Raw genomic sequence first — 57,267 nt, 5'->3', positions numbered from 1 at the left:
AGGGCGACGGCCGCCTCGGCACGGCGCTGCGACATCCCCTGCTTGGCCAACTCGGTCTCGCGGTCCTTCAGTTCGCGCCGCAGCCCCATGTAGGCGTCGAAGTCGCCGAGATGGCAGGTCATCGACTCCTTGTAGCCCTCGAGACCCTCCTCGTTGCGCTGCACCTGCCGGGAGATCCCGACGACCGACTTGTCGGCCTGGAACTGCGCGAACGAGGTCTCGAGCAGCTCGCGCGAGCGGTGCCGGCCGAACTGCTCGACCAGGTTCACCGCCATGTTGTACGAGGGCTTGAAGCTGGAGCGCAGCGGATAGGTGCGGGTGCCCGCGAGTCCCGCCAGATGCTCGGGACTGAAACCGCGCTGCCACAGCACGACCGCGTGGCCCTCGACGTCGATGCCGCGGCGGCCGGCCCGGCCGGTCAGCTGGGTGTACTCGCCGGGCGTGATGTCGGCGTGCTGCTCGCCGTTCCACTTGACGAGCTTCTCCAGCACCACCGAACGGGCAGGCATGTTGATGCCCAGCGCGAGGGTCTCCGTCGCGAAGACCGCCTTGACGAGGCCGCGGACGAAGAGCTCCTCGACGACCTCCTTGAACGTGGGCAGCATGCCCGCGTGGTGGGCCGCGATGCCGCGCTCCAGACCCTCCAGCCATTCGAAGTAGCCGAGGACGTGCAGGTCCTCGTCCGGGATGGAGGCGGTGCGCTCCTCCACGAGTTCACGCACGCGCGCCCGCGCCGCGTCGTCGTTCAGCCGCAGACCGGCGTACAGGCACTGCTGCACGGCCGCCTCGCAGGCCGCGCGGCTGAAGATGAACGTGATGGCGGGCAGCAGCCCTTCGGCGTCGAGCCGCTCGATGACCTCGGGCCGGCCCGGCGTCCAGATCCGCGAGCGCTGTCTGCGCTCCCGCTCCCGGTCGGCCTCGCGCATCGCGCGGCCCCGTCTGCGGTCCTGGTACGACGGACGGCTCGCCTCCATGCGCGCCATGCGCGTGAGGTCGGGGTTGACGGCCTTGCGCTGGCCCTCGCCCTCCTCGAAGAGGTCGTACATCCGCCGTCCGGCCAGCACGTGCTGGAACAGCGGGACGGGCCGGTGCTCGGAGACGATCACCTGGGTGTCGCCGCGCACGGTGTCCAGCCAGTCGCCGAACTCCTCCGCGTTCGACACCGTCGCCGACAGTGACACCAGGGTCACCGACTCGGGGAGATGGATGATCACTTCCTCCCAGACGGCGCCGCGGAAGCGGTCGGAGAGGTAGTGCACCTCGTCCATCACCACGTAGCCGAGACCGAGGAGGGTCTGCGAGCCCGCGTACAGCATGTTCCGCAGGACCTCGGTGGTCATGACGACCACCGGTGCCTCGGAGTTGACGCTGTTGTCGCCGGTGAGCAGACCGACCTTGTCCGCGCCGTACCGGCGGCACAGGTCGGCGTACTTCTGGTTGGAGAGCGCCTTGATCGGCGTGGTGTAGAAGCACTTCTTGCCCTGCTGGAGGGCGAGGTGGACGGCGAACTCGCCGACGATCGTCTTGCCCGAGCCGGTGGGCGCTGCCACCAGCACGCCCTTGCCCGCTTCGAGGGCCTGGCAGGCCTCGATCTGGAAGGGGTCGAGGCCGAAGTCGTACATCTCGCGGAAGGAGGCGAGCGCGGTGGCCTGCTCGGCAGCGCGCCTGCGTGCTGCCGCGTACCGCTCGGCCGGTGAGAGGTCCTCTGTCATCGTGCTTTCGAGACTACCGGGAGGCACTGACACAAGGACGATCATTATCCGTATCAGCGGCTGTGAAACCCCGGATCCCCGCAGCTCAGGGAAGTGCGACGCGCACGGCGGCCCGTATGCACTCCGCGGTGAGCGGCAGCGGGCCCAGCGGCTCGCCGTCCGCGTACCCGGTGACGCCCTCGGCGAGGAGCTCGACCCGGGCCGCCCGGTACACGCTCACCACGGGATGGCCGACGTGGGTGCCCCGGTAGACCCGCGGGAAGATCTTGAGCAGCGTCGAGCGGGAGCAGTCCCCGACCACCGTGATGTCGAACAGCCCGTCGCCGAGGCTCGCGCCGGGACAGATCCTCATACCGCCGCCGTACGACGAGCCGTTGCCGACGGCGACCAGCGTCGCCTCGGTCTCCAGCGTCTCGCCGCCGTCCAGCGTGATGCGGTACCCGACGGGCCGGAAGGCGGCCAGCTCGGCGACCATGGCGACGTCGTACTTGAAACGGCCGACGGGCAGGCGCATCCGGTTCCCGCGGTCGTTGACCCGGGAGTCGAACCCGGAGGCGAGGACGGTGCCGAACCAGGTGCCGTTCACCCGGCCCAGGTCGACCTCGCGCAGCCTCTCGCCCCGCAGCGCCTCGGCGATCATCCGTCCCGCCGCCGCGGGGTCGCCCACGGGCAGGCCGAGGGCGCGCGCGAAGTCGTTGCCCGTCCCGGCTGCCACCAGACCGAAGGGGGTACGGGTCCCGGCGACGGCCTGGAGGGCCAGGTTCGCCATGCCGTCACCGCCGACCGCGACGAGGGCGCCGGTGCCGCCGGCGACCGCCTCGCGCGCCCGCGCGAGGGCGTCCACCGGGTCCTCGCCCTGGACCGTCTCGACGGAGAATCCCGCGGCACGCAAAGCGGAAGCGGCCGGCAGCGCCGCTCGGGCGCCCCGGCCGCGGCCCGCGGTGGGGTTGACGAAGAGGGTGATCTCGCTGGTCACAGGCTGACCCTACGAGGTCACGGACTCCGTCAGGTCACGTCGTCATAACCGTTGACCCGGTCCGTACTGGCCTGCTCCGGAAGAGTCGGGGCGGTCGTCACGTTCTCGACGCCGCCGATGTCCTCGGGCGTGAGGTCGAGGTCGGAGGCCTCGTCGTCGGCCGGCCCGGACTCGTCGCGCCGGCGCTTGCGCCGGTCGTTGAGCAGGGAGAAGAGAACCGCGGCGAAGTACAGGATCCAGATCGGCCCGGCGAGCGCGAGCATCGTCAGCGGGTCGGTGCTGGGAGTGGCGAGGGCGGCGAAGACCGTGATGCCGATGATCATGCCGCGCCACCAGCCGAGCATGCGCTTGCCGGTGAGGATGCCCGTGAGGTTGAGCATCACCAGCAGCAGGGGCAGCTCGAAGGAGAGACCGAACACGACCACCATGCGCGTGACCAGGTCGAGCAGGTCGTCCAGCGGCAGGAGGTTGTCCACGCCCTCCGGCGTGAACTCCATCAGGACCTTCGCCGTGGTGGGAAGCACCTTGTAGGCGAAGAACGCGCCACCGAGGAACAGCGGGACGCCGGTGCCTACGAACGCGTACGCGTACTTCTTCTCGCTCCTGTGCAGACCCGGGGCGACGAACGCCCAGAGCTGGTAGAGCCAGACCGGCGAGGCGAGCACGACGCCCGCCATCAGGGAGACCTTCAGCGCCAGGGTGAACGGGGCGAGCAGACCGTTGATGGTGATCTGCGCGCACTGGTGGTTCTTGGGCTGCTTCGCCAGCTCGGCGAACGTCTCCGGGCACCCGACGGAGTCGAGGACCGGCTTGGTGAAGAAGTTGATGATGTCGTTGTAGTAGAAGGCCGCGACGACCGTCACGAGGACGATGGCCAGCACCGCCTTCGCGAGCCGGTTGCGGAGCTCGCGAAGATGGTCCGCGAGTGGCATGCGCCCCTCGGGGTCCTTCTCCGTGTTGCGGGCAGACGTGAGCAACCCACATCCTCATCTCGTGCGGCGGGCCGGAGATCACCGGCCCTGCGTCAGCGCTGGGTCGTGTCCGTCGGCTCGTTGACCGGGCGCGAGCTGGTCACGTCGCCGGGGGCCGCCTGGATGGTGCGCTGAGCCGGGGTCTGCTCATCGGTGCTCGGCGGACCGGCCGGGGCCGGGGTGGTGGTGCCGCCGTCTTCCTTCATCGCCTTGGCTTCGCTCTTGAGGATCCGGGCGGACTTGCCGAGGGAGCGCGCCATGTCCGGAAGCTTCTTCGCGCCGAACAGCAGGATGATGACGACGAGGATGAGAATGATCTCGGGAGCTCCGAGCCTTCCGAACATAAGTCTTTACCTTCTCACCGAGGCTGCATGGTCGGGGTGCTGGCCGATCGATCGGACGTGTGTCCGGTCATCGTGATGTCAGCGATCGTAACGCTCAGGGGTAAACGCGGGGCAATCCCTGTGCGTACTCCCAGTTCGCGGCCCGCGCCTCGTTCTCCGGGCTGCGCCCCTGAGGGTACCTGGCCGCCGTGACAAGTCGACAGGCTGGCGTGACGCATTGCTTATCCATGGAACGACTCATACCGCGTCCATGGAACGTGCCGCACCGACCGCGGCTCTTTCCAGGTCGTCGGAGGCTGAGCTGATACGGCGGGCGGAATCGGCGACCTGGCGGCCCAGACGCTCCGCCTCCAGGAAGACACGGACGGCGAGAACCCCGAGAACCGTGATTCCCAGGAAACCCGCGGCGATCGCAAACATCGGCCAGAACATGACGCCGACCCTAGTACCCCGGGCAGGTCCCAGAGGGTGACAGGTCCCGGAGGGGACAGGTCCTAGAGGGTGGAGTGCAGCCGCAGCGTGCGGACCCCGCCCCCGGTGAGGAGTTCGACGATGCGTTCTCCGGCGGGCTTGCGGACGGCCGACCCGCACGCGGGGCAGGTGAACGAGTAGAACGTCGTGCGGCTGCTGGCGCCGATGGCCAGGCGCAGGGCACCGGGCGTGAGCTCGAAGCCGGCCCGGCAGTCGGGGCAGGCGGCCTTGAACATCACCTCGACCACCCGGCGCATCCCGGCGAAGGCCGTCCCCACCGACATCTCCGGCACGCCCGGAGCCGATCCGGCCCGTCCCGCCGTACCCGTGGCCGACCCGGCGCGCCCCGGCGCCCCCGCCCGCCGCACGGAACCCGGCTTCTCCGGGCTCCCCGGCCTTCCCTGCGCACCAGACGACGTCCTCAAATCCCCTGCTCCCGCCCTTCGTACGGCCTGTCCGGGACCGCCCCGAGCCCGTCCGGCCCGTCGTAGGCGGCGAGCGCCTCGCGGGCCGCGCTGCGGGCGCTGTCCGCGAGAGCCTGCGGCGAGACGATCCGGCCGTCACCGCCGAGACGCAGGGCCAGCCGCCGCAGCGACGTGGGATCGGGGGTCCGCAAGGTGATACGCAGCCCGCCGTCCGGCAGCTCATCCGCGCTGTCGTGCGGGTAGTACTCGGCGACCCAGCGTCCGCCGGGACTCACCTCGACGACCACCTCCGGATCCTCGGCCGCGGGCTGGACCAGCCCCTCGGACAGGTCCCGCAGCTCGATCTCGGGCGGCGCGGACGGCTCGTCCAGGATGCGGATCTCGGCGACCCGGTCGAGCCGGAAGGTCCGGCGCGCCTCGGAGCGGCGGCACCAGGCCTCCACATAGGTGTGGCCGACGCTGACCAGGCGGATCGGGTCGATCTCGCGTTCGCTCAGCTCGTCCCGCGAGGGCGAGTAGTAGCGGATCCACAGCCGGCGCCGCTCGGAGATCGCCCGGTCCACGTCGGCGAAGACGCCGCCCTCGGACTCGAAGGTCACCGAGAGCCGGGAACTGGCACCCGCCGCCTCGCCCGAGGCGGCCTCCACCTTGGCGGTGGCCCGCAGCAGCGCCTGCCGGTCGCCCTCGCGCAGGCCGGGCAGGGTGGACACCGCGCGGGCGGCCACCAGCAGCGCGGTCGCCTCGTCGGCGGCGATCCGCAGCGGCTCGGCGACGTCGTCCGGGTTGTGCCACCAGATCCGGTCGCCGTCGGTGTCGATGTCGAGCAGATCCCCGCCGCGGAAACTGGTCCCGCACAGCGGCAGCACGTCGAGGTCGGAGATCAGCTCGTCCTCGGTGATCCCGAAGGCGCGGGCGACATCACCGACCCGGGCGCCGGGGCGCTCGCGCAGATACGTCACCAGCGAGAGCATCCGCCGGGTCTGGTCGATCGCGTTCGTGGGCCTGGCCGGTTTTCCTGCCACTTTCTTACTTTTCCCCTCAGCCCTTGGCCACGGCGCGCAGCCGGTCGACCACATCGGCCCGCAGTTCGGCGGGCTCCAAGACCACCACGTCCGGCCCGAACTCGACGAGCCAGGCGTCCAGACCGTGCCCGTACGGAATCTCCAGCTCGTCCCAGCCGTCGCCCAGTTCCCGTACGGAGACGGCCTTGGAGCGCAGCGGGTAGCCGGCGCCGGAACGCAGCCGGATCAGCGCGGAGCGGTCGGTGATCTCCCCCGCCCAGCCGGCCACCGTCTCGCGCACGGTCACGACGTCGGGGACCTCGGCGGTGTAGCGGCCCGCACGCGCGCGGACCTTGCCGGTGATCCGGGAGAGCCTGAAGACGCGCTCGGCGCCGCGGTCACGGTCCCAGCCCGCGAGATACCAGTGGCCGCGCCAGCACTCCAGGGCCCAGGGCTCGACATGCCGGGTCCCGGGCTGCGCCGCGTTGGCCTTGCGGTAGTCGAAGACGACCGGGCGACGGTCGCGGCAGGCGAGCATCAGGGGCTCGAAGGCCGCCTCGTGGACGGGGATGTGCGGTTCGAGGGCGCCGTGGGACCCGTACGGGTCCACGTCCTCGGGCAGACCCGCGGCGCGCAGCTTCTGGAGCGCGCCGCTCGCGGCCCCGGCCAGCCGTGCCTGCTGCCAGACCTTGGCGGCCAGACCGAGGGCGGCGGCCTCCTCGGCGTCGAGGGTGATCGGCGGCAGGCGGTTGCTGTCGCGGCGGGCGAGGTAGCCGACGTCGCCGTCGAGGTTCTCCACCGTCTCGATGACCAGGCCGAGTTCGCGCAGATCGTCCTTGTCCCGCTCGAACATCCGGTTGAAGGCGTCATCCGATCCGGCTTCGAGGTAGGCCTCGATGGACCCGCGGAGTTCCCGCTTGCTGAGCGGCCGCCGCGTCCCGAGCAGACACAGTGCGAGGTTCATCAGCCGCTCGGCCTTGGCAATGGCCATCGACGCCCTTCCTATGGTGCTTCCGACCGATGACCGTACCGCTCCGGGGTGTCGCGGCAAAAGCCGAGGGCCCATGCCCGGACGGACATGGGCCCCAGATGATCCGATCCGGATCGGATCCAGTACGCCGTGATCAGACCGCGATCAGGTCGACCACGAAGATCAGCGTCTCACCGGGCTTGATCGCCGGGGTCGGGCTCTGGTCGCCGTAGGCGAGGCGGGCGGGGATGGTCAGCTGGCGACGGCCACCGACCTTCATGCCCTGCACGCCCTGGTCCCAGCCCTTGATGACACGGCCGCCACCGAGCGGGAACTTGAACGGGGCGCCCCGGTTCCAGCTCGCGTCGAACTCCTCACCCGTGCTGAACGACACACCCACGTAGTGCACCGTGACGTTCTGACCCGACTTGGCCTCGGGGCCGTCGCCCTCCCAGATGTCCTTGATCTCAAGGTCCACCGGCGGCTGGCCCTCGGGGAAATCGATCTCGGGCTTCTCGATGCTCACGTCTTTGCTCCTGCTTTGTGTACGTAAGGACAACATGGACAGTCTCGCATCCCCGGAGGGTTACATCTTCGCCAGGATGTCGACCGAGAAGACGAGAGTGGAGTCCTTCTTGATACCGCTGCCGGCCGGCGGGTTGTCGCCGTAGCCCAGAGCCGGCGGAATCACGATGAGGACACGGCTGCCCACCTTCTTGCCGGTCAGCCCCTGCGCCCAGCCCTTGACGACCTGCTGCAGCGAGAACGACGTCAGCTGACCCCGCTTGTACGTCGAGTCGAACTCCTTGCCGCTGTCCCACAGCACACCCTCGTACTGCACCAGGACACTGCTGTCGGCCTTGACCTCGTCGCCGTCGCCCTCGATCACGTAGTTCGCCACGAGCTTCGTGGGAGCGGCCTTCTTCGGCACCGTGATCTTGGGAGCGGCACCGTCCGTGTTCGTGCCGACCGTCGGCAGCGAGGCGTCCTCCTGCGGCACGTTCTTGCCCTTGGCGGAGCTCTTGGAGTTGAACGTGTCCTCGATGTCCACCACGAACACCAGCGTGTCCGTGCCCTTGATACCCGCCTGCGCGTTGCCCTCCGAGCCATAACCCCAGGTCGGCGGCACCGCCATCTCGACGCGGCTGCCGGTCTTCTTGCCGACCAGACCATAACGCCAGCCGTCGATGATGCCGCCCTGCGCCAGCTGGATGACCAGCGGCGTCCCCCGGTCGTAGGAGTTGTCGAAGACCTTCGCCGTGGCCCAGATCTGACCCAGGTAATTGGCCTGGATGTAGTCGTTCTCCGCGACCGTCTTCCCGTTGCCCGCGATCACCGTCCGGACCGCGAGGTCCTTCGACGGCTCACCCGTGCCCTTGGCCACGGTCGGCTTCTCACCGAACTTCGTACCGGCCGTGATCGCCGGCAGCGGACCGTCGACGATCTTCGGCGGAGGCGGAGCGGACGCCGCGGCCGAGGCCGAGGGCGACGGGGTCTTGCTGGACTTCGCCGTGTCTGACTTGCCGTCGTCACCGCATCCGGCGAGCGTGACCAGTCCAGCGGGTACGGAGAGGAGGAGTGAGCGTCGGCGCACGGTAGGAGCCTCGTATCGGTCGATCTTGGTGGATGGCGTGCGCGCAACTCTACGACGTGCGCGGGGCGCCGTACGGAAAACGTACGGCGCCCCGCGTTGCGTTCCGCGCCACCCACGGAACTCCCGGCTCACATTCCGGCGATGAGCTTCTCCACCCGGTCGTCCACCGAACGGAACGGGTCCTTGCACAACACCGTGCGCTGCGCCTGATCGTTGAGCTTCAGGTGCACCCAGTCGACGGTGAAGTCCCGCCGCTGCTCCTGGGCCCGCCGGATGAAGTCACCGCGCAGACGCGCCCGAGTGGTCTGCGGCGGCACCGACTTGCCCTCGAAGATCTTCAAGTCGTTGCAGATCCGAGCGGCTTGCCCCTTCCTCTCCAGCAGGTAGTACAGGCCACGACGGCGGTGGATGTCGTGGTAGGCGAGGTCTATCTGCGCGACCCGGGGGTGCGACATGGTCATGTTGTGCTTCGCCCGGTACCGCTCGATGAGCTGGTACTTCATCACCCAGTCGATCTCGGTACCGATCCGGTCGAGGTCCTCGGCCTCGATCGAGTCGAGCACACGGCCCCACAGTTCGAGGACCTGTTCGACGGTCCCGGTGCGGATACCGCGGCGCTCACAGAAGTCCACGGCCTTCTCGTAGTACTCGCGCTGCACCTCCAGCGCGGAGGCCTCACGGCCGCTGGCCAGGCGCACCTTCCGGCGGCCCGTGATGTCATGACTGACCTCGCGGATCGCCCGAATGGGGTTCTCCAGAGTCAGGTCGCGCATGACGGTGCCCGCCTCGATCATGCGCAGCACGAGGTCCGTGGCACCGACCTTGAGGAGCATCGTCGTCTCGGACATGTTCGAGTCGCCGACGATCACGTGCAGACGGCGATAGCGCTCGGCGTCCGCGTGCGGCTCGTCACGCGTGTTGATGATGGGCCGGGACCGGGTCGTCGCCGAGCTGACGCCCTCCCAGATGTGCTCAGCCCGCTGGCTGACGCAGTACACGGCACCGCGCGGAGTCTGCAGCACCTTGCCCGCACCGCACAGCAACTGCCTCGTGACCAGGAACGGAATGAGAATGTCCGCGAGCCGGGAGAACTCCCCGTGCCGGGCCACCAGATAGTTCTCGTGGCACCCGTAGGAGTTTCCTGCCGAGTCGGTGTTGTTCTTGAACAGATAGACGTCGCCCGCGATCCCTTCCTCGTGCAGGCGTCGTTCGGCGTCTACCAGGAGACCTTCGAGAATGCGCTCGCCGGCCTTGTCGTGGGTGACGAGCTCCGTCACGTTGTCACATTCGGGTGTCGCGTATTCCGGATGTGATCCCACGTCGAGATAAAGGCGGGCACCGTTCCGCAGAAAGACATTGCTGCTGCGGCCCCATGACACGACACGGCGGAAGAGGTACCGCGCCACCTCGTCGGGAGACAGACGACGCTGTCCCCTGAACGTACACGTGACGCCGTACTCGTTCTCCAGCCCGAAAATGCGGCGGTCCATGACTGAACATTACGCCCGATCCCCTGAGCTGAAACGGGGTTCGACGGCTCGGTTTGGATCATTTTCCGATGAAGCCGCAACGACCCCGCCCCTCCCGGTAGCTGCGAGGACCCGGCCCGTGGCCAGCAGAACCACCAGCGCGGCGGCACCCGCGACCCCCGGAACGGCGAACGCCCGCCCCGCCCCGCCCCACTCCACGACCGGCCCCGCGACACCCGTTCCCACCGAAGCACCCACGGTGAACGTCGTCACAAGCCAGGAAAAAGCCTCGGTGACCGTACCGGTGGGCGCGTGCCGGTCCACCAGCACGAAGGCACACGCGATGCTCGGCGCGAGGAACACCCCGGCAAGCGTCGCCAGCCCCGTCATGGCCACCGGACCCGGCACCAGCACCAGCGGGACGTAACACACCGCCAGAAGGGCCACCAGCACCCGCAGTCGCCGCTCCGGCGCCCCGCCCCAGCGACGCGCGCCGTAGACCACACCGCCCAGCAGCGCCCCGAGCCCGATGCCCGCCATCAGCCAGCCGTACACCACGTCCCCACCGTGCGCGTCGGCGTACGACACCGCCGCCACCGTGATCGAACCGAGCGCGATCCCGATGAACAGGAACGCCCCGAGCAGGGCCAGCAGCCCCGGCGAACGCAGAGCGCCCAGCCAGTGCGCCTCGCGCGGAGCCGAACGCCACGCGCGCGAAGGCTCCGAGACGACCACGGAGAGGGCACCCAGGACACCGATGACGGCCAGGATCAGCAGGGCGGCCTGCGCGGACCAGAGCGACACGCACAGCGTCACCAGCAAGGGCCCGACGGTGAACATGACCTCCTGCGCCACCGCGTCCATCGCGTACGCGGTGTGCACCTGCTCCTCCTTGCCCAGCACGGAGGGCCACAGCGCCCGCAGGCCGCCTTCCAGGGGCGGCGTGAAGAGCCCGGCCACGGCCATCGCGGCGCAGGCGAGCGCCACCGGCTCCGTTCCGGCCAGGGCGAAGACGCCCATGCCGAGCGCCGAGACGACCGCGGCGGGCAGCTGCACCCGGGGCTGGCCGTACAGGTCCACGAGCCGGCCGAGCAGCGGCTGCCCGACCGCGTTGGCCACCCCGTACACGGCCGCGAGCGCGCCCGCCAGGCTGTACGTACCGCCCCCGGCCCGCACGAACAGCACGACGGCGATGGCCGCCGTGGCGTTCGGCAGCCGCCCCACCAGCGTCCCCGCGAGCAGCCTGGCGGCATGCCTCGCCCTGAGGATCTCCAGGTATCCCGCGGCCATGACGTGCCCTTCCGGTAGCGCGCGACGTCCAAGTGTTACGTATAACGTCTCCCTCAATACGTACCATGTGCGCTGACCGGGAGTCCAGACGAAGGAGCAGGCCCACGGTGGCAAGAGGTAGCACGCGCCCCACCAGCCGGGACGTCGCCGAGGCCGCCGGGGTCTCCCAGGCAGCCGTCTCCCTCGTCCTGGGCGACAAGTGGCGCGGCCGCGTCTCCGCCACGACCGCCGACCGCGTCCGCGACGCGGCCCAGGAACTCGGCTACCGCCCCAACCTGGCCGCCCGCAACCTCCGCCTCGGCCGCACCCGCACCGTCCTGCTGGTCGTCCCCGCCCTCACCACCGAATTCTTCGCGGGCGTCTACACCGGCGCCGCCCGCGTCGCAGCCCAGCACGGCTTCGGAGTCGTCCTCTACCCCTCCCCCGAAGGCATCGGCCCCGCCCGCGACCCCTTCGGCTCCGCCCAGGCCGCCCTCGACGGCGTCATCGCCTCCTCCATGGCGGCCGACGCCCTCACCGCGATCCGCGGCGACCAGCTCCCCCTCGTCATGCTCGACAGCGACCCCGCCGGCAGCCAGGGCGCCGCCACCGTCAACCTCGACATCGCCGACGGCGTACGCCAGGTCACCGACCACCTCCTGGCACTCGGCCACCGCCGCTTCCTGCACCTCGCGGCCGACATCCCCTCCTGGACCTTCGAGGTCCGCGCCCGCGAACTGGCCTCCTGCCTCGTCGAAGTCCCCGGGACCAGCCTGCGGGTCGCCCGCGCCCCCATCTCCTTCGAAGACGCCCTGGCCGCCGCCCAGACCGCACTCTCCACCCCGGGACCCCGCCCCACCGCGATCGTCTGCGACGACGACAAACTCGCCGCGGGCGCCTACAAGGCCGCCCGCCGCCTCGGCCTGCGCATCCCCGACGACATCTCCGTCACCGGACTCGACGACCTCGCCCTGGCCCGCGCCCTCGACCCCGAACTCACCACCGTCCGCCTGGACGCCGAACGGTTCGGCGAACAGGGCATGAAAGCCCTCCTGGCCGTCCTCGACGGCCGCACGCCCCCGCAGGAGGACATCCCCGTCGAACTCGTCGTACGAGGCTCCACGGCCCCTCCTGGCACCTAGGCCCTCGCCTCCCACCGCATACGGAAGGGGCCGCACCGGTCTGCACCGGGGCGGCCCCTTCCGTATAACACCCGAACGGGCACGAGGTCCGACCACGACCTCACTCGTCGTCGTCGGCGTCCTCGGCCTCCGTCGCCGTCTCCGCGCCCCCGGCCTCCAGCAACCGGGACAACTGACGGCCCACGATCCGCTTGAACTTCCGCTGCTGCGGCCGCGTCCGGTCCAGCACCGCGACCTCCAGCCGCTCCGCCGGAATCTCCCGCTCGCCACCGTTCGGCTCCCGGGACAGCGACTGGACAGCCAGCTTCAGCGCCTCGGCCAGCGACATGCCGTCCTGGTGCTGCGTATCCAGATACGTACTGATCTGCTCGGCGTTACCGCCGACCGCGACCGAGCCGTGCTCGTCCACGATCGAACCGTCGTGCGGCAGCCGGTAGATCTGGTCACCGTCGGGCGTCTCCCCGACCTCGGCGACCACCAGCTCCACCTCGTACGGCTTCTCGGCCGCCGACGAGAAGATCGTGCCCAGCGTCTGGGCGTAGACATTCGCCAGACCACGAGCGGTCACATCGGCACGGTCGTACGTGTAGCCGCGCAGATCGGCGTAACGCACACCGCCGATCCGCAGGTTCTCGTACTCGTTGTACTTACCGGCGGCCGCGAAGCCGATCCGGTCGTAGATCTCGCTGAACTTGTGCAGCGCGCGGGACGGGTTCTCGCCGACGAACACGATGCCGTCGGCGTACTGCAGCACGACCAGGCTGCGGCCACGGGCGATGCCCTTGCGGGCGTACTCCGCCCGGTCGGCCATCGCCTGCTGGGGTGAGACATAGAACGGCGTCGACACCGGCTATCCGTCCCTTTCTGTCGAAGTCACTGGATCACCTGGAAGAGAGACGGACGTTCAGTACAGCGCGGCACGCGGGCCGTCGGGCTGCTGGAGCCGCGCCTCCAGGATCACGCGCGCGATCTCGGAGGACTCCTCGTCCGTGAGCCGGCGGAAGCCGCTCTCGGTGATCACGGTGACGATCGGGTAGATCCGGCGCGCGACATCGGGACCACCGGTCGCCGAGTCGTCGTCGGCCGCGTCGTAGAGGGCCTGGATGACCAGCGTCGTCGCCTGGTCCTCCGTCAGATCCCTGGCGTAGAGCTTCTTCATGGCACCGCGCGCGAAGAGCGAACCGGAGCCCGTGGCCGCGTAGCCGTGCTCCTCGGAGCGGCCGCCGGTGACGTCGTAGGAGAAGATGCGGCCCTTGCCGCGGTCCACGTCGTAGCCCGCGAACAGGGGGACCACGGCCAGGCCCTGCATGGCCATGCCGAGGTTGGAACGGATCATCGTGGACAGGCGGTTCGCCTTGCCCTCCAGGGAGAGCTGCGCGCCCTCCACCTTCTCGAAGTGCTCCAGCTCCAGCTGGAACAGCTTCACCATCTCCACGGCCAGGCCCGCCGTGCCGGCGATGCCCACCGCCGAGTACTCGTCGGCCGGGAAGACCTTCTCGATGTCGCGCTGGGCGATGACGTTCCCCATCGTGGCCCGCCGGTCACCGGCGAGGACGACCCCGCCGGGGAACGTGACGGCGACGATCGTCGTGCCGTGCGGGGCCTCGATCACACCCTGGACGGGCGGCAGTTGCCGCTTGCCCGGGAGCATCTCCGGCTGGTGCTCGGAGAGGAAGTCCATGAAGGACGACGACCCGGGCGTCAGGAAGGCAGCCGGTAGACGCCCGGTGCTACGAGTGTTGGCTTCCACGCGTTTCCTTCCAGGTATGTCGCAGCCCGTCTCATGACGTCGGGCCGATCCTTGAACTGCCCCAGTGCGGCGTTGCAGCTGAAGCACAGTACGCCTCGGACCCTACCCGTCTGGTGACAGTGATCCACATGTTCGGCAGGGGCGGTTAGGCAGATACAGCAGATTCCCCGCTGCTCCGCGACCATCGCGTCCAACTCGACTGGCGTGAGGCCGTACTTGCGCTGGAAATAGCTGGTCCGGTTCCGCTCCGCACGGCACTCACGGCAGTAGCTCGCCCAGCCGTCCGAGGAGGACTTGTTGCGCTCCCACGCGGAGTGCGGTTTCACGACCTGGCACTGCGGGCAGCGCTTGTGGCCCCGCGGTACAGGCACCTTGACCCGTACCGTTCTGCCCTTGGCCTCCTGGCGCTGCCGGTAGTACTCCGCGGAGCATTCCCGGCAGTACGCCTGGAGACCGTCGGACATCGACCTGTTGCTCGCGAAGGCCGCCCGCGGTTTGTTCTGCTTACACCGCGAGCAGCTTCGCGTTTCCACTTCTTCAGCCACGTTCGGCTCGAACCTTCGATTCGATGGAAAAAGTGGCTTACTGCCCGCCCTTCTGAACGAAGGACCTCACGAAATCCTCGGCGTTCTCTTCGAGTACATCGTCAATCTCGTCAAGAACCGAGTCGACGTCGTCGCTCAGCTTTTCCTGGCGTTCCTTGAGGTCGTCGGTCGCCTGCGCGTCCTGTGTCTGCTCCTCGGCCTCCTCGGTGGAACGCGTCGCCTTCTGCTGTCCGCCGCCGGTGTCCTTGGTCGCCATAACCCTCACCCCGCTCGGTTCGACGTTCTTGATCAGACCCTACAAGCAGGGTCCGACATCGGCCCCGCAGTTGCCACAACGTACGGGGACCACCTCGATGATTCCCGTAACGCCGGGTATTCCACCCTGTCCGGCCGGTGCCGTCCCGGGGGAAGCTCAGTTGCCCGACAGCACCCTGACCAGGTCCTCGGCCGTACGGCAGCGGTCCAGGAGTGCCTTGACGTGATTACGCGTTCCGCGAAGCGGCTCCAGGGTTGGGACGCGCTGGAGCGAGTCCCGGCCGGGCAGGTCGAAGATCACCGAGTCCCAGGAGGCCGCCGCCACGTCGTCCGCGTACTGTTCCAGGCAGCGCCCGCGGAAGTAGGCGCGGGTGTCCTCCGGCGGTGTCGTACGGGCCCGCTCGACCTCGCCCTCGTCCAGCAGGCGCTTGATCCTGCCCCGGGCGGCCAGACGGTTGTAGAGGCCCTTCTCGGCCCGTACGTCGGCGTACTGGAGGTCGACCAGGTGCAGCCGGGCGGCGTCCCAGTCGAGGTCGTCGCGGCGCCGGTAGCCCTCCATGAGCTCCCGCTTGGCGACCCAGTCGAGCTCTCCGGCGAGGCTCATCGGGTCGTTCTCCAGGCGGTTCAGGGTGTCCTCCCAGCGCAGGAGGACGTCCTTGGTCTGCTCGTCGGCGTCCGCCCCGAACCGCTCCTCCACGTATTTGCGCGACAGCTCGAAGTACTCCATCTGCAGTTGCACGGCGGTGAGCGTGCGGCCGCTGCGGAGCGTGACCAGGCGCTTGAGGGTCGGGTCGTGGGAGACCTGGTGGAGGGTGCGTACGGGCTGGTCGACGGCCAGGTCGACGGCGATGAAGCCGTCCTCGATCATGGAGAGGACCAGTGCCGTCGTACCCAGCTTGAGGTAGGTCGAGATCTCGGAGAGGTTGGCGTCTCCGATGATCACGTGCAGCCGGCGGTACTTCTCGGCGTCGGCGTGCGGTTCGTCGCGGGTGTTGATGATGGGGCGCTTGAGGGTCGTCTCCAGGCCTACCTCGACCTCGAAGTAGTCGGCGCGCTGGCTGAGCTGGAAGCCGTGCTCGTGTCCGTCCTGGCCGATGCCGACGCGGCCCGCTCCGGTGACGACCTGGCGTGAGACGAAGAACGGCGTGAGGTGCCGCACGATGTCCGAGAAGGGGGTCTCCCGCTTCATCAGGTAGTTCTCGTGCGTGCCGTAGGAGGCGCCCTTGTTGTCGGTGTTGTTCTTGTAGAGGTGGATCGGCTGGGCGCCGGGAAGCTGGGCGGCGCGCTCCGCGGCCTCGGCCATGATGCGCTCGCCGGCCTTGTCCCACAGGACGGCGTCCCGCGGGTTGGTGACTTCGGGGGAGCTGTATTCCGGGTGTGCGTGGTCGACGTACAGCCGTGCACCGTTGGTGAGGATGACATTGGCCAGGCCGATGTCCTCGTCGGTGAGCTGGCTGGTGTCGGCGGCCTCCCGGGCGAGGTCGAAGCCTCGCGCGTCCCGCAGCGGGTTCTCCTCCTCGAAGTCCCAGCGGGCGCGGCGCGCCCGGTGCATCGCCGCCGCGTAGGCGTTGACGATCTGGGACGAGGTGAGCATGGCATTGGCGTTGGGGTGACCGGGGACGGAGATCCCGTACTCCGTCTCGATGCCCATTACTCGCCGTACGGTCATGCGGCCCTCCTTGCCCGGCGGCGCCCTCGGTCGGGGGCGCTGCTCAAGTACCGCTGGCGCTCCGGTGCGTGTGCGGTGCCCGTCCCCGCACTGCGCGACTCGGCGGTACGAAAGAGCCTAGAACGCCTTTGCGCTGGTGGGGAGATCATTTGCGTCATTGCTGTGCTCCGGCCTTGTCCTGAAAAACAGTCGGCTGCGGGTACCCGCCGAGGGCACCCGCAGCCGCCCTGTCTTTTACAGGTACTGACCGGTGTTGGCCACCGTGTCGATGGAGCGTCCGGTGTCCGCGCCCTGCTTTCCAGTGATGAGCGTACGGATATAGACGATCCGTTCGCCCTTCTTTCCGGAGATCCTGGCCCAGTCGTCGGGGTTGGTGGTGTTCGGCAGGTCCTCGTTCTCCTTGAACTCGTCCACGCATGCCTGGAGGAGGTGGGAGACCCTGAGGCCCTTCTGGCTGTGCTCCAAGAAGTCCTTGATGGCCATCTTCTTGGCGCGGCCCACGATGTTCTCGATCATGGCGCCGGAATTGAAGTCCTTGAAGTAAAGGACTTCCTTGTCACCGTTGGCGTAGGTGACCTCCAGGAAGCGGTTCTCCTCCGATTCGGCGTACATCTGCTCCACGGCTGTCTGGATCATGCCGTGGACGGTGGCCGCCCTGTCGCCGCCGTGCTCTCCGACGTCTTCGGAGTGCAGGGGGAGGCGCTCGGTGAGGTACTTCTGGAAGATGTCCTTCGCCGCTTCGGCGTCGGGGCGCTCGATCTTGATCTTCACGTCGAGCCGGCCGGGCCGCAGGATGGCGGGGTCGATCATGTCCTCGCGGTTCGAGGCGCCGATGACCACCACGTTCTGCAGGCCTTCCACGCCGTCGATCTCGGCGAGCAGCTGCGGGACGATGGTGTTCTCCACGTCCGAGCTGACGCCCGATCCACGGGTGCGGAAGAGGGATTCCATCTCGTCGAAGAAGACGATGACGGGTGTGCCCTCGCTGGCCTTCTCCCGGGCACGCTGGAAGACGAGGCGGATCTGCCGCTCGGTCTCGCCGACGTACTTGTTCAGGAGCTCGGGGCCCTTGATGTTGAGGAAGAAGCTCTTGCCGGTGGCCTGTCCGGTCACTTCGGCGACCTTCTTGGCCAGTGAGTTGGCCACGGCCTTGGCGATGAGCGTCTTTCCGCATCCGGGGGGTCCGTAGAGCAGGACTCCCTTGGGCGGGCGCAGTTCGTGTTCCTTGAAGAGGTCGGGGTAGAGGTACGGGAGCTCGACCGCGTCGCGGATCATCTCGATCTGGCCGCCCAGACCGCCGATCTGCTCGTAGCCGATGTCCGGGACCTCTTCGAGGACGAGTTCCTCGACCTCGCTCTTGGGAACGATCTCGTAGACGTAGCCGGAACGGGGTTCGAGGAGGAGGGCGTCTCCGGGACGGATATTGACGTCCAGGAGTGGTTCGGCGAGCCGTACCACCCGTTCCTCGTCGGTGTGCCCCTGTACGAGGGCGCGCTCGCCGTCCTCCAGGATCTCCTTGAGGGTGACGATGTCGCCGACGCTCTCGTACTCCATGGCCTCGACCACGTTGAGGGCTTCGTTGAGCATCACTTCCTGGCCGCGCCTGAGCTCGTCGAGCTCGACGCTGGGGCTGACGTTCACCCGGAGCTTGCGGCCCCCGGTGAAGATGTCGGCCGTGCCGTCCTCGTTCGCCGTGAGGAAGACACCGAAGCCGGCCGGCGGCTGTGCGAGCCGGTCGACCTCCTCCTTGAGGGCCACGATCTGGTCGCGGGCCTCACGGAGTGTGTTCGCCAGTCGTTCGTTCTGTGCGGACACGCCTGCCAGGTTGGTCTGCAACTCGACGATCCGCTCTTCGAGAATCCTCGTGTGTCGCGGAGAGTCGGCGAGCTTGCGTCGCAGGACGGCGATCTCCTGCTCAAGGTAGGCAATCTGCCCGGCGGGGTCATCGGACCCTCTTCCCGGGCGGATGCCGCGGTTCATGTCGTCGTCGTGGGCTGCCACGGTCCTCACCTCCTCCAAGGGGAGCTGGACGCTTCCAGACCCTACCTGGGTGGGTGTCGATTGAAACCCCTAGATCACAAAGACTGTCGGGGTGTGTCCGATCTTCACCCTTGCGCTCTCCCTCACGCCAGGGGAATACCCACCGAACATGATTGGGAAGCGGGCAGAGGTAGGGTCGAAGTGTTCAACACCCGTCAGAGCTGGCCCGATTCCCCAGTCTTCGGTCCGCTCGACGCAGAAAACGGCAGGAGAAATGACCGTGCAGCAGGAGGCCGGAGTCGACGGCGAGGCGCTTGAGGTCTGGATCGACCAGGATCTCTGTACCGGCGACGGGATCTGTGTCCAGTACGCGCCCGAGGTCTTTGAGCTGGACATTGACGGCCTGGCCTATGTGAAGAGCGCCGATGACGAGCTTCTGCAGGCCGTGGGGGCCACAACGCCCGTGCCCCTGCCGCTTCTGCGCGACGTGGCGGACTCGGCGAAGGAGTGTCCGGGGGACTGCATCCATGTCCGTCGCGTTTCGGACAAGGTCGAGATCTTCGGTCCGGACGCGGAGTGACCGTTCGGGCACCCCGCGTCATCGTGTGACCGGTTCCTCACACCCTCCGCGTCGCGGAGGGTGTTGTCTTTTGTTCGGGTGTTGCGCCGGGGGCGCGCTCAGGCACCGCGCGCTTCGGACGGTGTCGAGCGGATGAACGCGCCGTTCTTCCACTGCCACTTGGCGTTCTGCCTCAGGTCGGGGCAGCAACTCGGTACGTCGGCCGAGGAGTAGCCGAGGAGCGTGGCGGTGACGTCTCCGTCGCTGACCGCGAAGTCCGTGACGCTGAGCCGGTCCTTGGGATCGATCAGGGTCGCGACGACCCGGGGCCGCTGCGCTCCCTCGGCCTGGGTGAGGACGTAGACGCCGCTGGGCGGGGTGCCCGAGCCGGCGTCGCAGCGGACGACGGCCACGGTCTCCGGGCGGCCGTCGCCGTCCAGGTCTCCGGAGGCCTTCTTCTCGACGAGGACCTTGACGGGTCCGCAGACGATCGGGAAGTCGACGCCGGTGGGGTCGGGGGCTGCCGCCGGGGCCGCCGGTGCCGTCGCCGCGCTGGGGCCCGCGCCGGGCTGGGCCGCCCTCGCCGGATCGGGCTGGACGAGGGAGGACAGCGCCACGACTCCGGCGACGGCGGTGGCCGTGGCGACCCACTGGATGGGGCTGGTCTGTGTGTGTGCCAGTTCCGGGACAACGGATTGCTGCACTTGGGGTTTCTCCCGCGAGGGCTGTGCCGGTGGGGTGGGTGTCCCGCATGGTGCCACACGTCACAGGCTGGTGGAACGGCGGGGTCCGGACTTGTGAGGCGTTCCGGCGCGGTCTTCGGCGGGGACTCCGTACGGCTCCGGCCGAGGCGTCGGGAGGGGTCCGGAGGAGTGCGCCGCCCGCCGGGTCCCGGCGGGCCGTGGCGCTGCGGTCGCGGGCATGGCGGGCCGGACGGGGCTCGGGGGTGATTCGGTCCGGGGACGCGTGGGTGAGGGGCGTGTACGGGGCTGCCCGTCGGCGGCGTCGGCCGCCCACGGGCAGCGGGCCGGCTGCGACTGGGGGCCTGCGGCGGACTGCGAGCCGGCGGTGCCGCTCAGGCCCGCTGCCCGGCCGGAGACAGTGCCTGAGGAGCCCCGGCGTCGCTCCGCCGCGGCCCTGTGGCAGGTGCGTGCCGCGGGCATTCCGGAAGGCATTCCGGTAAGCCTGTCGGCGTGCTCCGCGGGCACCCCGGCCCCCGGTCCGCCGGCGGACCGCCGGGCTCTCGCCCGGCGCACCTGGTCGCCTCCTGGCCGGCCTCGCCCGCGGACCTCACGACCCGTCGGCCGCCTTGTGAACGGCCTTGCGAACGGTCCGTCGGCCGGGCTCGGGAGGCCGGTCGTCTCGGCTTCCCGGGTCCGTCCACCGGTTCCTGGTGGCGGGTCAGCCGGTGTGTCAACGCAGAAGCACTGTGGCCGAGTTCCCGGAGGGTTCCGGGAACTCGGCCACAGGCGTGGTGCGTTGGGTACGTCAGCGGGCGGCGCCGCCGTCGGCGTTCGGGCCGGAGTAGTCCTCGCCGTAGGCGCCCTTGGCGGGGCGGCGGCGGCGCATGGGCGGCTCGACGCCGTCCGCGAGGCGGCGGGCGGTCAGCAGGAAGCCGGTGTGGCCGATCATGCGGTGGTCCGGGCGGACGGCCAGGCCCTCGATGTGCCAGTTGCGGATCATCGATTCCCAGGCGGTCGGCTCGTTGAAGCAGCCGATCTCGCGGATGGATTCAACGGTCCGGGCGAGCTGGGTGGTCGTCGCCACGTAGCAGCAGAGGATGCCGCCGGGGACGAGTGCCTTGGAGACGGCCTCCAGGCACTCCCAGGGAGCGAGCATGTCGAGGATGACCCGGTCGACGTCGGCGTCGCTCAGGTTGTCCTGGAGGTCGCCGACGGTGAGCTGCCAGGCGGGGTGGGGTCCGCCGAAGTAGCGCTCCACGTTCTGCTGGGCGATCTCGGCGAAGTCCTCGCGGCGCTCGTAGGAGTGCAGCATGCCCTGGTCACCGATGGCGCGCAGCAGGAAGCTGCTCAGCGAGCCGGAGCCGACTCCCGCTTCCACGACGCGGGCGCCGGGGAAGATGTCGGCGAAGGCCAGGATCTGCCCCGCGTCCTTGGGGTAGACCACGGCGGCGCCGCGGGGCATGGACAGGACGTAGTCGGGGAGCAGGGGGCGCAGCGCGAGATAGGCGACGTTTCCCGTGGTGCGGACAACGCTGCCCTCGGGAGCGCCGATCAGCTCGTCGTGGGGGAAGGAACCCTTGTGGGTGTGGAAGTTCTTCCCGGCCTCGAGCGTGAACGTGTAGTGGCGGCCCTTGGGGTCGGTCAGCTGAACCTGGTCCCCGACCTTGAAGGGCCCGCGCCTGCGGGCGGCACCGGTCGGTTCGGACATGTGAACAGCCTACCGGTCCCCGACGGGGCCGCCGACCACGGTCAGGAGGGGCGGGCCATGGCTTTGACGAAGGCGCGTTCCACGTCGGCGGCGGACAGGACGCCGTAGATCTCGCCGGAGTCCTCGACGACGAGGTATTCGGTGGCGGGGCTGGCGCGCAGGACGTCGAGGAGGTCCTCTCCGGCGAGTTCGGCGGAGACCCGCATGCCGTCGGTGAGGTCCTGGGCGAGGCCGCTGACGGCGACCCAGGGGCGGCGGTGTTCGGGGACGCCGACGATGGCGGCTTCGCGGACCAGGGAGAGGGGTTCGCCGTCGGCGTCGACGACGACGAGTGCGCGGGCGCCGACGTCGTTGGCGCGGCGCAGTGCCTCGGAGAGGGGGGTGGTGGTCTCGACGGGGACGGCGCGGCGGGTGAGGGAGCGGGCGCGCAGTTCCGGCAGGTGTTCGCGCAGGCGGGCCACGCGGAGGCTGTTGCCGGCGCCGGTCCAGATGATGGCCGCGAGGATGGCGGCGAGGAGGGCGTCGGTGATGGTGTCCATGCTGCCGGCGTTCTCGGGGGCGGCGCCGAGTGCCGAGGACTGGGTGAGCAGGGGCAGGCCGATGAGAACGGAGACGGCGAGGGCGCGGCCGACCCAGGCCGCGGCGACGGTGCCGCTCATGGCTCTGCCGGTGATCTTCCAGACGACGGCGCGGAGCATGCGGCCGCCGTCGAGGGGGAGGCCGGGGAGGAGGTTGAAGGCGGCCACGATGAGGTTGGAGATCATCAGGCCGGCGAGCAGGACGCCGGGGACGGTGCCGGGCTCGACGGGCAGCGTGGCGAGGTAGAAGAGGCCGGACAGGACGAGGGAGAGGAGGGGGCCGACGAAGGCGAGCACGAATTCGCGGCCGGGGGTCTCGGCTTCCTTCTCGATCTCGGAGACGCCGCCGAAGAACTGGAGCTGGATGCGGCGGACCGGGAGTTTGAAGCGGAGGGCGGCGACGGTGTGGGCGAGTTCGTGGACGAGTACGGAGGCGTAGAAGGCGACGGCGAAGAAGAGGGAGACGAGGTAGCGGGCTGCGCCGAGGTCGGGCAGGACGCGGTCGAGCTGGCCGCCGAAGACCCAGGTGATCAGGGCGGCTACGAGGAACCAGCTGGGTGCGACGTAGACGGGTACGCCGAAGGGCCGGCCCATGAGGAGTCCGCCGCCGGGTTCCTTGGGACGGCGTGGGGGGCGTCCTTTGGTGGTGCCGGTGCGGCGGGCGCCGGTGGGTCCGTCGTGGTCCTGGCCCTGGATCTGGCCGTAGGCCGGCTGGGAGGGCTCGGAGGGATCGGAGGGCTGGGAGGGATCGCCGTGGGCTGCGATCTCCTCGGTGCGCTCGGTGGAGGCGGGTGCCTTCGCCAGGGGGTCGCGGGCCGGTTCGGGGCGGTCCTCGGTCTCGGGTGCGGGCGTCGCCTCGGGTCCGGACGTCGCCTCGGGTGTGGGCCGGCCGCGATCCGCGGAGTTGTCGTGGGGGCCGGTCTCCGGCTGGTCGGGGGCCTCGTCGCCCGGGCGGGGGGCGTCCTCGGACCGTGCGGCGGGCTCGCTCGCGGCCCGGGTGCCGGTGTCCGCGCCGGACCGCGTCCGGGTCCGGGAGTCGTGATCGGGGGCCGTGGGGTCCGGCCCGGTGGCCTCGGGCGCTGCCGGTCCGGGGTGCGCGCCGGAGGCCGGACCGGTGGAGGCCGAGGGCCTCCCGTGGCGCTCGGTCGCCTCGCCGGTGCCGGACCGCGGCTGCCCGCTCCCGCCGCTCTCGTCCACGATGTCCCCTCGTTCGAAGCGTCCCCCGCCCCCAGGTTCATGCGGAGCGGGAGGGTCTGGGTCGATGGTATGCGGCCGTCGCGGTGCGTTCCGCCCCGGCACCCCTTCTGTTTTGCGTGCCGTCGTGCCCGCCGGGACCGGTTCACTGTCGGTGGCGGGCCGTATGGTCTGTTGTCATGGAAACCAGCACCGAGGGCGCCGTGCCCGAAGAAGCGGCCGTGACCGGCGGGGTCGTCGCCGGCGCTCCGGCTCCCGCGGTGGCGCGCGCGCCCGCCTCGCTGTCGCCCTCGCGTGCCAGTGACTTCATGCAGTGTCCGCTGCTGTACCGGTTCCGGGTGATCGACAAGCTGCCGGAGAAGCCGAGTGAGGCGGCGACCAGGGGGACGCTGGTGCACTCGGTCCTGGAGCGGCTGTTCGACGCGCCGGCCGCGGACCGGACGGCACCGCGTGCCAAGTCGTTGATCCCCGCGCAGTGGGACCGTCTGCGGGAGACGAAGCCGGAGGTCGCGGAGCTGTTCGCGGACGATCCGGAGGGCGAGCGGCTGGCGCGCTGGCTGTCCGAGGCGGAGCGGCTGGTGGAGCGCTGGTTCACGCTGGAGGACCCGACGCGGCTGGAGCCGGCCGAGCGGGAGCTGTTCGTGGAGGCGCGGCTGGATTCCGGGCTGACGTTGCGCGGGATCATCGACCGGGTCGATGTGGCGCCGTCGGGCGAGGTCCGGATCGTGGACTACAAGACGGGGAAGGCGCCGCGGCCCGAGTACGCCGAGGGCGCTCTGTTCCAGATGAAGTTCTACGCGCTGGTGGTGTGGCGGCTGAAGCGGGTGGTTCCGCGCCGTCTTCAGCTGGTCTATCTGGGCAGCGGTGACGTGGTGACGTACGACCCCGAGATCGGGGATCTTGAGCGGGTCGAGCGCAAGCTGCTCGCGCTGTGGGACGCGATCCGGGAGGCGACGGAGACGGGTGAGTGGCGTCCGCGTCCCACGAAGCTCTGCGGCTGGTGTGATCACCAGGCGGTGTGTCCGGAATTCGGTGGTACTCCCCCGGTGTATCCGCTCCCGGTCAGGGCGCCCGGGTCGGGCACCGGGTAGCAGGGCAGAATGGGGCCGGACTAGCGAAGGAGACTTACGTGGCCATCCGCGTCCTACTGGTCGACGACCAGCCGCTGCTGCGCACCGGCTTCCGGATGATTCTGGAGGCGGAGCCGGATCTCGCGGTCGTCGGCGAGGCCGGTGACGGTCTCCAGGCACTCGATCAGGTTCGTGCCCTGCAGCCCGATGTGGTTCTGATGGACATCCGTATGCCGCGGATGGACGGTGTGGAGGCGACGCGGCAGATCACCGGCCCGGGCCGGGACGGTCCGGCGAAGGTTCTGGTGCTGACGACGTTCGACCTCGACGAGTACGTGGTGGAGGCGCTTCGGGCGGGTGCCAGCGGTTTCCTCCTCAAGGACGCGCCGGCCAATGAGCTGGTGCAGGCGATCCGGGTGGTCGCGGCGGGCGAGGCGATGCTCGCGCCGAGCATCACGCGTCGGCTGCTGGACAAGTACGCGGGGCATCTGCCGTCCGGGGACGAGCCGGTTCCGGACACGTTGCACACGCTGACCGACCGTGAGGTCGAGGTGCTGAAGCTGGTGGCGCGCGGTCTGTCGAACGCGGAGATCGCGGCCGATCTGTTCGTCAGCGAGACGACGGTCAAGACGCATGTGGGGCATGTCCTGACGAAGCTGGGGCTGCGCGACCGGGTGCAGGCCGCGGTGTACGCGTACGAGAGCGGGCTGGTGCGTCCCGGGGCGCAGTAGCGCCGGGCGGTACCGGTCTGTCCGAGGCAGCGCGAAGGGCGCCCGTTCCCCTGGGAACGGGCGCCCTTCGCGTGGGACGGTCGGGTGCGGCGCCCGGCGGGGCCTCGGAGGGTCCCGCGCTGTGCCCGCGGGGTGTGCCACGACGTGGACACCGGCACGTGCCACGGCATGGGTACGGGCACGTTCCGCGTCCTTGAAGCCGAAAGACCCGGGACCGTCGGGTCCCGGGTCGGGCCCGGGGCTTCACAGCCCCGGGTCGGATACTTGGGTCACTCGCTGACGCCGCGGCTCAGCTCCCACAGCTGGAGGGTGGAGGAGGAGTTGAGCGCCCACTCCGAGCCCGTGATGTCGTCACGCGCGGCGATGTACTGCTTGCCCTGCCAGAGCGGGATGATGGGGACATCGTCGGCCACGATGTTCTGGATCTCGGTGAGGCTCTTGGACGCGGTGAGGCGGTCGGCCTCGCGGCGGGAGTCCGGGATCAGGTTGTTGTTGATCTTGCTGTTCACGTACGGCGAGCCGAGGAAGTTGTCCTTGTCGAGGAACGGCGCCAGGTAGTTGTCGGCGTCGGGGAAGTCGGGGAACCAACCCATGCCGTAGACGTCGTAGGCGCCCTTCTGCTCGGCCGGGCGGAACTTGGCCCAGGGCGTGCCCTTGATGTCGACGTCGAAGAGGCGGCTCTTGTTGAGCTGGTCCCTCAGGACCTCGAACTCCTGCTCGGTGACCGCACCGTAGTGGTCGGTCGTGTAGTGCAGGGTCATCTTGACCGGGGTGGTGATGCCGGCCTTGGCGAGCAGCGTCTGGGCCCTGCTGACGCTCGGGTCGCCGTACTTGTTGAAGAAGGCGTTGGCGTGGCCCGTGATGGTCGCCGGGACGAGCGAGTAGAGCGGCTCGGCCTGGGAACCGTAGACCTTGGAGACGAGCTCGCCGCGGTTGATCACCTGGGCCATGGCCTGGCGGACGGCCGCCGACTTCACCGACGTGGCGTTGGTGTTGAAGGCCAGGTAGCGGATCTCGAGGCCGGGCATCTCGTTCAGGTTGACGTTGCCACCCGAAGCGTTGTCCAGCTTGTTGATCTGGTCCGGCGTCATCGAGCGCGTCATCAGGTCGATGTCGCCCTTTTCGAGGGCCGCTCCCATGGTGTCGGCGTCCGCGAAGGAGCGCATCTCGACCTGGGAGTTCTTGACCTTCAGCTGACCCTTGTAACGGGAGTTCTTCGTGAAGACGGCCTTGGTGACGGTGTCGTCGCTGGACTCGATCTTCACGCTGTACGGACCGGAGCCGTCCACGGAGAAGCCGTCGCGCAGCTTGTCCTTCTCGTAGTCGTTCGGGTTCACGATGCCGGCGACCGGGGTCGACAGCTTGAACGGGAAGGTCGCGTCGGCGATCTTGAGGTGGAAGATCACCTCGCGGTCGCCGCGGGTCTCGACGGTGTCGATGGTGGACAGCAGGCCGGCCACACCACTGTCGGCCTTGATGGCCCGCGCACGGTCGATCGAGTACTTGACGTCCTTCGCGGTGATCGAGTCACCGTTGGAGAACTCCAGGCCCTCACGCAGGGTGCACGAGTAGCGCTCGTTCCCGCTGTCGGTGAACCCGCACTTCTCGGCCGCCTCGGGCTGGGGCTCGCCGTCACCACGCGGCTGGACCATCAGCGTCTGCACGGTCTGGCGCAGGACGTTCCAGGTGCCGACGTCGTACGCGTACGCCGGGTCGAACGGTGCCGGAGCTTCCTTCGACGCGGTGAACTGGTCCGTGGTACCAACAACGATGGCATCGCCGCTGTCGCCCCCGCTGGCGGACCCGCCGCACGCGGCGAGCACTGGGGCGAGCAGGCCGACCACGGCCGGCATCACCAAAGTCTTGCGGTTCATGCTCGTGTTTCTCCAGAGCTGTAGGTTCCGCGAACCGGCATGCAGGGGTGGCGCGGCGGGTCACGGGGTTACGGCGATGTTCTCGCGATGACATTAGTCCGCACCACAGGGTCGGCAATCCGATGCGGGAGCCGTCTTCCGCTCACGCTGCGAAACGGGGCGTGGACGCACCGATAACCCGACACGGGAAGGATTAGTGCAGGGTTTCATCAATCGGGACACAAGGGCACGTCGCGGCCTCGCGAAAGGGCGGTGCGGGCACAAGCCGGTCCCGCTGTCGACCCTCCGTCACGTGGCGAACATCACACAGTAAAATTGATTGAAGCTTCCGGAATTGGTCGTTCCGCCCCGATATGCATTCCACCGGGCCCTCGCCCGCGGTTATCACACGGAACGGCCGAACCCTTTCCGCGCATTCGGTTCGGCACGCTGCGTGATGAAAGCGGCGACGCTCGGTGATCGCGTCAGTGCGCTTTTGTCATCAGACGGTGCAGAAAGGGCAGGTCGACCTCTTCGAGGGAATTCACGACGGTGCGACGGGCGGCCGGGGCGATGGGCGCGACCGAGGGCACCGCGATCACCTGGCAGCCCGCGGCCTCGGCGGAGGCGACACCGGTCGAGGTGTCCTCGATGACGGCGCAGCGCCCCGGTTCGGCGTCGAGCCGGGCGGCCGCGAGGAGGTACGGGTCGGGGAACGGCTTGGTCCGCTCCACCTCGTCGCCCGCGACGGTCAGGTGGAAGAAGTGCGAGCCGATCACGCCCAGGACGCGGTCGATGATCCGCCGGTGCGAGGCGGAGACGAGCGCGGTGGGGATCTCGTGCGCCGCGAGTTCGGCGAGCAGCCGGGCGGCGCCCGGCATCAGCGGCAGGGAGTGGCCGATGCGCTCCTCGAAACCGTCGTTGAGCAGCACGGACAGTTCGGGCAGCGTGATGTCGGCGCCGGTGGCCTCGATGAGGAAACCCGCGCTGCGGGTCATCGGGCCGCCGACCACCACATGGCGCCAGGAGTCGTCCAGCGCGTGTCCGAGGGCCGCGAAGACCGCGACCTCCACGTCCCACCAGAAGCCCTCGGTGTCCACCAGGGTTCCGTCCATGTCGAGGAGCACGGCCTGCAGGGCTGAGCCTTCGGCCGTACGGATTCCGAGCGCGGGGACCGTACTGGTCATCCTGGCGCACCTCCTTGAGGGACGACCAGGCCGGTCGCTCCCTGGAGCGCCAGGGGACAACCGGCCTGCGATGGACCGATAAGTGTACGACTTATCCGATCAGCGTGCGCCGCGGCGCGTGGCGCGGCGCGTCGGGACCTCACCGTGCGTTGAAGTACTTGGCCTCGGGGTGGTGGATCACGATGGCGTCGGTGGACTGTTCGGGGTGGAGCTGGAACTCCTCGGAGAGGTGGACGCCGATGCGCTCGGGTTCCAGGAGCTGCGCGATCTTGGCGCGGTCCTCCAGGTTCGGGCAGGCGCCGTAGCCGAGGGAGAAGCGGGCCCCTCGGTACTTGAGGGAGAACATGTCGGCGATCTCGGAGGGGTCCTCCCCCGCGAAGCCGAGCTCGGAGCGCACGCGGGCGTGCCAGTACTCGGCGAGGGCTTCGGCGAGCTGCACGGACAGGCCGTGCAGCTCGAGGTAGTCGCGGTAGGCGTTGGCCTCGAAGAGCTTGGCGGTCTCCTCACCGATCCGGGAGCCGACGGTGACGACCTGGAGGCCGACCACGTCGGTCTCCCCCGACTCCTCGGGGCGGAAGAAGTCGGCGAGGCACAGCCGGCGGCCGCGGCTCTGGCGGGGGAAGGTGAAGCGGGTCCGCTCGTTGCCCTGGTCGTCGAGGATGATCAGGTCGTCGTCCTTGGAGACGCAGGGGAAGTAGCCGTAGACCACGGCGGCTTCCAGCAGGTTGTCCCGCTGGAGGCGGTCGAGCAGACCGCGCAGTCGCGGCCGGCCCTCGGTCTCGACGAGTTCCTCGTAGGTCGGGCCGTCGCCGGCGCGGGCCTGCTTGAGGCCCCACTGGCCCTTGAAGAGGGCGCCCTCGTCCAGCCAGGAGGCGTACTCCTTGAGCTGGATGCCCTTGATCACGCGGGTGCCGGTGAAGGGGGCCTTGGGGACGGGGTTGTCGGTGGAGATGTCGGAGCGGACGTGTCCCTCCTGCGGGCGCTCCTCGATCTCGGCGGACGCGGTGGCCCGCACCCGGCGCTGCTTGAGTTCGGGCAGGACCGCGCCGGGCACTCCGCGCTTGACGCCGATCAGGGCGTCCATGAGGCGCAGGCCCTCGAAGGCGTCGCGGGCGTAGCGGACCTCGCCCTGGTAGATCTCGTGGAGGTCCTGTTCGACGTAGGCGCGGGTCAGGGCGGCGCCGCCGAGGATGACGGGGTAGTCGGCGGACAGGCCCCGCTGGTTCAGCTCCTCCAGGTTCTCCTTCATGATCACCGTGGACTTGACCAGGAGCCCGGACATGCCGATGACGTCGGCCCTGTGCTCCTGGGCGGCGTCCAGGATCGCGGAGACCGGCTGCTTGATGCCGAGGTTGACGACGTTGTAGCCGTTGTTGGACAGGATGATGTCGACGAGGTTCTTGCCGATGTCGTGGACGTCGCCGCGCACGGTGGCCAGCACGATGGTGCCCTTGCCCTCCGCGTCCGACTTCTCCATGTGGGGTTCGAGGTAGGCGACGGCCGTCTTCATGACCTCGGCGGACTGGAGCACGAAGGGCAGCTGCATCTGGCCGGAGCCGAAGAGTTCACCGACGACCTTCATGCCGTCGAGCAGGGTCTCGTTGACGATGTCGAGGGCGGGGCGGTCCTGGAGGGCCTCGGCGAGGTCGGTCTCCAGGCCGTTCTTCTCGCCGTCGATGATCCGCCGCTTGAGGCGTTCGTCCAGCGGCAGCGCGGCCAGTTCCTCGGCCTTGCCCGCCTTCAGGGACTTGGTGGTGGCGCCCTCGAACAGTGCCATGAGCTTCTGCAGCGGGTCGTAGCCCTCGGCGCGCCGGTCATGGATGAGGTCGAGGGCCGTGGTGACCTCTTCCTCGGTGAAGCGGGCGATCGGAAGGATCTTGGAGGCGTGCACGATCGCCGAGTCCAGGCCCGCCTTGACGCATTCGTCGAGGAAGACGGAGTTGAGCAGGATGCGGGCGGCCGGGTTGAGGCCGAAGGAGATGTTGGACAGGCCGAGGGTGGTCTGCACGTCGGGGCGGCGGCGCTTGAGCTCGCGGATCGCCTCGATCGTCGCGATGCCGTCCCCCCGGGACTCCTCCTGGCCGGTACAGATCGTGAAGGTCAGGGTGTCGATGAGGATGTCGGACTCGTGGATGCCCCAGTTGCCCGTGAGGTCGTCGATGAGCCGTTCGGCAATGGCGACCTTGGTCTCGACGGTGCGGGCCTGGCCCTCCTCGTCGATGGTCAGCGCGATCAGCGCGGCGCCGTGTTCCTGGGCCAGCCGGGTGACCTTCGCGAACCGGGACTCGGGTCCGTCGCCGTCCTCGTAGTTGACGGAGTTGAGGACCGCGCGTCCGCCGAGGCGCTCGAGGCCCGCGCGCAGGACCTCGACCTCGGTGGAGTCGAGCACGATCGGCAGGGTGGAGGCGGTGGCGAAGCGGCCGGCCAGTTCGTCCATGTCGGCGACTCCGTCGCGGCCGACGTAGTCGACGCACAGGTCGAGCATGTGGGCGCCCTCGCGGATCTGGTCGCGGGCCATCTCCACACAGTCGTCCCAGCGGGCCTCCAGCATCGCCTCGCGGAACTTCTTCGAGCCGTTGGCGTTGGTGCGCTCACCGATCGCCATGTAGGCGGTGTCCTGACGGAACGGGACCGTCTGGTAGAGCGAGGCGGCACCGGGCTCGGGCTGCGGGCTGCGCCCGGGGGGCGTGAGGCCGTTCACCCGCTCCACCACCTGGCGCAGGTGCTCGGGTGTCGTACCGCAGCAGCCGCCGATCAGGGAGAGGCCGTAGTCCCGTACGAAGTTCTCCTGGGCGTCGGCCAGTCCCTCGGCGTCGAGCGGGAAGTGGGCGCCGTTCTTCGTCAGGACCGGCAGGCCGGCGTTCGGCATGCACAGCAGGGGGATGCGGGAGTGCCGGGTGAGGTAGCGCAGGTGCTCGCTCATCTCGGCGGGGCCGGTCGAGCAGTTCAGGCCGATCATGTCGATGCCGAGCGGTTCCAGCGCGGTCAGCGCGGCGCCGATCTCGGAGCCGAGCAGCATGGTGCCGGTGGTCTCGAAGGCCATCGAGACCAGGAGGGGGACCTCGGTGCCGAGGGCTTCCATGGCGCGGCGGGCGCCGAGGACGGAGGACTTCGTCTGCAGCAGGTCCTGGGTGGTCTCGACGATCAGCGCGTCGGCGCCGCCGGCGAGCAGACCCTCGGCGTTGGCCTGGAAGCCGTCGCGCAGGGTGCCGTAGGAGACGTGACCGAGCGTCGGCAGCTTCGTGCCGGGGCCGATCGAGCCCAGCACCCAGCGCTGGCGGCCGTCGCGGGCGCCGAAGGAGTCGGCGACCTCACGGGCGATCCTGGCGCCGGCCTCGGAGAGTTCGTGGACGCGGTCCGCGATGTCGTACTCGGCCATGGCCGAGTGGTTCGCACCGAAGGTGTTCGTCTCCACGCAGTCGACGCCGACCTCGAAGTACGCCTCGTGGACGGAGCGCACGATGTCGGGGCGGGTGATGTTGAGGATCTCGTTGCAGCCTTCGAGGTTCTCGAAGTCCTCCAGCGTCGGGTCCTGCGCCTGAAGCATCGTGCCCATCGCGCCGTCGGCCACCACGACACGGGTGGCGAGCGCTTCTCGGAGTGCGTCGGTTCGCTTCCGGCCTTCGGAGAGACCGGACGAAAGGGACGGGTTCGGCAACGAGGCCATGAAGGTGCTCCCTGGAGTGCGACGGCTGTCGGCTTTGCGCTTCCCATGGAAGGCGCACGCCGTCAGGGTAGCCCGGAGCACCGGGGATGGGGCAGGCCGTCCACGGGGCGGACGGGCACGGCGCGGGTGACGGCTGCGTGGAGACGGACGGAACTCGGGGCGACCACGCCATTGGCGGGAGATCGGTGACGACCGGTAGTGTTCGACATTGCCGAACGGCAGCGGGTAGTCGCGCCGGCGGTCGAAGGGGACGGAGGCAGCACGGCGATGGCACGGAACATCCAGTCGCTCGAACGGGCAGCGGCGATGCTGCGGCTGCTCGCGGGCGGCGAGCGACAGCTCGGCCTGTCGGACATCGCCTCCTCGCTGAGCCTGGCCAAGGGTACGGCCCACGGCATCCTGCGCACCCTCCAGCAGGAGGGGTTCGTCGAGCAGGACACGGTCTCCGGGCGCTACCAACTGGGCGCCGAACTGCTGCGGCTGGGCACCACCTATCTCGACGTCCACGAACTGCGGGCGCGCGCCCTGGTGTGGACCGACGACCTGGCCCGCTCCAGCGGCGAGAGCGTCTACCTGGGCGTGCTGCACCAGCAGGGCGTCCTGATCGTGCACCACGTCTTCCGGCCGGACGACAGCCGGCAGGTCCTGGAGGTGGGGGCGATGCAGCCGCTGCACTCCACGGCCCTGGGCAAGGTGCTGTCGGCGTACGACCCGGTGGCGCACAGCGAGGTCCTGGAGGTCGAGCGCAAGGCGTTCACCCCGCGGACGATCAGCGAACTGGACGACTTCGAGGGCGTCCTCGACGTGACCCGCGCGCGGGGGTACGCGGACGACGTCGAGGAGACGTGGACGGGGGTCGCCTCGGTGGCCGCCCCGATCCACAACCGGCGCCGCATGCCGGTCGGCGCGGTGGGCATCACCGGGGCCGTGGAGCGGGTGTGCAAGGACGGCGAGCTGCGGCCGGAGCTGATCGCCGCGGTGCGCGACTGCGCCCGCGCGGTGTCGCGCGACCTGGGCGCCGGCCGGTTCTGACGCGAACGCCGTTCGCCGGGCCGTCCCGCCGTGCGCCGGCCGTCCCGCCGTCCGTGGGACGCCTGACGCCTGTCAGCCGCCACCTGCCACCGGGCGTTCGGCGCCCGGGCCCACCGTTCATCTGACGGCACGAACACTGTTCACCCGGCGGCCCTGACCGTATACACCCGCCCGCCGGGCGGTTTCGACACGTACGCCGTTCGCAGAACCGTTCCCGGACGCACACCGTCGCGGATGCCTTCCGCGCGCGCGTCGGCCTCGGCGTACGCCACTTGCGGTTCGCACTCGGCGAGGTCAGGGATTCACAGCGGCCGGGGCCGGGATTCACAGGGGCCGGGGCCGGGATTCACAGGGGGCCGAGGCCGGGAAGCGGAATGCTTCCCGGCCTTCTCCGTATGCCCTCGGACGTGCGGCGACGCACCGATAGCACACAGCAATCAATAACGATCGCGTTTTCGATAACCGAACCCTTGACGAGCCGACGAAGCGAGAGCAAGACTCCCGTCCATCGGTCGGCATTGTCGAACACCTACCGGCAATAGGCGTTAGGGTGTGGCAATGCCGGGGCCGACATCGCTCTCACTCCCCGAGAGCACGAACCACCGGTGGGACCCGGGGTTCGGCTTCCCCTGGACGAAGGACAAAGGAGTCGCGGGTGTCCAGCTCCGACATCTTCATCGGCGAGACCATAGGTACCGCCGTTCTCATCCTGCTCGGCGGTGGCGTGTGCGCCGCCGTCACGCTGAAGGCCTCCAAGGCGCGAGCCGCCGGATGGCTGGCCATCGCCTTCGGGTGGGGCTTCGCGGTCATGACCGCGGTCTACATCTCGGCGCCGCTCTCCGGAGCGCACCTCAACCCGGCCGTGACCCTCGCCCTCGCGATCAAGGACGACGACTACGGCAACCTCGCCACCTACTGGGGCGGACAGCTGCTCGGCGCCATGATCGGCGCGGCGCTGGTCTGGGTGGCCTACTACGGCCAGTTCCTCGCCCACCTCACCGACAGCGAGATCGTCGGCGGCTCCGACAAGCCGGCCGTGAAGGCCGTCGAGGCCGAGGAGGCGGCCGCGGGACCGGTGCTCGGCATCTTCTCCACCGGGCCCGAGATCCGTAACGCCGTGCAGAACCTCGCCACCGAGATCATCGGCACCGTGGTGCTGATCCTCGCGATCCTCACGCAGGGACTGAACAACAACGGCGACGGCCTGGGCGTCCTCGGCGCCCTGATCACCTCCTTCGTGGTGGTGGGCATCGGCCTCTCCCTCGGCGGCCCCACCGGCTACGCGATCAACCCGGCCCGTGACCTCGGTCCGCGCATCGTGCACGCCCTGCTCCCCCTGCCCAACAAGGGTGGTTCCGACTGGAGCTACGCCTGGATACCGGTCGTCGGCCCGCTCATCGGCGGCGCGATCGCAGCAGGCATATACAACGTCGCCTTCGCCTAGGAGCCCCGCTCCAGCACGCTTGGAAGCCGCGCCCCATGCACCATGAGCCGCACAGCACCGCTTTGAAGCACCGCGCCGTATACAGCCCCTCTCCCACGGACACCAGGAGCACACCGTGACCGACGCACACACCGCCGGCCCCTTCATCGCCGCCATCGACCAGGGCACCACCTCGTCGCGCTGCATCGTCTTCGACCGCGACGGACGCATCGTCTCCGTCGACCAGAAGGAGCACGAGCAGATCTTCCCGAAGCCGGGCTGGGTCGAGCACGACGCCACCGAGATCTGGACCAACGTCCAGGAGGTCGTCGCCGGAGCCATCTCGAAGGCCGGCATCACCCGTGACGACATCAAGGCCATCGGCATCACCAACCAGCGTGAGACCACGCTGCTCTGGGACAAGAACACCGGTGAGCCCGTCCACAACGCGCTCGTCTGGCAGGACACCCGCACCGACGCCCTGTGCCGGGAGCTCGGCCGCAACGTCGGCCAGGACCGCTTCCGCCGCGAGACCGGCCTGCCCCTCGCGTCGTACTTCGCCGGCCCCAAGGCCCGCTGGCTGCTCGACAACGTCGAGGGCCTGCGCGAGCGCGCCGAGGCCGGGGACATCCTCTTCGGCACCATGGACACCTGGGTCATCTGGAACCTGACCGGCGGCGTCGACGGCGGCAAGCACGTCACCGACGTCACCAACGCCTCCCGCACCATGCTGATGAACCTGCACACCCTGGCGTGGGACGAGAAGATCGCCGAGTCGATCGGCGTCCCGCTGGCGATGCTGCCCGAGATCCGCTCCTCCGCCGAGGTCTACGGCGACGTCACCGGCGGCCCGCTCGGCGAGCTGCTCGGCGGCATCCCGGTCGCCTCCGCGCTCGGCGACCAGCAGGCGGCCCTGTTCGGCCAGACCTGTTTCTCCCCCGGCGAGGCCAAGTCCACGTACGGCACCGGCACCTTCATGCTGATGAACACCGGCGACAAGATCATCAACTCCTACTCGGGCCTGCTGACCACCGTCGGCTACCGGATCGGCGAACAGGAGCCGGTCTACGCCCTGGAAGGCTCCATCGCCGTCACCGGGTCGCTGGTGCAGTGGATGCGCGACCAGATGGGCCTGATCCAGTCCGCCGCCGAGATCGAGACGCTCGCGTCCTCGGTCGAGGACAACGGCGGCGCCTACTTCGTGCCGGCCTTCTCCGGCCTGTTCGCCCCGTACTGGCGTCCCGACGCCCGCGGTGTGATCGCCGGCCTGACCCGGTACGTCACCAAGGCGCACATCGCGCGCGCCGTCCTGGAGGCCACCGCCTGGCAGACCCGTGAGATCAGCGACGCCATGACCAAGGACTCCGGCGTCGAGCTCACGGCGCTCAAGGTCGACGGCGGCATGACCTCCAACAACCTGCTGATGCAGACCCTGGCCGACGTCCTGGACGCTCCCGTGGTGCGCCCGATGGTCGCCGAGACCACCTGCCTCGGCGCCGCCTACGCCGCCGGTCTGGCCGTCGGCTTCTGGACCAACACCGAGGACCTGCGCGCCAACTGGCGCCGGGCCGCGGAATGGACCCCCAACATGGACGCGGACGTCCGCGACCGTGAGTACAAGAGCTGGCTCAAGGCCGTCGAGCGGACCATGGGCTGGATCGAAGACGAGAACTGACGAGGAGTAAGAACCCGCAATGACCAGCCAGTCCACCCTGCAGTCCGTGCCTGCCCTCGGTACGCACCCGGCCTCCGGCTCCAACCCGAGCCGCGCCGAGACCCGGGAGCAGCTCTCCAAGGCGACGTACGACCTCCTCGTCATCGGCGGCGGCATCCTGGGCATCTCCACCGCCTGGCACGCCGCGCAGTCCGGGCTGCGGGTGGCTCTGGTCGACGCCGGCGACTTCGCCGGCGCCACCTCCTCCGCGTCCTCCAAGCTCCTCCACGGCGGTCTGCGCTACCTGCAGACCGGCGCGGTGAAGCTGGTGGCGGAGAACCACTTCGAGCGCCGTGCGGTCTCCCGCCAGGTGGCACCCCACCTGGCGAACCCGCTCACGTTCTACCTCCCCGTGTACAAGGGCGGGCCGCACGGCGCGGCGAAGCTCGGAGCGGGCGTCTTCGCCTACTCCGCCTTGTCGGCGTTCGGTGACGGCGTGGGACACCTGCTCAGCCCCTCCAAGGCCGCGCAGGACGTGCCCGAGCTGCGCACCGACAACCTCAAGGCCGTGGCCGTGTACGGCGACGACCAGATGAACGACTCCCGCATGGCCCTGATGACGGTCCGCGCGGCCGTCGAGTCGGGGGCCGCGGTCCTGAACCACGCCGAGGTCACGGGCCTGCGCTTCACCCGGGGCCGGGTGACGGGCGCCGAGCTGCGGGACCGGCTGTCCGGCGACGAGTTCGGCGTGAACGCCCGGCTCGTGCTGAACGCGACCGGCCCGTGGGTCGACCACCTGCGCAAGCTGGAGGACCCGAACGCGGCTCCGTCCATACGTCTGTCCAAGGGCGCGCACCTGGTCCTGAAGCGCACCTCCCCGTGGAAGGCGGCGCTGGCCACCCCGATCGACAAGTACCGCATCACCTTCGCCCTCCCCTGGGAGGACATGCTCCTGCTCGGCACCACCGACGAGGAGTACGAGGGCGACCCGGCGGACGTCGCGGTCACCGAGAAGGACACCGCCCAGATCCTCGACGAGGCCGCGTACTCCATCCGCGACCAGCAGCTCTCGCGCGATCTGATCACGTACTCCTTCGCCGGTCTGCGGGTGCTGCCGGGCGGCCCCGGCGACACCTCGAAGGCCAAGCGCGAGACGGTCGTCACGGAGGGCCGCGGCGGGATGCTGTCCGTCGCGGGCGGCAAGTGGACCACCTTCCGGCACATCGGCCGAACCGTCATGAAGAAGCTGGAGGCGCTGCCGGGCCGGCCGCTGGGCGAGGACTTCGAGCCGATGTCCACGCTGCCGAAGAAGCTGCCGCTGCCCGGTGTCGCCAACCCGCGCGCGGTCGCCCACCGTCTGCTGGTGGACGGACCGGCGCCCGGTCCGCGCATGGCCGCCGACACGGCCCGGCATCTGGCCACCCACTACGGCTCGCTGGCCTTCGACATCGCCCGGCTGGCGAACGAGAACCCGGCGCTCGGCGAGCGGGTCCACCCGGACGCCCCGGAGATCTGGGCGCAGGTCGTCTACGCCCGGGACAACGAATGGGCCGAGACGGCGGACGACGTGCTGCGCCGCCGTACGACGCTGACGATCCGCGGTCTGGCCACGGACGAGGTCCGCGGCAAGGTGCAGGACCTGCTCGACGGCGAGTAGGCGTCCACGGACGGGTGAGGGGCGGCTCCCACGGGGGGGGTGCCGCCCCTCAGCCCGTGTGCGGGTGCCGCGCGCTTCGTGGCCGCTCGCCGCGCGGCAATCCTCACGGCTGCCCGGCGAGTTGACCGGGGACGGCCCGGACGCGCGGGCGGGGCGGGGTGGCGGGCTCGCGTGTTTCCGGGCCTTCGGCGGGGCAGTGATCCGTTCACTCCCCCGTGCAAGGGGGCTGCGGAGGTCCCCTCGGCACGCCGTAAGGTTGAGGCGTACGCGAGGGCACATCGGAAGGAGGCGCTGGGTGATCGAGCTGGAGGGGGTTCCCGAGCTGATCGACCCAGTCATGGTGGCCGCGTTCGAGGGCTGGAACGACGCCGGCGACGCCGCCTCCGCCGCGGTCGCGCATCTGGATCGGGAATGGAAGGGCGAGGTGTTCGCGGCGCTGGACGCCGAGGACTACTACGACTTCCAGGTGAACCGTCCGACCGTGTGGCTGGACGCCGGCGTGCGCAAGATCACCTGGCCGACCACGCGTCTGTCGGTGGTCCGGATCGGCGGCGAGAAGCCGCGCGATCTGGTGCTGGTCCGCGGCATCGAGCCGTCGATGCGCTGGCGCTCGTTCTGCAACGAACTGCTCGGTTTCGCGCACGAACTGGGCGTGGAGCTGGTGGTCATCCTGGGCGCGCTGCTCGGCGACACCCCGCACACCCGTCCGGTGCCGGTCAGCGGAGTCACCTCCGACGCCGACCTGGCCCGCACGATGGATCTGGAGGAGACCAAGTACGAGGGCCCCACGGGCATCGTCGGCATCCTCCAGGAGGCGTGCACGCACGCGGGCGTACCCGCCGTGTCCCTGTGGGCGGCCGTACCGCACTACGTGTCGCAGCCGCCCAACCCGAAGGCGACACTGGCGCTGCTCAACCGCCTGGAAGACCTCATCGACCTGCGCATTCCGCTGGGCGAGCTGCCCGAGGACGCGCGTGCCTGGCAGCTGGGCGTCGACCAGCTCGCCGCCGAGGACAGCGAGGTCGCCGAGTACGTGCAGACGCTGGAGGAGGCCCGGGACACCGCCGAGCTGCCGGAGGCGTCCGGCGAGGCGATCGCCCGCGAGTTCGAGCGTTATCTGCGCCGCAGGGACGGCGGCGGTCCGACGGCGGGGGCTCCGGGCCACGCGACGGAGAGCGGCGAGCCGGCCTCGTACCTCCGCGACACTCCCGGCGGCCGCACCCGGCCGCCGCTGACCCAGCGCCCCGAGTCCGGCAACGGGCAGGACACCGGCCCGGACGAGGAGTCGGGGAAGGACAGGGAGCCGGACAGCGCCGGCGACGGCACCGGGCCGGACACCCACGACCACGCGTCCGACTCCGGGACCACCCCGGGCACGTCGAGCACGCCGGACGCGCCGGAGTCCACGGACACGCCGGATTCCTCCGGCCCCTCCGACGCGGACGGCTCCTCCGAGGACTGACAGGACCCGAAGGGGCGGTGCGCGCCACGCGTACCGCCCCTTCCGGCTGTCCGGATCCACCGCCGCGGCCCCGCCTTCACGTCCCCGCACGCCCCCACACGTCCTCAGGAGTGCTGTCCGGGCGCACCATCGGCGGTCGGCCGCCACTGCCGCCCCGCTGCATGACATCCGTCTCGACGGCCTTCGGCCTGAATTCGGCGTGACATCTGTTTCAGGACGGATTGCACACGTTGCCCAATTCAACTTGTCGGCAAACCAAGTTGGCGAATTCGGGGTGGACGGGACGCCGTGGGCGTGCCAGGTTGTGCCTCGAAGACGCCGCCCCGGCAAGGGACATGGCGCATGCCGCCGGCCGGAGGACAGCGCACGGCACGGCGTACGGCACACACATCGAACGGCACACGCAGGGACCGGCACCCCAGGGATCGAAGGGAGCGGTACGCGATGACCGACCAGGTACAGCCGGCGCAGGGCCCGGGAACGACCGGGCCGGGGCCCGACGGAGCGGGATTCACCTACCGAGGAGCCGAGCGGGAACTGATCGTCGTCGCCCGTCCGGAAGCCAGACTGCGCGCACGGGCCGAGGGCGTCCACTCGGCGGCGGGCGCCGACGTCTCGGCCCTCGACATGTTCCTCAGCGACGAACAGCTCGTCCTGGAGCCCCTGTTCGGCAGCGAGGAACGCCTCCGGCAGTCCTCGGCGGCGGGCACCGGGAGCGGTCCCGACCTCGCGCTCTTCTACCGGCTGCGCGGCGCGGGCGGCCGCGCCCAGGAACTGCGCGCCCGGATCGCCGCGCTGCCGGGGATCGACGCGGCGTACGTGAAACCCGGCGCCGTTCCCGCCGCGCCGGAACCGGGACCGTGGACCGGCGGGAGCTCCGAGGACGGCCGGCGGCTGAAGGAGGGGGCGCCTGTCACCCCCGACTTCACCAGCAGGCAGGGCTACTTGCGCCCGGCGCCCGAGGGCGTCGACGCGTACTGGGCGTGGCAGCGGCCGGGCGGTTCGGGCCGGGGCGTCACCGTGATCGACGTGGAGGGCGCCTGGCAGCTCGGACACGAGGACCTGGCGTCGAAGCTCGCCGGCGTCGTCGTCGGCACTCCGCACACGGACCTCGCCTGGCGCAACCACGGGACCGCCGTCATCGGCGTGATCGGCGGCGACCGCGACGGGCACGGGATCACCGGGATCGTGCCGGACGCCGTGACCGCGGCCGCGTCCGTCCGGGGCATCGGGACGGCCGCGGCGATCCACGCGGCGGCGGAACGGCTGGGCACCGGCGACATCATCCTGGTCGAACTGCACGCCCCCGGGCCCCGGTTCGACTTCGAGGAGCGCGACAGCCAGGCGGGCTACATCGCCCTCGAATGGTGGCCCGACGACTTCGCCGCCATCCAGGACGCGACCTCCCGGGGCATCCTCGTGGTGGCGGCGGCCGGCAACGGCGCCGAGTCGCTCGACGACGCGCTCTACGAGCGGCGCCCGCCGGAGTTCCCGGAGTGGTGGCGCAATCCCTTCAACCCCTCCAATCCGTCCTCCGGGGCGATCCTGGTCGGCGCGGGCGCACCGCCGCCCGGCACGCACGGCCGCGACCACGGGCCGGACCGTTCACGGCTCGCGTTCTCCAACCACGGCGCGCGCGTGGACGCGCAGGGCTGGGGACGCGAGGTCACGACCACCGGTGGCTTCTGGGACCGGCCCGGCGATCTGCAGGGCGGGGCCGAGGAGATCGCCTGGTACACGGACACGTTCTCCGGGACCTCTTCCGCCTCCCCGGTGGTGGTCGGCGCTCTGGCGTCGCTTCAGGGCATGCTCAAGGCCGCGGGCCGGCCGCCGATGTCCCCGGAACGTGCGCGCGAACTGCTGCGGTCCACGGGTTCCCCGCAGCAGGACGCGCCGGAGCGGCCCGCGTCCCAGCGGATCGGCAGCCGTCCCGACATCAAGGCGGCGGTCACCCGTCTGCTGCCGGAGGCGGTCGGCTCGGGCCGGGCCGAACGGTACTGGGACGAGTTGCTGCCGTATCCGCGCGAACTCCCGCCGAGGCTCCGGCTGTACGTGTCCGGTGCCTGGCGCAACCTCGACCACCCGTCCCCCGAGATCCGCCAGGCGGTGCACTCCGCCTTCGCGGGGGGACGGCCCGATGTACGGGTCTGGTTCTCGGACGACGAGATCGTCGGCCTGGTCGTGACGGGCTGAGGACGTGGTCCCACCGGACCGAGACGGAACGCAACCAACCATGGATGGAAGGTGGCACCCCGCATGAGCACGATCCCGCAGATGAGCCAGCAGGGACAGCAGGGACAGCAGGGACAGCAGGGACAGCAGCAGTACCCGAGCACATCGCCCTACCAGCAGCAGGGCATGGCCCAGCAGCAGCCGTTCGGACAGCAGATGCCCATCGGACAGCAGACGTTCATCGGGCAGCAGGCGCCGATGGGGCAGCAGGCTCAGCAGCCCTTCGGCCGGCACGAGACCGGGCAGCAGGTTCCGCAGTACCTCCAGCAGCAGCTCCAGCAGCTCGGGCAGCAGCAGCCGTTCCAGCAGCTGCTCCAGCAGCTCGGCGGTCAGCAGCAGCACCAACAGCACCAGCAGATCCAGCAGGGTGAGCCGCTGATCCTGCCGAGCGCCGTCGAGACCCGGGCCCTGTCCATCGGCATGGCCCAGCACTTCCAGGACGTCGTGACGCCGCTGCCCGGCCAGCCGCAGGCCCTGTACCTGTTCATCGACAACGGCTGGCGCAGGCTCGTCCACCCCGACCCGGTGACCCACGACGTGGTCCAGAAGGCCTTCGCCTTCGGGCAGCAGGTCTACGGGATCTACGACACCGGCACCGGCGCCCTCCAGTCCGTCATCGTGACCAGGTAGGGACGGAGGTTCCGGGAACATGGCGAGTGCCGGGCGGGGAATCCCCGCCCGGCACTCGCGTGTCCCGCCGCGCTCGGTGGAGTGCGGCGGGACGAGGTCCTACAGGGCGACGCCGAGGAGGGCGTCGACGGCCCGCGAGACGATGCCGGGGGCACCCTCGTCCGTGCCGCCGCTCTCGTGCTGGAGCGCCGCCCAGCGGTCGACCGCGGCGAGCGCGGCCGGCGCGTCGAGGTCCTCGGCGAGCGCGGCGCGGATCTCCTCGACGAGCGCGTCGGCGGACGGCCCGTCGGGGCGCGACACCGCGGCCCGCCAGTCGTCCAGGCGCGCGAGGGCCTCTTCGAGGACGCTGTCCGTCCACTCCCAGTCGGAGCGGTAGTGGTGGGCCAGCAGCGCCAGCCGGATGGCGGCGGGGTCGACCCCGTCACGCCGCAGCCGGGACACGAAGACGAGGTTGCCCTTGGACTTCGACATCTTCTCGCCGTCGAGCGCGACCATGCCGGCGTGGACGTACGCCTTGGCCATGGGGAACTCGCCGGTCAGCACCTGGGCGTGCGAGGCGCCCATCTCGTGGTGCGGGAAGGCGAGATCGGAGCCGCCGCCCTGGACGTCGAAGCTCATGCCCAGGTGGTCGAGGGCGATGGCGACGCACTCGATGTGCCAGCCGGGCCGGCCGCGGCCCAGCGAGCCGCCGTCCCAGCTCGGCTCGCCGTCGCGGGCGGCCATCCACAGCATCGGGTCGAGGGGGTTCTTCTTGCCGGGCCGGTCCGGGTCGCCGCCGCGCTCGGCGGAGAGCAGGCGCATCGTCGCGGCGTCCAGGTTGGACACCTTGCCGAAGGCGGGGTCGGCCTCGACGGAGAAGTAGACGTCGCCTTCGAGTTCGTAGGCGGCTCCGGCGTCCCGCAGCCGCTCGACGAGCGGCACGATGCCGGGTATCGCCTCGACGGCGCCTATGTAGTGGCGCGGCGGCAGCATCCGCAGGGCGGTCATGTCCTCGCGGAAGAGGGCGGTCTCCTTCTCGGCGAGTCCCACCCAGTCGACGCCGTCGCGCTCGGCCCGCTCCAGCAGCGGGTCGTCGACGTCCGTCACGTTCTGGACGTAGTGAACCTGCCGCTTGGTGTCGAGCCACACGCGCTGCACGAGGTCGAACGCGTTGTAGGTCGCCGCGTGTCCCATGTGGGTGGCGTCGTACGGCGTGATGCCGCAGACGTAGATACGGGCGACGGGGCCGGGGTCGAGGGTGACGAGCCCCCCGGTCGCGGTGTCGTGGATCCGGAGGTCGCGTCCCTCACCGGGCAGGGCGGGGACCTCAGAAGCGGGCCAGGCATACATGTCATGAGCCTAACCGGACGGGACTTCCGTATACGAACTGGGCATGAACTGACGTTGGCAAGACCGTGTCGCGCGGCGCGGACGCGGCGGTGCGCTACACCGGGGGCCAGGGAATCGCGGGCCAGTCCCCGCTCGGTTCCGGGTGCTTCCCGGACGCGAGCATGGCCTCGACCCGCGCGCGCGTGGCCTCGATCTCGACGGCGGTGACGAGTTCGGCCAGGCGGGTGGCCAGGGGCGCGCCCGGGGCCAGGGCGTCGCGCAGGGAGGCCAGGACCTGGAGGGCCTCGTCCGTGAGCGGCTCCCCCGCCCATCCCCACAGCAGGGTGCGCAGCTTGTTCTCGGCGTTGAAGGTGACCCCGTGGTCGATGGCGTAGAGGCGGCCTTCCTGGGCGGGCAGCAGATGGCCGCCCTTGCGGTCGGCGTTGTTGATCACGGCGTCGAGGACGGCGAGCCGCCGCAGCCGGGCGTCGTCGGCGTGCACGAGCAGGGCCGTACCGCCCTCGCCGACCTCGGCGAAACCGATCGCCTTCCAGCCCTCGGCGGGCTCCTCGCCCTCCACGAGGGCGAGGAGCCCCTCACCGTCCTCGGCGGCGGACGGCTCGATCCACATCTGGCACATGCCCTCGCCGTACGGCCCGTCGCGCAGCACGGTGGTGGGCACGAGCCCCCAGCCGGTCGCCTCGGAGACCTCGTAGGCGGCCACCTCGCGCTGGGCGAGCGTGCCGTCGGGGAAGTCCCACAGCGGCCGCTCCCCGGCGACGGGCTTGTAGACGCAGAAGGCCTCGCGGCCCTCGTAGGACACGGAGCAGTAGAGCACCGCGTTCGAGGCCTCGCGGATCTGTCCGCGTACCTTCAGCTCGCCCCGGGCGAGCAGCTCGGCGGTCGTCACGCTCCGCGGCGGTATCCGTTCTGGCGCGGACATACGTGTCCTTCCGGGTCGAGCGGGAGGCTGCACAGCGGGCAGGGGGGCCGGCCGGCGTTGACGACGTCGAGCGCGCGCTTGGCGAAGGCTCTGGCCTGCGCGCCGGTGAGCCGGACCCGGAGCATGGGCGGGCCGTTCTCCTCGTCCTGGAGCAGCCGTTCCTCGGCCTCGGCGAGGTCCTCGTCGGACTCCGCCTCGACTTCCACGAGGGCCTGGGCCTCGACGATCATGCGCTGTTCCTCACCGTCCCAGGCCAGAGCCATGGTGCCGACCCGGAACTCCTCCTCCACGGGGGTGTCGAGGGGGGCGGTGTCGGACACCTCGGTCGAGGCCATCGCCGGGACCGGGGCGCTGCCACCGGTGCGCCGGACGACCTCGTCGAGGAGTTCGTCCATCCGCTCGGCGAGTGCGGCGACCTGGGTCTTCTCCAGAGCCACACTCGTCACCCGGGGGCCGGAGGATGCCTGGAGGAAGAAGGTACGACGTCCGGGCAACCCGACCGTACCGGCCACGAAGCGGTCCGGGGGGTCGTAGAGGAACACCTGACGGGACACGTCCTGTCTCCATTGAATCGGCATGGGGACCGGCTGACGGCGCCGGCCCGCATCGGCTGAGAACGGGTTGACAACTGCTGTGCTGGTTCGACCGCTTCACCCTACTGCGGCCGACGATCACGGTGCGCCCGCACCGCCCCCGACCGGTGCGTCGCCGCCCGGCGGTTCCTCGCGCGGGGCCAGGGAGGCGAGATCACCGGTGTCCCCGAGACGCACGAGAAAGGGCCTCAGCCGGGTGTAACGGATCGCGGTGATGGAACACGGTTCGACAGAGATCCGTTGAAAGAGGTCGAGATGAAGTCCGAGTGCGTCGGCGACGAGCGACTTGATGATGTCGCCGTGCGAACACATGAGGTAGACCGCGTCACCGCCGTGGTCGCGCTCCACGCGCGCGTTCCACTCGCGTACCGCCTCGGCGGCGCGGGTCTGCATGGCGCGCATCGATTCGCCGCCCGGGAACGCGGCCGCGGACGGGTGCGCCTGGACGACGTCCATCAGCGGCTCGTCCTTGAGCTCGGCGAGCTTGCGGCCCGACCAGTCGCCGTAGTGGGCCTCCCCGATCCGTTCCTCGGTGTGCACGGGGACCTCGGGGCGTGCCTCCAGCAGCGGCTGGACGGTCTCCCGACAGCGCTGGAGGGGGCTGGTGACGACCTCGGCGATCGGCAGCCCGGCCAGCCGGCCGGGCAGGGCCGCGGCCTGCTGCGTACCGCGCTCGTCGAGGGCGACGCCGGGCGTCCAGCCGGCGAGCAGTCCCGCGGTGTTGGCGGTGGAACGTCCGTGCCGGACGAGGATCAGGGTGGGCATGCGGCCCAGCGTAGACGGAGGGCCCGGGGACACGGCGGGCCCTGTGGAAAGCGGCTCCCGGTGTGCGGCGGGGCCCCGGCGGCGGGAGAATCCGCACCGTGATCGTCGACTGCGCCATCTACCGTGACGGCCGGCGGACCGAGGACCGTGGTGACCTCTCCGACGCCCTGGCCCGGTGCCGCGCCGGGGGCGACGCCTTCGTGTGGATCGGCCTGTACGAGCCCACGGAGAACGAGTTCGAGCTGGTCACGGAGGAGTTCGCGCTCCACCCGCTGGCGGTCGAGGACGCCCTCAAGGCCCATCAGCGCCCCAAGCTCGAGGTGTACGAGGATTCGCTCTTCGTCGTCCTGAAGCCGGTGGCGTACGAGCCGGAGAGCGACACGGTCACCTCCGGCGAGGTCATGGTGTTCGTCGGCGACTCGTTCGTGGTGACCGTGCGGCACGGCGAGGAGTCGCCTCTCAAGACGGTCCGGGAGCGTCTGGAGTCGGATCCCGAGACGCTGCGGCACGGGCCGACGGCGGTGCTGTACGCGATCGCCGACGCCACGGTGGACCACTATCTGGAGGTGGCCACCGAGCTCGGCACCGACCTGGAGCACCTGGAGGCCGAGGTCTTCTCCCCGCAGTCCGGAGGCTCGCGGAACACCGCGTCGCGGATCTACGCGTTCAAGCGGCAGGTCCAGGAGTTCCGCAGGGCGACGGTCCCGCTGACGGTGCCGCTGGCCCGGCTCTCGGGCCCGGGCCCGAAGGCGGCGGACGTGCCGTTCGTGAACGAGAAGGCGCAGCCGTTCTTCCGTGACGTCAACGACCACCTCCTGCGGGTCAACGAGTCGGTGGAGGGTCTGGACCGGCTCGTGTCGGACATCCTCTCGGCGCATCTGGCGCAGATGAGCGTGCGGCAGAACGACGACATGCGGAAGATCTCCGCGTGGGCGGCCATGGCGGCGGTCCCCACGATGGTGGCGGGGATCTACGGCATGAACTTCGACCACATGCCCGAGCTGCACTGGCGGTGGTCGTATCCGGTGGTGATCGGGGGCCTGGTCGTCCTGGAGTTCCTGCTGTTCCGGCTCTTCAAGCGGCGGGGCTGGCTGTAGGCCGGCCGGTCAGGCGAATTCGGGTGCCGTCGTGGCGGGGCCGTCGAGCGCGCCGCGCCGCTCGGGCGGCTTCAGGATGACCATGCGGTGCCAGCCCGCGGCCCGCTCGTAGGCGTACACGGCGTGGATGCCCGCGGCGAGGACGGCCGCCTTGGCCCTGGACCAGCCGAGGACGCGGCCCATGCGGGCCATCACGGCGAGGCTGACGTCCCGGTAGATCCGGATCTCGGCGAGCGCGCACTCGCGCAGGGCCCGCTGGATGGCGCGGCCGTGGCCGACGTGGGCGAAGCGCAGCAGTTCCTCGTGGCAGTAGGCGAGGTGGTTGTCCTCGTCGGCCGCGATCATCCGCACCGCGCGGCCGATGTCGGGGTGGTCGGCGAAGTGCCTGCGCAGCAGGTCCATCTGCTCGGAGGCACGTTGTTCGGTGACCCGGCTGTGGGCCAGATAGGTGATGATGTCCTGCACGGTGAGGGGCTGGTCGCCCTTGAGCCTGTCGTGTGCGAGGCCGATGCCGTGCCGCTCCAGGAGCATCGTGTAGTCGGTGTCGGACGGTACCTCGACGGGTTCGAGGCCGCGCTTCTTCATGAGGGCGTTGAAGATCCGGCCGTGCTTGTCCTCGTCGGCGCCGTGCCGGGCGATCTTGGGGGCGAGGGCGCGTTCGTCCGCCGGGACCAGTGCGGCGATCCGGGCGTTCTCCCAGCCGCCCTGCGACTCCCCGCCGGCGGCGATGGAGCAGAAGAGGCGGTACGACTCGTCGTTGTCGAGGATTTCCTCGAACAGGCTCTTGGCGGACAGCATCATTGACACCCTCTCTGCAGAGTTGTGCAGAAAACGAGTCAAATGGGTTGCATGTGACCTGGCAACCGATGTGTCCGACGAATCCGCCGAACGACGGACGGAGCGGCAGGACCGGACGCGTAACCAAGCCGCCGTCGGCGCGTTGTTCCCCGTGACGGCCGTGGCGGGGAAGACCCCCGAGCCCCCACCACGGCCGCAGAACTTCCCGGCGGCGGTTCCGCCGGGGTTACGCGAGTCCGGCCCGCTCCAGGGCCTCGGTGCCGGCCTGCAGCGAGGCGATCCGGTCCTCCAGCGTGAAGCCCGCGGGGGCCAGGGTGAGCGTGGTGACGCCGACGGCGGCGTACGCCTTCATGCGCTCGGCGATGCGGTCCACCGAGCCGAGCAGCGTCGTCTGGTCGATCAGCGAGTGCGGAATCGCGGCGGCCGCCCCCTCCTTGTCGCCGGACAGGTACTTGGTCTGGATCTCGGCGGCTTCCTTCTCGTAGCCCATGCGCTGGGCGAGCTGGTTGTAGAAGTTCTGCTTGAAGCTGCCCATGCCGCCGACGTACAGCGCGGTGTACGGGCGGAACATGTCGGCGAGCGCGGGGACGTCCTTGTCGTCGCCGACGGCGAGCGGCAGGGTCGGACAGACGTCGAACCCTTCCATCGTCTTCCCGGCCTTCTCGCGGCCCGCGCGCAGGTGGCTGATCGCGGTGTCCTCGAGGTGCTCGGCCGAGGGGAAGATGAGCAGCGCGCCGTCCGCGATCTCGCCGGTCTGCTCCAGGTTCTTCGGGCCGATCGCGGCGATGTACAGCGGGATGTGCTCGCGCTCCGGGTGCACGGTCAGCTTGAGCGGCTTGCCCGGACCGCCGGGCAGCGGCAGGGTCCAGTGCTCGCCGTCGTGGGACAGCCGCTCGCGCGTCATGGCCTTGCGCACGATCTCCACGTACTCGCGGGTGCGGGCCAGCGGCTTGTCGAACTTGACGCCGTACCAGCCCTCGGAGACCTGCGGGCCGGAGACGCCGAGGCCGAGGCGGAAGCGGCCCCCCGACAGCGAGTCGAGGGTCGCGGCGGTCATCGCGGTCATCGCGGGCTGGCGGGCCGGGATCTGGAAGATGGCCGAACCGACGTCGATGCGCTCGGTCTGGGCGGCGACCCAGCTGAGCACGGTGGCCGCGTCGGAGCCGTACGCCTCGGCCGCCCAGCAGACGGCGTATCCGAGCCGGTCGGCCTCCTGGGCGACGGCGAGGTTGTCCGCGTCCATTCCGGCGCCCCAGTAGCCGAGATTGATGCCGAGCTGCATGGCCGATCTCCTTACCGATCAGTAACGTCCCTTGTGCCCGAGACCCTAGCGTGCGGGCGCCCCGGCGGGGAGCGGCGCGTTCTCGTTCCCGGCACGGGCGCGGCGCGCCGCCGGGGCCGCCCGTGCCCGGCGCCTCACAGCCCCTCGCGGCCGTCCGGCGCCGCCTTCGCGCGTGCCCGCGTGCGCCGGTGACGTCCGCCGCCCCGTGGCACCGGCCGTCCCGGGCCGCCCTCACCGGGATTTCCGTTGTCCACAGGTCCCCACACCGCCGGTGCCGGACAGTAATCTCGGCGTCCATGGAGCAGAGGCATCTCGGCCGTACCGGCCTGCGTGTTTCCCGGATCGGACTCGGCACCCTCACCTGGGGGCGCGACACCGACGAGCATGACGCCGCGGACCTCTTGAAGACGTTCTGGGAAGCGGGCGGGAACCTCGTCGACACGGCGGACGTGTACGGCGACGGGGAGGCCGAGTACCTCCTCGGGCAGCTGATGGAAGGGCTCGTTCCGCGCCGGGACCTGGTCATCTCGACGAAGGCGGGCAGCGTGCGCGAGCCGGACCGCCGCTTCGACGGCTCGCGCAGTCATCTGCTGTCGGCCCTGGACGCCTCGCTCGCCCGCCTGGGCACCGACTACGTGGACGTGTGGCACGTGCACGGCTACGACCCCCTGACACCTCTCGACGAGACCCTCCAGGCCCTCGACCTGGCCGTCAGCAGCGGCCGCGCGCGCTACGCGGGCGTGTCCAACTTCTGCGGCTGGCAGCTCGCCAAGGCCGCCACCTGGCAGCTCTCGGCGCCCGGTATACGCACCCGGCTGGCCAGTACGCAGATGGAGTACTCCCTGTTGCAGCGCGGCGTCGAGCGGGAGGTACTGCCCGCCGCCCTCGACCTGGGCGTCGGCCTGCTGCCCTCCTCGCCGCTCGGGCGCGGTGTGCTCACCGGCAAGTACCGGGGCGGGACACCGGCCGACTCCCGGGGCGGTTCGGAACACCTCGCGCCCTTCGTGGCGCCGTATCTCGACGACACGGCGAGCGGCGTCGTGGAGGCGGTGACGACCGCGGCGGACGGCCTGGCCGTGACCGCGCTCCAGGTGGCGCTCGCCTGGGTCCGCGACCGGCCGGGGGTCGTCGCCCCCATCGTCGGCGCGCGCAACGCACAGCAGCTCACGGCCGCGTTGTCAGTGGAGGCGCTTAGTCTTCCTGACGAGATCTGCCGGGCGCTCGACGACGTGTCGGCCCCGGTGCACCACTATCCCGATCACGACTGGAGCACGCTGTGAGCACGGAGCCCGAGACCACTCAGGACGCGGAGCCGGGGACGCCGGGCGCGGACACGGCCGCCGACGCCCCTGAGCCGACGGGCGAGGACGTGGACCGGGCGGACCCGCGCCCCGGGAACGGCTCCGGGGACGGTTCCGGGGACGAGGGCACCGAAGCGGGCGACGGCACGGGCGCCGAGGGAACCGCGCCCGCCGAAGGCGCCGCGCAGGTGTCCGAGGCGGCGGCCGAGTTGGCTGCCCAGCGTGTGGAACGGGAGCGGATCGAGCGGCGGAAGGCGGAGAAGCAGGCGCCGATCGAGGCCGGGGGCAAGCTCAGCGGCACGGCCGCGGACCTGCTCGCGGCGGTGCGGGCCGTGGAGAGCGGCGAGAAGCCCGTGGCCACCGCCTTCCGCGAGCCGGATCCCGCGCCGCGCAGGGCCGCCCCGGAGCCCGCACGGCAACCGCGGCCGATCGTGGCTCCGGCCGCACCGGCACCCGGCGCGGCGCCGGAGGCGGTCGCCGCCGTCCGCGCCGTGCTGGCCGGGGCCGGCGCGCCCGAGACGCTCGCGGCGCAGGTCGTCGCGGTTCTGGGCGAGGGCGCCGACGACCTGCTCCGCGAGGACCCCTGGCAGCTGCTGCGGGTGCCCGGAGTGCGCCCCGAGCAGGCCGACGGGTTCGCCCGGACGCTGCTCGGCGCGGAGTGCCGCCCGGACGACGAACGCCGTGGCACGGCGCTGACCGTGTGGCTGCTGGAGCAGGCGGCCGTCGCCGGGCACACCGCGCTGGACGCCCCGGCCCTGACCGCCGCGCTCTCCCAGCGCTCGGTGCCGGACCCGGACGCGGCCGTGCAGAGCGCTCTCGCGGAGGGCGAGGCCCTGGCCTTCCAGGACGCGCTGGACACCGCTCCCCCGGCCCCGGCGGCCCCGGACGACACGGAGGAGCCGCAGGAACAGCCGGTGCGGATCCTGATCGGCCTGGAGCGGTACGCGCTGGCCGAGGAGAGCCTCGCCGACGGACTCGCCCGGCTGATGAACTCGGTGCCGAAGCAGGACGGTTCGGCCGCCGAATGGGAGCGGGCCGCCGCCTCGGCCCCCCGCTCCGCCGGGGAGCTGATCCGGGCGGTCGCCGCCCACGGCCTCGTGCTGCACACCGGCGGCGAAGCCTCGCGGTCCGAGGCGGCGGCGCTGCTGCACGCGGCACGCGCGCTCGGCCTGCGCGGCTGGGCCGCCGCGCACACCTCCGGCGGGCGCGACGGCTTCGCGGCCGGGCACGGTCCGGCGGACGGCGCCGCGGAGCACCCCACGGACGGCGCGGCGCCGGAAGCCGCCACGGTCGCCGGACTTCTCTCCGGCACCGAAGGACCGGGCCGGGACGCGGAGGGCGCCCTGGACCTGGACGTCCTGGTCGTCCTGGACGCTCCGCAGCTCGACGTCGAGACGGCGGCGATGCTCGTGGAGGCGCTGCCGGACGGGGCGCGGCTCGTGCTGAGCGGTGATCCGGGCGTGCTGTGGTCGGCGGGCCCGGGCCGGGTCTTCGCGGACCTGCTCGCCGCCCGCGCCTGCCCGCAGGTGGCCTCGCGGACCCCTGACCCCGGGCCCATCGGCGAACTGGTCTCCGGGATCGGCATCGGCGAGCTCAACCAGGTCGAGGCGCCCGGCAAGGAGGTCGTGATCGTCCCGGTGCGCGACGCGGGCGAGGCGGTCCACCGGACGGTCCAGCTCGTCGCGGACTCGGTGCCGCGCGCGATCGGCGTCCCGGCCGAACAGACGCAGGTCATCACCCCTGGGCACGGTGGCGCGGTCGGCACCCGCGCGCTGAACACCGCGCTCAAGGAGCGGCTGAACCCCGGTCCCGGCCGTTTCGGCGGCTTCGACCCGGGCGACCGGATCGTCCACTCCCCCGCACCGGGCCGGGCGCTGCCGGGCCGCGTGGTGAAGGCCGACGCCGAGGGGCTGCACCTGGACTGCTCGGGCGCCCCCGTGGTCGTACCGAAGGAGCGGGTGGAGCAGACCGTGCGGCACGGCTGGGCGCTCACCGCGCACCAGGCGGTGGGTCTGCGCTGGCCGGCCGCGGTCGTGGTGCTCCCGGGCGACGCCGCGGCGGCCCTGACCCGGCCCTGGGTCTACACGGCCTTCGGGCGGGCCGAGCGTCATCTCTCCGTCGTGCACGGGGTGGAGCAGGCGCTGCCGCACGCGGTGGCCGAGGTCCCGCAGAAACCGCGCACGACCCGTCTCCAGTCCCTGCTGAAGGCGCAGACACCGACGACGGGCTGATCGCCGCCCGCGCTCCCGCGACCCCGGAAAACGCGGGTGGCGGTCACCGGATTCCGGTGACCGCCACCCGCGTACGCCGGTCCGTGCCGGGCCGGCTCAGCGATCCGCGTCCAGCGGGTCCAGGGACTCGGTCCCCCCGTCGGAGCCGAGGTCGTCGTCCAGGTCGTCGTCCGACTCCTCGTCGAACACCGCGCTGACGTCGAAGCGGCAGACGACACGCTGGGGGTCGATCGACTCGAAGGGTGTCTCCAGCCATTCACCGGGCTCGGCCGGTTCGTCGGCGGCGGTCACCCAGAGCGTGGAGTCGCCCTCCTCCAGTCCGAATTCCTTGTGCCGGGTGGCGATCTCGTCCGGCTCGAACTCTCCGAAGAGGACCCCGAGCGCGCCGTGAACGGTGCCGGACGCCGCGTCGAAGCCCTCGTCGGCGGTGGCGCCGTCCTCCTCCACCGCCTCCACCCGCTGGGCCTGTGCCAGCAGTCGCTGCGGCTCCACCACCGCGTAGTCCCGGCGGATCACCACGCTCAGCGCGTTCGGCTCCTCGGGTCCGGTGTACGGAGGCAGAGTGTCGTCACCGCCGGGGATCTCGAAGGGCGTGACCTCGTCGTAGCGGTCGTAGAGGAGCTCGTCATACTCCTCGGCCGCCGCGGCGAGCTCGTTGAAAGCCTCGTAGACGTCCGGGTCGTCATCGCCCGTCCTGCGCTCGACCGCGGCCAGGTGGCGGTCGAGTGCGGTCTTGACCGCCTCTGCGGCGGCGCGTACCTCGGCAGCGGTGGGCTGCACAGCATCAGACATAGTGCAGACGCTATCCGTACAGGGCCTCTGCCCGCACAATAGATGCGATGCCGGAATACGAATTTGTCGACGTGTACGTACCTCGCGGGGTCTCCCGCAAGGACACGACACGTCTGCTGACGGACCATGCCGAGTACGGACACTGGGAGTTGGACCGCCTGAGCCTGCTCCGTGACGGCAGCCGCAGAGTGCGGTTGCGCCGGCGGATCATCCGCCAGGTACGCGCCACGTGGTGACGGAAGGCCGCTGAGCCGGTGCGGGCCCCGTCATCACGTGGCCCGCACCGTCACTCCACGGGGGGAAGGCCGTGGCGTCCCGGTCCCGGTCGTGTCGCGCGGCGATCAGGCCTGCGCGCCGGGTGATGTCCACGCCGTCCCGCTCCCCTATGCGATCATCACACCATCATCGCGTCGGCCAGGACTTCACGCCGCGGCACGCGCCCGGCGGTAGAGCACGGCGCCGGCCAGCAGCGCGGCGGCTCCCGCCGGTACGGCCGCGCCGATCGGCAGCTCACTGCCCGTGTGGGCCAGCTGGGGCGCACCGGCCGTGCCCGGCGTCCGCGCGACGGCCCCCGGGCCGGGCCGGCCGACCTGCACGGCACCCGCGCGATGCTTGCCGCCGCCCGAGGTGGACGTACCCGGGTGACCCGGGGTTCCGGGGTTGCCCGGATGTCCGGGGGTTCCGGGGTTGCCCGGGTGTCCGGGCTGACCAGGGTGACCGGGGGTTCCGGGCTGACCGGGGTGGCCAGGCTGACCGGGTTCGCCCGGGTGTCCAGGGTGACCGGGGTGCTCACAGTGACCGTCGTGACCCGGGTGGCTCGGATGTCCGGGCCGGCCGGGGTGACCCGGATGTCCGGGGTGACCGGGGTGGTGTGTCTGGTGGCCGCCGGTGGACGCGCCGTTCGCGCAGCCGTCGCCCGCCGCCGCGTTGCCGATCCCCACGACGTTCACGCTGTTGCCGCAGACGTCCACCGGAACGTCGACCGGCACCTGTACGTGGTTGCCGGAGCCCACGCCCGGCGAGTGGGCGGCGCTGCCGACGGCCCGTGAACCGCCGCCGGAGTGGGTCTCCCGGCCGGCGTGACCGCCCTGACCGCTGTGACCGCCCTGACCGCCCCGGCCTTCGGACGAAGCGCCTCGGCCGCCGTGGTTGACGCAGGTGTTGCCCATCGCCGGGTTGAGCAGCCCGACCACGTTCACGGTGTTGCCGCAGACGTTCACCGGAACGTGCACCGGCGCCTGCACCGTGTTGCCCGACAGCACGCCGGGAGAGTCCGACGCGGAGCCGATCGCCCCCGAGTCGGCGTGCGCGGAGACACCGGTGACCGCGAGCACACCACCGGCCGCCACCACGGTCATCAGGCCCTTGCGGGTGACCTGTCGCACAGCTGAAATCCCTGCCTTCAGTCCTTGGGACGTGGACCGACGGTCCCTGGGACGTGGACCGTCGAGAACACGCGCACGCCACAGGACGTGCGCGGGAGAGCCGGTCGGCCCCGGAGCGCATGGCACGCACTCCGGGGCCGACGGGCTCAGACCTTCACGAAGTGACCCTCACGAGGTGACCCACGGGATCCCCCCACAGGGGAAGAGGCGCAACGTCAGTGGTTGAGGCAGGTGTTGCCGAAGGCGGGGTTCAGCAGCCCGATCACGGAGACCGTGTTGCCGCAGACGTTCACCGGAACGTGGACGGGCACCTGAACGACATTGCCGGAGGCGACGCCCGGGGAACCCACGGCGGCACCCTGGGCACCGGAGTCGGCGACGGCCAGACCCGCACCCGCGAGAACCAGGCCACCCGTGGCAGCGGCGGCGGCGACGATCTTCTTGATCATTATTCCTCCTGATAGGCAAACGCGGTCCAGTGCAGCGGATCGCAACACCTGTAACGAGGAGGAAGTAGTAGGGCTATGGGCTTATGGTCGCATTCACCCATCCCGGGCGATCCCCGCACGCGCGGGCGAATGCCGGCGTCAACACCCCGCACCTCCACGGCGGCGCGGCAGGTCGGCCCGCCGGCACCGTGCCGGGGCGTGCCGCCGGCGGCACGTCACGACGCGTCGATGAACCGGTCCAGTACTCGGACGCCGAACTGGAGCGCGTCCACCGGCACCCGCTCGTCGACGCCGTGGAACATGCCCGCGAAGTCCAGCTCCGGGGGCAGCTTCAGCGGGGCGAACCCGAAGCAGCGGATGCCGAGGTCGGCGAAGGACTTGGCGTCGGTGCCGGCCGAGAGCATGTAGGGAACGGCACGCGCGATCGGGTCCTCGGCCGAGAGCGCGGTCTGCATGGCGTCGACGAGGGCGCCGTCGAAGCCGGTCTCCAGCGCCTTGTCCGCGTGCACGTCCTCGCGCTTGACCCGGGGGCCGAGGATCCGGTCGAGGTCGGCGAGGAACTCCTCCTCGTATCCCGGCAGATAGCGGCCGTCGACATGCGCGGTGGCCTGGCCCGGAATCACGTTGACCTTGTAGCCGGCGCCCAGCTGGGTCGGGTTGGCCGTGTTCTGGAGGGAGGCGCCGATGAGCTTGGCGATGCCGCCGAGCCTGGCGAGCGTCTCGTCCATGTTCTCCGGGTCGAGCTCGGTGCCCAGGGCGTCGCCGAGCTCGTCGAGGAAGTGCCGCAGGGTCTTCGTCACCCGCACCGGGAACTTGTGCCTGCCGAGCCTCCCGACGGCCTCGGACAGCTCCGTGATCGCGTTGTCCTTGTGGATCATCGACCCGTGCCCGGCGGTGCCGTCCACGGTCAGCTTCATCCAGTGCATGCCCTTCTGCGCGGTCTCCACGAGGTACAGCCGCAGCTTCTCGTTGACCGTGAAGGAGAACCCGCCGACCTCGCCGATCGCCTCGGTGACGCCCTCGAAGAGATCGGGGTGCTTGTCGACCAGATGCCGGGCGCCCCACGTGCCGCCGGCCTCCTCGTCCGCGAGGAAGGCGAGGACGATGTCGCGCGGAGGCTTGCGGCCGGTGCGCATCCGCTCCCGTACGACCGCCAGGGTCATGGCGTCCATGTCCTTCATGTCGACCGCGCCGCGGCCCCAGACCATTCCGTCGGCGATCTCGCCGGAGAAGGGGTGGTGGGTCCAGTCCGCCGCGTTGGCCGGTACGACATCGGTGTGGCCGTGGATGAGGAGCGCGGGCCGCGAGGGGTCCTCCCCCTCGATGCGGGCCACGGTGGAGGCACGCCCCTTGTGCGACTCGAAGACCTGCGGTTCGAGGCCGACCTCGGCGAGCTTCTCGGCGACGTACTCCGCGGCCTTGCGCTCGCCGGGGCCCGAGTGGTCCCCGTAGTTGCTGGTGTCGATCCGGATCAGCTCACGACAGAGGTCCACGACCTCGTCCTCGCCCGTGACGTTCCTGGTCGTGCCGCTCTCGCTCACGCTGCTTCCTCCCACTGTCGCCGCTGGTGGTCCCCCTCATCCTCTCTCCGACCAGCCTTCCCGCCCAAGGGCGGCCCCCACCCGTCACACGCAGTTCACGCCACGACGGGGGGTGATCGGGGACCCTCGAAAGCCTGGTAATGTTTCACCTGTCGCCGCGAGGGAAACCCGCGCGACAAACACCTTGTCCGGGTGGCGGAATGGCAGACGCGCTAGCTTGAGGTGCTAGTGCCCTTTATCGGGCGTGGGGGTTCAAGTCCCCCCTCGGACACCAGCGAGACCCCACTGCATGTGGGGTCTTTTGCATGTCCGGACCTCTTCGCGTCCACGTGTCCGGACCTCTTCCGGTGCCCCGACCACTCCGCGCCACTCGCCGGACGGTCGGACGATTCTTCGAAATTTTCGAAAAATCCATGACCATTTCCGATCTTGGTCGACACGTCCCTGGCGAACAGTCTCCGCCGAATGGACCATCCGGCACGCATGAGCAGGCATAACACCATCTCTCGCCATTGCCAGCGCGGACGAATGTTTCGGATTAGGTGCCGAAAGTATTGACAGTTGACAGGGCCGGTTCAAAACTGTCGGCGATTCACAGCGCGCCACCTCACGAGAACGAGGAGGAAACACGCACATGACCGACGCACCCGCACCCCCTCCGGGCCGCCGTAGCGGCCGCTCAGGGGCGTTCCGTCACCTCAGGCTGCTCATCAGCGGCGTCTGCACCATGCTGCTCGTCGCCGTGGCCGCCATGACGCTGCCCGGCACCGCCCAGGCCGACACGGTCGTCACCTCGAACCAGACCGGCACCGACAACGGGTACTACTACTCGTTCTGGACCGACAGCAGCGGCACGGTGTCCATGAACCTGGGCTCCGGCGGCAACTACAGCACCTCGTGGAGCAACACCGGGAACTTC

Annotated in this window: 50 protein-coding genes and 1 tRNA gene (2 of these 51 cut by a window edge); 17 read left to right on the top strand and 34 right to left on the bottom strand. The window is 70.4% G+C overall.

Annotation, left to right across the window (positions count from 1 at the left end; genetic code table 11):
- From ACFYW9_RS27365 to ACFYW9_RS27310, 12 genes are all read right to left on the bottom strand, one after another.
- Positions 1-1,757 carry the 5' portion of a DEAD/DEAH box helicase gene (locus ACFYW9_RS27365; protein ID WP_389155456.1) on the bottom strand. 1,105 nt of this gene lie to the left of the window's left edge, so 1,757 of the gene's 2,862 nt are visible here — the first part of the coding sequence; it begins with the start codon at positions 1,755-1,757; its stop codon lies beyond the left edge, outside the window.
- Positions 1,758-1,797: 40 nt separating this feature from the next.
- Complete coding sequence (locus ACFYW9_RS27360) at positions 1,798-2,688, bottom strand: diacylglycerol kinase (protein ID WP_389155453.1); 891 nt, start codon at positions 2,686-2,688, stop codon at positions 1,798-1,800.
- Positions 2,689-2,717: 29 nt separating this feature from the next.
- Complete coding sequence (gene tatC / locus ACFYW9_RS27355; protein ID WP_389155450.1) at positions 2,718-3,665, bottom strand: twin-arginine translocase subunit TatC; 948 nt, start codon at positions 3,663-3,665, stop codon at positions 2,718-2,720.
- A 47-nt stretch (positions 3,666-3,712) separates the two neighbouring features.
- Positions 3,713-4,003, bottom strand: coding sequence for a Sec-independent protein translocase subunit TatA (gene tatA / locus ACFYW9_RS27350; protein WP_387307587.1), 291 nt, complete (start codon positions 4,001-4,003; stop codon positions 3,713-3,715).
- A gap of 237 nt (positions 4,004-4,240) precedes the next feature.
- Complete coding sequence (locus ACFYW9_RS27345; protein ID WP_351863960.1) at positions 4,241-4,435, bottom strand: hypothetical protein; 195 nt, start codon at positions 4,433-4,435, stop codon at positions 4,241-4,243.
- A gap of 62 nt (positions 4,436-4,497) precedes the next feature.
- On the bottom strand, positions 4,498-4,758 hold the full coding sequence (locus tag ACFYW9_RS27340) for a hypothetical protein (RefSeq protein WP_103553753.1): 261 nt from the start codon (positions 4,756-4,758) through the stop codon (positions 4,498-4,500).
- A gap of 137 nt (positions 4,759-4,895) precedes the next feature.
- Positions 4,896-5,921, bottom strand: a complete 1,026-nt coding sequence (locus ACFYW9_RS27335) for a helix-turn-helix transcriptional regulator (protein ID WP_389155445.1) — start codon at positions 5,919-5,921, stop codon at positions 4,896-4,898.
- Positions 5,922-5,937: 16 nt separating this feature from the next.
- A complete protein-coding gene (locus ACFYW9_RS27330; protein ID WP_351863969.1) occupies positions 5,938-6,891 on the bottom strand; it encodes a WYL domain-containing protein in 954 nt (317 codons plus the stop codon).
- A gap of 133 nt (positions 6,892-7,024) precedes the next feature.
- Positions 7,025-7,396, bottom strand: a complete 372-nt coding sequence (locus tag ACFYW9_RS27325; RefSeq protein ID WP_389155441.1) for an FKBP-type peptidyl-prolyl cis-trans isomerase — start codon at positions 7,394-7,396, stop codon at positions 7,025-7,027.
- 60 nt (positions 7,397-7,456) lie between these two features.
- On the bottom strand, positions 7,457-8,464 hold the full coding sequence (locus ACFYW9_RS27320) for an FKBP-type peptidyl-prolyl cis-trans isomerase (RefSeq protein ID WP_389155438.1): 1,008 nt from the start codon (positions 8,462-8,464) through the stop codon (positions 7,457-7,459).
- Positions 8,465-8,592: 128 nt separating this feature from the next.
- Positions 8,593-9,954, bottom strand: coding sequence for a Pup--protein ligase (gene pafA / locus ACFYW9_RS27315; protein ID WP_019066118.1), 1,362 nt, complete (start codon positions 9,952-9,954; stop codon positions 8,593-8,595).
- Between the two features lie 9 nt (positions 9,955-9,963).
- Positions 9,964-11,223, bottom strand: coding sequence for an MFS transporter (locus tag ACFYW9_RS27310; RefSeq protein WP_351863974.1), 1,260 nt, complete (start codon positions 11,221-11,223; stop codon positions 9,964-9,966).
- 107 nt (positions 11,224-11,330) lie between these two features.
- Here ACFYW9_RS27310 and ACFYW9_RS27305 point away from each other — a divergent pair, with 107 nt between their 5' ends.
- Complete coding sequence (locus ACFYW9_RS27305) at positions 11,331-12,344, top strand: LacI family DNA-binding transcriptional regulator (RefSeq protein WP_389155433.1); 1,014 nt, start codon at positions 11,331-11,333, stop codon at positions 12,342-12,344.
- A gap of 100 nt (positions 12,345-12,444) precedes the next feature.
- Here ACFYW9_RS27305 and prcA read toward each other — a convergent pair whose 3' ends face one another.
- The 6 genes from prcA to arc all read right to left on the bottom strand — a co-directional run bounded on the left by prcA (position 12,445) and on the right by arc (position 18,564).
- Entirely contained in the window at positions 12,445-13,191 is a 747-nt protein-coding gene (gene prcA / locus ACFYW9_RS27300; RefSeq protein WP_351863979.1) for a proteasome subunit alpha, read from the bottom strand.
- Between the two features lie 57 nt (positions 13,192-13,248).
- Positions 13,249-14,094, bottom strand: a complete 846-nt coding sequence (gene prcB, locus ACFYW9_RS27295; protein WP_387307574.1) for a proteasome subunit beta — start codon at positions 14,092-14,094, stop codon at positions 13,249-13,251.
- Positions 14,046-14,558 carry an endonuclease VII domain-containing protein gene (locus tag ACFYW9_RS27290; RefSeq protein WP_389155498.1) on the bottom strand — a complete coding sequence of 171 codons (513 nt, stop codon included), beginning with the start codon at positions 14,556-14,558 and terminating at the stop codon, positions 14,046-14,048. Before ACFYW9_RS27290 ends, prcB begins: the two co-directional genes overlap by 49 nt.
- Positions 14,559-14,676: 118 nt before the next feature.
- Positions 14,677-14,895 (bottom strand): ubiquitin-like protein Pup, encoded by a 219-nt coding sequence (locus ACFYW9_RS27285; RefSeq protein ID WP_328667880.1) that lies wholly within the window; start codon positions 14,893-14,895, stop codon positions 14,677-14,679.
- Between the two features lie 156 nt (positions 14,896-15,051).
- The gene (dop, locus tag ACFYW9_RS27280) at positions 15,052-16,563 is read right to left on the bottom strand and encodes a depupylase/deamidase Dop (RefSeq protein WP_351863985.1); all 1,512 of its coding nucleotides are present in this window, start codon (positions 16,561-16,563) and stop codon (positions 15,052-15,054) included.
- A gap of 234 nt (positions 16,564-16,797) precedes the next feature.
- Positions 16,798-18,564: a proteasome ATPase gene (gene arc, locus ACFYW9_RS27275; protein ID WP_339128326.1), complete on the bottom strand. Its 1,767-nt coding sequence runs from the start codon at positions 18,562-18,564 to the stop codon at positions 16,798-16,800.
- A gap of 253 nt (positions 18,565-18,817) precedes the next feature.
- On the opposite strand from arc, the gene ACFYW9_RS27270 reads away from it, so the two are divergent.
- Positions 18,818-19,123, top strand: coding sequence for a ferredoxin (locus tag ACFYW9_RS27270; RefSeq protein WP_351863989.1), 306 nt, complete (start codon positions 18,818-18,820; stop codon positions 19,121-19,123).
- A 98-nt stretch (positions 19,124-19,221) separates the two neighbouring features.
- Here the strand turns inward: ACFYW9_RS27270 and ACFYW9_RS27265 are convergent, their stop codons facing one another.
- The 3 genes from ACFYW9_RS27265 to ACFYW9_RS27255 form a co-directional block, all read right to left on the bottom strand.
- Positions 19,222-19,806 carry a hypothetical protein gene (locus tag ACFYW9_RS27265; RefSeq protein WP_389155425.1) on the bottom strand — a complete coding sequence of 195 codons (585 nt, stop codon included), beginning with the start codon at positions 19,804-19,806 and terminating at the stop codon, positions 19,222-19,224.
- Positions 19,807-20,590: 784 nt separating this feature from the next.
- Complete coding sequence (locus ACFYW9_RS27260) at positions 20,591-21,493, bottom strand: tRNA (adenine-N1)-methyltransferase (RefSeq protein WP_326788764.1); 903 nt, start codon at positions 21,491-21,493, stop codon at positions 20,591-20,593.
- A 41-nt stretch (positions 21,494-21,534) separates the two neighbouring features.
- Positions 21,535-23,268: a site-2 protease family protein gene (locus tag ACFYW9_RS27255; RefSeq protein WP_389155422.1), complete on the bottom strand. Its 1,734-nt coding sequence runs from the start codon at positions 23,266-23,268 to the stop codon at positions 21,535-21,537.
- A gap of 176 nt (positions 23,269-23,444) precedes the next feature.
- Between ACFYW9_RS27255 and ACFYW9_RS27250 the strand changes: the two genes are divergently transcribed.
- Complete coding sequence (locus ACFYW9_RS27250; protein WP_389155419.1) at positions 23,445-24,356, top strand: RecB family exonuclease; 912 nt, start codon at positions 23,445-23,447, stop codon at positions 24,354-24,356.
- Between the two features lie 38 nt (positions 24,357-24,394).
- Complete coding sequence (locus tag ACFYW9_RS27245; RefSeq protein WP_037628456.1) at positions 24,395-25,066, top strand: response regulator transcription factor; 672 nt, start codon at positions 24,395-24,397, stop codon at positions 25,064-25,066.
- 269 nt (positions 25,067-25,335) lie between these two features.
- On the opposite strand, the gene ACFYW9_RS27240 is transcribed toward ACFYW9_RS27245, so the two are convergent.
- The 3 genes from ACFYW9_RS27240 to metH form a co-directional block, all read right to left on the bottom strand.
- Positions 25,336-26,940, bottom strand: a complete 1,605-nt coding sequence (locus ACFYW9_RS27240) for an ABC transporter substrate-binding protein (protein ID WP_389155415.1) — start codon at positions 26,938-26,940, stop codon at positions 25,336-25,338.
- A gap of 464 nt (positions 26,941-27,404) precedes the next feature.
- The gene (locus tag ACFYW9_RS27235) at positions 27,405-28,106 is read right to left on the bottom strand and encodes an HAD family phosphatase (RefSeq protein WP_351864001.1); all 702 of its coding nucleotides are present in this window, start codon (positions 28,104-28,106) and stop codon (positions 27,405-27,407) included.
- A 139-nt stretch (positions 28,107-28,245) separates the two neighbouring features.
- Complete coding sequence (metH, locus tag ACFYW9_RS27230; protein WP_389155410.1) at positions 28,246-31,773, bottom strand: methionine synthase; 3,528 nt, start codon at positions 31,771-31,773, stop codon at positions 28,246-28,248.
- A gap of 267 nt (positions 31,774-32,040) precedes the next feature.
- On the opposite strand from metH, the gene ACFYW9_RS27225 reads away from it, so the two are divergent.
- The 7 genes from ACFYW9_RS27225 to ACFYW9_RS27195 all read left to right on the top strand — a co-directional run bounded on the left by ACFYW9_RS27225 (position 32,041) and on the right by ACFYW9_RS27195 (position 41,863).
- On the top strand, positions 32,041-32,805 hold the full coding sequence (locus ACFYW9_RS27225) for an IclR family transcriptional regulator (protein WP_351864006.1): 765 nt from the start codon (positions 32,041-32,043) through the stop codon (positions 32,803-32,805).
- Between the two features lie 655 nt (positions 32,806-33,460).
- Entirely contained in the window at positions 33,461-34,249 is a 789-nt protein-coding gene (locus ACFYW9_RS27220) for an MIP/aquaporin family protein (RefSeq protein WP_389155406.1), read from the top strand.
- A gap of 115 nt (positions 34,250-34,364) precedes the next feature.
- Entirely contained in the window at positions 34,365-35,903 is a 1,539-nt protein-coding gene (gene glpK, locus ACFYW9_RS27215; RefSeq protein WP_351864012.1) for a glycerol kinase GlpK, read from the top strand.
- 19 nt (positions 35,904-35,922) lie between these two features.
- Positions 35,923-37,539, top strand: coding sequence for a glycerol-3-phosphate dehydrogenase/oxidase (locus ACFYW9_RS27210; protein ID WP_351864014.1), 1,617 nt, complete (start codon positions 35,923-35,925; stop codon positions 37,537-37,539).
- A gap of 295 nt (positions 37,540-37,834) precedes the next feature.
- On the top strand, positions 37,835-39,001 hold the full coding sequence (locus ACFYW9_RS27205) for a PAC2 family protein (RefSeq protein ID WP_389155402.1): 1,167 nt from the start codon (positions 37,835-37,837) through the stop codon (positions 38,999-39,001).
- Positions 39,002-39,445: 444 nt separating this feature from the next.
- Positions 39,446-41,194, top strand: coding sequence for a S8 family peptidase (locus ACFYW9_RS27200; protein WP_389155399.1), 1,749 nt, complete (start codon positions 39,446-39,448; stop codon positions 41,192-41,194).
- 63 nt (positions 41,195-41,257) lie between these two features.
- Positions 41,258-41,863 carry a hypothetical protein gene (locus tag ACFYW9_RS27195; protein ID WP_389155396.1) on the top strand — a complete coding sequence of 202 codons (606 nt, stop codon included), beginning with the start codon at positions 41,258-41,260 and terminating at the stop codon, positions 41,861-41,863.
- A 99-nt stretch (positions 41,864-41,962) separates the two neighbouring features.
- Here the strand turns inward: ACFYW9_RS27195 and mshC are convergent, their stop codons facing one another.
- From mshC to ACFYW9_RS27175, 4 genes are all read right to left on the bottom strand, one after another.
- Positions 41,963-43,192, bottom strand: coding sequence for a cysteine--1-D-myo-inosityl 2-amino-2-deoxy-alpha-D-glucopyranoside ligase (mshC, locus tag ACFYW9_RS27190; RefSeq protein WP_351864022.1), 1,230 nt, complete (start codon positions 43,190-43,192; stop codon positions 41,963-41,965).
- Positions 43,193-43,286: 94 nt separating this feature from the next.
- Positions 43,287-44,114 carry an SCO1664 family protein gene (locus ACFYW9_RS27185; RefSeq protein ID WP_351864025.1) on the bottom strand — a complete coding sequence of 276 codons (828 nt, stop codon included), beginning with the start codon at positions 44,112-44,114 and terminating at the stop codon, positions 43,287-43,289.
- Positions 44,078-44,668 (bottom strand): DUF3090 domain-containing protein, encoded by a 591-nt coding sequence (locus ACFYW9_RS27180; protein ID WP_103551452.1) that lies wholly within the window; start codon positions 44,666-44,668, stop codon positions 44,078-44,080. Before ACFYW9_RS27180 ends, ACFYW9_RS27185 begins: the two co-directional genes overlap by 37 nt.
- Positions 44,669-44,785: 117 nt before the next feature.
- A complete protein-coding gene (locus tag ACFYW9_RS27175; protein ID WP_389155391.1) occupies positions 44,786-45,472 on the bottom strand; it encodes a histidine phosphatase family protein in 687 nt (228 codons plus the stop codon).
- A gap of 98 nt (positions 45,473-45,570) precedes the next feature.
- Between ACFYW9_RS27175 and corA the strand changes: the two genes are divergently transcribed.
- Complete coding sequence (gene corA / locus ACFYW9_RS27170; RefSeq protein WP_351864028.1) at positions 45,571-46,569, top strand: magnesium/cobalt transporter CorA; 999 nt, start codon at positions 45,571-45,573, stop codon at positions 46,567-46,569.
- Positions 46,570-46,578: 9 nt separating this feature from the next.
- Here the strand turns inward: corA and ACFYW9_RS27165 are convergent, their stop codons facing one another.
- A complete protein-coding gene (locus tag ACFYW9_RS27165) occupies positions 46,579-47,367 on the bottom strand; it encodes a ferritin-like domain-containing protein (protein ID WP_389155388.1) in 789 nt (262 codons plus the stop codon).
- A 226-nt stretch (positions 47,368-47,593) separates the two neighbouring features.
- The gene (locus ACFYW9_RS27160; RefSeq protein ID WP_389155385.1) at positions 47,594-48,649 is read right to left on the bottom strand and encodes an LLM class F420-dependent oxidoreductase; all 1,056 of its coding nucleotides are present in this window, start codon (positions 48,647-48,649) and stop codon (positions 47,594-47,596) included.
- A 296-nt stretch (positions 48,650-48,945) separates the two neighbouring features.
- Between ACFYW9_RS27160 and ACFYW9_RS27155 the strand changes: the two genes are divergently transcribed.
- Both ACFYW9_RS27155 and ACFYW9_RS27150 read left to right on the top strand, forming a co-directional pair.
- Complete coding sequence (locus ACFYW9_RS27155; RefSeq protein WP_351864033.1) at positions 48,946-49,929, top strand: aldo/keto reductase; 984 nt, start codon at positions 48,946-48,948, stop codon at positions 49,927-49,929.
- Complete coding sequence (locus ACFYW9_RS27150; protein WP_389155382.1) at positions 49,926-52,181, top strand: helix-hairpin-helix domain-containing protein; 2,256 nt, start codon at positions 49,926-49,928, stop codon at positions 52,179-52,181. The genes ACFYW9_RS27155 and ACFYW9_RS27150 overlap by 4 nt, the downstream gene beginning before the upstream one ends.
- Before the next feature lie 96 nt (positions 52,182-52,277).
- Here ACFYW9_RS27150 and ACFYW9_RS27145 read toward each other — a convergent pair whose 3' ends face one another.
- Positions 52,278-52,973 (bottom strand): hypothetical protein, encoded by a 696-nt coding sequence (locus ACFYW9_RS27145; protein ID WP_351864038.1) that lies wholly within the window; start codon positions 52,971-52,973, stop codon positions 52,278-52,280.
- A gap of 47 nt (positions 52,974-53,020) precedes the next feature.
- Between ACFYW9_RS27145 and ACFYW9_RS27140 the strand changes: the two genes are divergently transcribed.
- Positions 53,021-53,209 (top strand): DUF5703 family protein, encoded by a 189-nt coding sequence (locus ACFYW9_RS27140; protein ID WP_326788735.1) that lies wholly within the window; start codon positions 53,021-53,023, stop codon positions 53,207-53,209.
- Positions 53,210-53,395: 186 nt separating this feature from the next.
- Here ACFYW9_RS27140 and ACFYW9_RS27135 read toward each other — a convergent pair whose 3' ends face one another.
- The 3 genes from ACFYW9_RS27135 to ACFYW9_RS27125 all read right to left on the bottom strand — a co-directional run bounded on the left by ACFYW9_RS27135 (position 53,396) and on the right by ACFYW9_RS27125 (position 56,348).
- A complete protein-coding gene (locus ACFYW9_RS27135) occupies positions 53,396-54,358 on the bottom strand; it encodes a chaplin family protein (RefSeq protein WP_389155377.1) in 963 nt (320 codons plus the stop codon).
- A gap of 215 nt (positions 54,359-54,573) precedes the next feature.
- Positions 54,574-54,807, bottom strand: coding sequence for a chaplin ChpH (chpH, locus tag ACFYW9_RS27130; RefSeq protein WP_389155374.1), 234 nt, complete (start codon positions 54,805-54,807; stop codon positions 54,574-54,576).
- Between the two features lie 215 nt (positions 54,808-55,022).
- On the bottom strand, positions 55,023-56,348 hold the full coding sequence (locus ACFYW9_RS27125) for a M20/M25/M40 family metallo-hydrolase (RefSeq protein WP_389155371.1): 1,326 nt from the start codon (positions 56,346-56,348) through the stop codon (positions 55,023-55,025).
- Between the two features lie 186 nt (positions 56,349-56,534).
- Here ACFYW9_RS27125 and ACFYW9_RS27120 point away from each other — a divergent pair.
- Positions 56,535-56,622: transfer RNA gene (locus ACFYW9_RS27120), tRNA-Leu, on the top strand.
- A gap of 360 nt (positions 56,623-56,982) precedes the next feature.
- Positions 56,983-57,267 carry the 5' end (the start) of a glycoside hydrolase family 11 protein gene (locus ACFYW9_RS27115; protein WP_389155368.1) on the top strand. 747 nt of this gene lie beyond the right edge of the window, so the window shows 285 of its 1,032 coding nt (coding positions 1-285); its start codon is at positions 56,983-56,985; its stop codon lies beyond the right edge, outside the window.

The organism is Streptomyces sp. NPDC002698, from assembly GCF_042888945.1.
Lineage (GTDB): Bacteria > Actinomycetota > Actinomycetes > Streptomycetales > Streptomycetaceae > Streptomyces.
The sequence above is the reverse complement of the archived record's forward strand: the minus strand, read 5'-3'. Positions and strand labels throughout refer to the sequence as shown.

Excerpts from the sequence above, each read along its gene's own strand:
- tatA (WP_387307587.1), bottom strand. The coding sequence starts at position 4,003 with ATGTTCGGAAGGCTCGGAGCTCCCGAGATCATTCTCATCCTCGTCGTC.
- ACFYW9_RS27345 (WP_351863960.1), bottom strand. The coding sequence starts at position 4,435 with ATGTTCTGGCCGATGTTTGCGATCGCCGCGGGTTTCCTGGGAATCACG.
- ACFYW9_RS27340 (WP_103553753.1), bottom strand. The coding sequence starts at position 4,758 with ATGTCGGTGGGGACGGCCTTCGCCGGGATGCGCCGGGTGGTCGAGGTG.
- ACFYW9_RS27330 (WP_351863969.1), bottom strand. The coding sequence starts at position 6,891 with ATGGCCATTGCCAAGGCCGAGCGGCTGATGAACCTCGCACTGTGTCTG.
- pafA (WP_019066118.1), bottom strand. The coding sequence starts at position 9,954 with ATGGACCGCCGCATTTTCGGGCTGGAGAACGAGTACGGCGTCACGTGT.
- ACFYW9_RS27310 (WP_351863974.1), bottom strand. The coding sequence starts at position 11,223 with ATGGCCGCGGGATACCTGGAGATCCTCAGGGCGAGGCATGCCGCCAGG.
- ACFYW9_RS27290 (WP_389155498.1), bottom strand. The coding sequence starts at position 14,558 with ATGTCCGACGGTCTCCAGGCGTACTGCCGGGAATGCTCCGCGGAGTAC.
- ACFYW9_RS27285 (WP_328667880.1), bottom strand. The coding sequence starts at position 14,895 with ATGGCGACCAAGGACACCGGCGGCGGACAGCAGAAGGCGACGCGTTCC.
- dop (WP_351863985.1), bottom strand. The coding sequence starts at position 16,563 with ATGACCGTACGGCGAGTAATGGGCATCGAGACGGAGTACGGGATCTCC.
- ACFYW9_RS27270 (WP_351863989.1), top strand. The coding sequence starts at position 18,818 with ATGACCGTGCAGCAGGAGGCCGGAGTCGACGGCGAGGCGCTTGAGGTC.
- ACFYW9_RS27260 (WP_326788764.1), bottom strand. The coding sequence starts at position 21,493 with ATGTCCGAACCGACCGGTGCCGCCCGCAGGCGCGGGCCCTTCAAGGTC.
- ACFYW9_RS27250 (WP_389155419.1), top strand. The coding sequence starts at position 23,445 with ATGGAAACCAGCACCGAGGGCGCCGTGCCCGAAGAAGCGGCCGTGACC.
- ACFYW9_RS27240 (WP_389155415.1), bottom strand. The coding sequence starts at position 26,940 with ATGAACCGCAAGACTTTGGTGATGCCGGCCGTGGTCGGCCTGCTCGCC.
- ACFYW9_RS27235 (WP_351864001.1), bottom strand. The coding sequence starts at position 28,106 with ATGACCAGTACGGTCCCCGCGCTCGGAATCCGTACGGCCGAAGGCTCA.
- metH (WP_389155410.1), bottom strand. The coding sequence starts at position 31,773 with ATGGCCTCGTTGCCGAACCCGTCCCTTTCGTCCGGTCTCTCCGAAGGC.
- ACFYW9_RS27225 (WP_351864006.1), top strand. The coding sequence starts at position 32,041 with ATGGCACGGAACATCCAGTCGCTCGAACGGGCAGCGGCGATGCTGCGG.
- ACFYW9_RS27210 (WP_351864014.1), top strand. The coding sequence starts at position 35,923 with ATGACCAGCCAGTCCACCCTGCAGTCCGTGCCTGCCCTCGGTACGCAC.
- ACFYW9_RS27200 (WP_389155399.1), top strand. The coding sequence starts at position 39,446 with ATGACCGACCAGGTACAGCCGGCGCAGGGCCCGGGAACGACCGGGCCG.
- ACFYW9_RS27195 (WP_389155396.1), top strand. The coding sequence starts at position 41,258 with ATGAGCACGATCCCGCAGATGAGCCAGCAGGGACAGCAGGGACAGCAG.
- mshC (WP_351864022.1), bottom strand. The coding sequence starts at position 43,192 with ATGTATGCCTGGCCCGCTTCTGAGGTCCCCGCCCTGCCCGGTGAGGGA.
- ACFYW9_RS27185 (WP_351864025.1), bottom strand. The coding sequence starts at position 44,114 with ATGTCCGCGCCAGAACGGATACCGCCGCGGAGCGTGACGACCGCCGAG.
- ACFYW9_RS27175 (WP_389155391.1), bottom strand. The coding sequence starts at position 45,472 with ATGCCCACCCTGATCCTCGTCCGGCACGGACGTTCCACCGCCAACACC.
- ACFYW9_RS27165 (WP_389155388.1), bottom strand. The coding sequence starts at position 47,367 with ATGCTGTCCGCCAAGAGCCTGTTCGAGGAAATCCTCGACAACGACGAG.
- ACFYW9_RS27160 (WP_389155385.1), bottom strand. The coding sequence starts at position 48,649 with ATGCAGCTCGGCATCAATCTCGGCTACTGGGGCGCCGGAATGGACGCG.
- ACFYW9_RS27155 (WP_351864033.1), top strand. The coding sequence starts at position 48,946 with ATGGAGCAGAGGCATCTCGGCCGTACCGGCCTGCGTGTTTCCCGGATC.
- ACFYW9_RS27145 (WP_351864038.1), bottom strand. The coding sequence starts at position 52,973 with ATGTCTGATGCTGTGCAGCCCACCGCTGCCGAGGTACGCGCCGCCGCA.
- ACFYW9_RS27140 (WP_326788735.1), top strand. The coding sequence starts at position 53,021 with ATGCCGGAATACGAATTTGTCGACGTGTACGTACCTCGCGGGGTCTCC.
- chpH (WP_389155374.1), bottom strand. The coding sequence starts at position 54,807 with ATGATCAAGAAGATCGTCGCCGCCGCCGCTGCCACGGGTGGCCTGGTT.